The following is a 54,260-nucleotide window of genomic DNA, read 5'->3' on the forward strand; positions in this document are numbered from 1 at the left end:
CTGTAATATCATTTGACGCTTCACGAATATATTCAATCATGCGCTCATTTTCATTCATCTTCGGTAACGTTTGTTTAAAATGTGCAAGTTTTACAGTAGAACCGACATGAATTTCGCCTTTGTCTGGCGACAGTTCACCAGCAAGCATGTTGAGTAAAGTTGACTTTCCAACGCCATTGGCACCAATTATCCCGATTCGATCGCCCTGTTGCAGTAAAAACGTAAAATGCTCTACTATTTTTTGCGAACCGAAAGCCTTTGATATATTTTCAGCCTCTAATACTTTTCGTCCAAGTCGCGTTGTTGCTAAACCCAGTTCAAGAGAAACATCATCTGACTTGCGCTCTAAGTTATCTTCTAGCTGTTCGAAGCGCTGAATACGTGCCTTTTGCTTTGTTGAGCGTGCCTTCGCACCACGGCGAATCCATTTTAACTCTGAACGATAACGATTGCGATCTTTTTGGGCTGATGCAGCAGCCATTTCCTCGCGAATTGCACGAGCCTCTAAAAAGTCGCCATAATTCCCTGTATGTCGATATAGCGTTTGGTCTGCTATTTCATAAATATGCGTTGACAATTCATCTAAGAAATAACGATCATGGGTAATGAAAATAACAGCTCCCTTTAAGCGTAACACCATTTCCTGTAGCCATTCTGTTGACTGAACATCTAAATGGTTGGTCGGCTCATCTAATAAATAAAGGTCTGCTGGTTCAATTAATACTTTCGCTAAAGCGACACGTTTTTGTTGGCCACCAGAAAGGGTTAACACTTCCTTATCGAACATTTCAATGCCTAGCTTTGTCAGCGCAGTTTTAGCAAGTGCATTGACGTCCCAAGCTTGCTCCTCGTCCATGCGCTGCTGTAAGCTAAACAATGTTTTTTGTAAGCTTTCTGAGGTTGGATTTAACGCGAGCGCTGCAACAATTTCTTCATATTGACGGTTAAGTTGTAAAACGGGAGAATCACCGGCAAACACTGCCTGTAGTACCGTTTCGCCACTATTAAATGTAGGTTCTTGCGGTAAATAAGCAACACGATATTTATTTGGGCGATCAATCTCTATTGCATCCGCTTCGATTTGACCGGCTAAAATTGATAGCAATGTTGATTTCCCTGTTCCGTTTATGCCAATTAGACCCGCACGTTCCCCTTCGTATATTGTAAATTCAATATTTTGAAAGAGCGTTTTATCGCCCACTGTCTTCGTTAAATTTTGTACGATTAAATGACTCATTATGCTTTTCCATCTCTTTCATTTTGTAATTGCTCTAAAAAGCATACCATAAATTGATGGCGTTCATTAGCCATTTGCTTGCCTTTATCAGTCGTCATTAAATCTTTTAATAATAATAGCTTTTCGTAAAAATGGGTAACGGACGACGTATTTTTACTACGATAATCTTCCTCAGACATTGTTGTTCTTGCTTCCTCTGTGTCATCATATAATTTCCGACCTTTGGCACCACCATAAGCAAATGTCCGCGCAATGCCAATCGCTCCAATTGCATCTAAACGATCAGCATCACGTACAATTTTCGCTTCAATAGAAGTTGCCTCTAACTCATTTCCTCCATTAAATGACACTTGTGCGATACAATCACGAATATGTTGTTTTTTAGCTTCACTTATTTTCAATTCATTAATCAACTGTTCTTCTTGCTCTTTACTATCTGTATACTTTTTATCACTTACATCGTGCAAAAGCACCGCCATTTTCACAACGTCTGCATCTGCTTTAGGCTCTGTATGTAAAATCGCTAACGCATTTTGATAAACGCGCTCAATATGTTGAAAGTCATGACTCGCATCAAATTGCTCATATATGCTACGTACCTTATTCTTTAACTCATTCATATTATTAATCAGTCCTTTCTCTTTGCCTATTATACTGTATTGCTATGGGAAGTTGGTAACGATGTCGCCTTTTATATAGGAAAAACAAATAAAAAACACATATCAATTGACTAATTATTCAGAATATTGTAGTATAAATATACAGAACAAACTTTATTGTTCTGTAAGCTCACAATTTGCGTAATGTACAAAAGCTATGTGTTTTTACAGTTTTAAATAACTTCAGCGGGTATACAATTAAATATTGTTTTACAAAGAAATGCGTATAGTGTAACCGATCATCTTCAATAAAAGTGAACACTTTCCCTAAAATTTCAAGTTTGTTAACCCGCATAGTGGAAGTACAATACAAAAATGTGAACAACGAGTTAGCTTTGTTTTCGCGTCCGCGAAGGCTTTGACCAAATGTAGCAAGGCTTTATGGATTTATCATTAAACGATGTTACCTTCTACAATGCTTTTACCGTATATGTTTGAACGTAACTTTTCCATTTAATGATTAATGTATAACCAACTATGCGATCATTTTGCGAAAAGCCGCTTCATTAGAGTCGCGTTAACAATATTCGATAATTCATTTAGACAATGAAAGTTCATTTAAGCCATAAGTAAGAAATACGTTATGAAGGAAGTAGGAAAGAAATTGATCGTATGTAATACCCTCCCGCTGAAGGAACAATAAAAGCTGCCCATCTCGATGAGATGTTGGCAGCTTTTATGAATTAGGTTGCTTTCTTGCTATTTTAGCATTTTTTCTTTTTACAAACCCTTACCAATAACCGTATCAATTTCCTGTAATAGCTTGGCATTTTTCATCGTTGAGCTTAAATTTAAATGGCTTTGATCAACTTGAATAACAGCTATATGCATGCCTTCTTTAATGCTAGCACTTGGAACAGGTACCATCCCTTCAATATCAAATGTCATTATTAAATCTGGAAATCTCGATTGAATGGTCCCTGCCTTTGATAATGTCATATATTCATTCCAGAATGTTAATTCAACATCCTCCACAGTTAAGCTACCGACATCAAAGCCATTCTCCTTTATCAAAGAAAAATCCTTTACTGCTCCAGATACGATATGCTCTCCATTTAACAGTTGAATAATATTATCTAATTTTTCATCCATTGTTCGCCCATTTAGGAAGCTATATCCGAGCTTAATAGCGGCAGATATTGCATTTGGTGCTCCATGTTCCTTCAAATAGCCTATTGTTACTGGATTACGTGTCACCGCTACCATTCCTCCAGCTAGAATAGAAGCATGACGAACTGTTTTTGCTGTGTTTTGTAAATTACCTTCAGCTAAGCCTTGAATAGCGTAATCATCTTTTCCACCTGCATAAAATTGAACAGATTGATAATCTTGTTGCTCATGTAGGTTTAAGGAACCCATTATGGCAGTCGGGTGAGCCCGTCCATTACAAGGGGCATCAACAACTGGTACGTTCAATAATACAGATTGTAACCAACCATTGATTGTCGTTATAGCACCATTTTCATTCGTAATAATTCCTTTTAATCGATGATCCATATACGCATTCATCTGTTGATAGCTCCAACATAGCTGTTCATTGGATACATATTGTTCTTCCGCTGAAGGTGCTCCAACCATCGCTACACAGGCTACTAAATCTTCATGGTTTAATGCCTTTAGATCGATAAGTTGAGGGTTTCCAGCAGCGAAAATTTCCTCCACTAACTTTAAGCCTTCCCCTAGGAGGCCGCCACCGCCGCCTCCTAGGATTGCCCCTCCATAAACAGCAGCTAAACCATCCTCATACGTTAACACCTTTACCATCTGCACTTACCCCCTTTCTATTTTCCTATTTTCAGAATGGAAGAAAAGAAACTATATAAAGCGTCTCCAGCAATAACACCTGCTGCAAAAACAGTCATTTCAGATTCTCTCTTACCTTTTGTCATATAAGTGAAAATAACACGAAGTAAAATACCTACTAACACTGCCCAACCAGCTATAGGATTGATTAGTAATAAACCAGTAGCAAACAGAATACCCATTTGTCTCTTTGAACCGCCAATTAGTTGAATCAATGCTCCAGGAATCGCCCAGATCAATAGCTGTTTTGCTACGTCACCAGTCACTCCTGATTGGATAGTGGCTGCGTATACATGGTTGACAGGTGCTACTAAACCCTGTTCAAAATACGATTGATAGGAAAGTAAAACTACAACAGCAGCTATTGAAAATGCTAGCATACCAGCAATCATTTGCTGTTTACGTCCTTCTTTTTCTAATACAGGATCACTGCCATTTCCACGTAAAATAAAACCTGTTTTCAAGTCATAACCCATATCTGCAAATGCTACCCCTGTTGCCGCACTAAAGCCAGCTAACAAAGCAAGAGCAGGTGCCGGGAAACCAATTAATATTCCGACAATTAGTGTGATAAACGCTACTGCAAATGCAGGGAACCAGCCTGCATGCATTGCAGCAATCCCAACGATAAGTTCGTGAACAAATGCTGCAATTGTTGCAAAAATGATAAAGCCAATGAGCATTCCAAAAGACATATGTGAAATCATACCACCTATTAAAGCAATTAATAATGCAATCGCTAAATAAGCAATAAAACCTACACCAAAACCTTGTCGAATTTCTTTTTGGTCTTTTGAATAGATTAATTCTTCTGACTTTTCAGTCGCTCTTTTACTTAGCAAATTAAAAGCAACCTGGAAAAGGGCTACAATGCCCGCTCCAATCATAACGCCATGTGGAATATAATATTCATTCAAATCGACATTAAATAATTGAACAGAATAAGCTCTCAGTAAAAGACCAATTCCAAACATAGTAAGCGCCCAAATATTTCCGATAAATGCTACCCCAAAAGCTGACATTGGAATTTTAAGAACGGACCCCACTATACCGATTAACACTCCGCCAATTAAAACCTTTGCATTTTTACCACCTTTATCACCAGCTTTAATAGCCTCTGCTGTTGCAATCCCTGGTGGCCAAGTACCTGTTGCTGGGAAAATCTTTGTATCAAAAAATTTATATAATAATAAAGCATCCACAAACATCGCTAATATAACACCAATAAACAATGGCAAAACTAAATTTTCATAACCTAAAACATATGGAATTCCAATTGGCAACATTAAACTACTCGCGGCACTAAAAGTAGCCGATGATATTGCAGTCTGTATAATATTTTGTCTATGCACGGATTTGAATGCAATTAGCTTTCCAATTGGAATTCTTCCTAAAATCATCGCAAATATCGCACCAATGATGGATGTATTAGCAGAAATTCCTAAAGTCGTAATTAGCTGTATTCCAATAATTGCACCTACAACAGATGTTAAGACAATCATTAGTAAAGTTACGGGCTCCAAAGCCCGCGGATGTAGTACTTTATTATTCATAGTGTCAGGTCCCCTATTGTTGTTATAGTTTAGATATGTGAGATTGAATTTGATGCGCAATTTTCACTAACTGTTCAAGCATGTATTTCTCCCTTTGATCGTCAATGTCATATACTAAGCCAGAAATCGTTAGAGATGCCATGATTTCTTTCTTATAATTGAATAATGGTACACTTATACCAAAAGCATGTTCATTGTACTCCCCGACAGTAACACACCACTTATTTTGTCGAATGGCTTGTAACTCCTCTTGTAAACTATCAAGTAGCTTTTTATGCTCCTCTTCAGACTGCTTTTCATGAAAATACGCTAACAATTCAAGCTGCCTTTCTTTGTCTAAATAGGCAAACATAACTTTACAGGAAGCACCAATATAAAGCGGTGTTTTTGTACCTAAGGACACCGCATATTTTATATTCTTACTACTTTCAGCAATTTTTGTTGTGACTCCATACTCATTATCCATATAAGTTAGAAAGACTGATTCATTGATTTCACTTGCAAGACTTTGCATCAATTCATAAATTGTAAAGTGAGGGTCATTTGTATGGGAGAGCATGTCATGAAATATAAACATTTTATAACCTAATTTATATTTTTTTGTAGCTTCATCCTGTAATAAATACCCTGCTTCAGTAAATGTATTGATTGTTCTTTGCACAACACTTGTATGCAATTTTGTCATGCGTGCAATTTCACGTACACCTAATGCGCTTTCTGTAGTTGCAAAGCATTCTAGTATATCCAATGAGTTTTTTAATGTCTTGACAGTCATTTATATATTTCTCCTTTTATGCGTTTTGGTAACCGTAATGTTTTTCAGCTACCTCTAAAGAAATATATCCATTTAATAGATCTTTTTCAATTGCTTTCGTACTTCTCTCTTGTGGATTGCCATAGCCTCCCCCAGTTGCTGTGACAAGTTCAATACGATCGCCTTTCTGTAATTCATAATTGGCGAGTACTCCTACTGGTCCCAGCTTTGTACCATCTTTTTTATGAATAATTAGATAGTTATGCGAGCCTTCCTCACCATCATTTAAGCCAAATGGTGCAAATTTATGTCTACCTAAGTTAACAGAAACCTTTTGGCTATCATGATTAACGGTATAAACTCGGCGTACACCTAAGCCACCTCTATATTGCCCTGCACCCGCACCATCGCAATTTAAGCTATATTCATCAATTTGAATACCGTATTTTGTCTCTGCAATTTCAACAGGAAGATTATACGTTTCTCCATCTCCCATACAATATTGCCCACTTTGTCCATCGTCATCATTTGACGCTCCCCAGCCACCTACTGAAGGCTCAACAATTAGGAATGATTCATTATTTTCAGGATTTTTGCCTGTTAAAATAAATGTACAAACAGACTGTAAATGCCCTGCTGATAATCTTTCAGGTAAATGAGGTGCAAGTGCCTTCCAAATTAAGTCTGCTGCCCCAATACGTGCCTCAAAGTTCATCGAAACAGGATGTGGACGCTTGGCTGATACAATTGAATTATCATCTGTAAGAATTGTTAAGCGTGTAAAGACACCTTCATTAATCACGTCAATATCTCCAAGTAATGCTAAGAACATGACACGAACACTAGCCATTAGGCCAAATTGTGAACAGTTTACTGGCACATCCACCGCAGGGTGTGAGCCTCTAAAGTCACAAATAAATTCTTCATCGCTAATCGTTACTTTCACTTTAATTGGATAAGGTCCACCTTTTAATGGATCGCCTTCAATAAAGTCTTCCGCATAAAATTCACCTTTTGGTAGATGTTGAAGCTCAAGCTCTACAATTTTTTCACCCTTGTCCAATAATTTTTGAATGGACAACTTCACCGATTCAGCACCAAATTTCCGACAAAGCTCTGAAATCCGTTTTTCACCTGTTTTCAAGGCTGCTACTTGTGCAAACATATCTCCAATAGATAGCTCTGGTAGACGAACATTTGTAGATATGATTTCATAAATGCCTTCGTTAAGCTCCCCCTTTTGATAAAGCTTTACACCTGGTAACTGAAGACCTTCCTGATAGATTTCATTCGAATTACTTGTAAATGAACCAGGGTCCATCCCACCTACTTCGGTCCAATGTGCTTTATTTGCAGAATAAGCAATAATTTCTCCATTGTAGAAAATTGGTAAAACTAATCCTACATCTGATAAATGCGAGCCTCCCCCAACATAAGGGTCATTTATTATGATGACATCACCTTCGTTTAATTTTCTCCCATTATCAAATTTTTCTATGACACGTTGAACCATTGGACTCAACATTCCAATAAAACTTGTCACACCATTACCTTGGCTAATTAAATTCCCTTTGGCATCAGTTAAACCGCAGGCATAATCTAAAACCTCATAGATAACGGGGCTCATAGATGAGCGTGCTAATGCAACAAACATCTCATCTCCAATGGCCAGCAAGGAATCTTGAATAATTTCTATAGCAAAAATATCTTTTTTCATGTGTTATTCCCCCTCCATCTCTACAATTAGATTGCCATATTTATCTATTTCAATAGATTGCTTGTCATTTATCACAACTGTAGATGTAGGACTTTCCACAATAGCAGGACCAGCAATAACATAGCCAGGTACTAACTTTTGTTGATCGTATACGTTAACCTCAACCCAGCCTGTTTCTTTGACGTATAACTTTCGTTTTGCTTTTATACATGTAGAAGCATCAATATGTGAGAAATCTAACTCCTTAAACTGGACCGCTTCATCTTTTCCATAAATCGTAAGATGTAAATTTACCAACTCTATTGAAGTCTCTGGTAAGTCAAAAGCGAACTCCTGTTTATGTTTGATATGGAAAGCTTCTGCTAATTGAGCTAGCTCTTTTTCATGAATCGAAATATTTGATGCATTTAATTTAACTGCATGTTCTTGACCTTTATAACGCAAATCATAATTAATCTCGAAATAATAATGTTCCTTCGATAAAGGTGCTTCCGCATAAGCATTTTCAATAGCCTCATCAATATTTTTTTGAATAGCTGTTAAATGATGATTATCAAAATTCATTAAGCTGGTTTGAATATAATCTTGTCGATATTCTGTCATCATCATCCCTAATGCTGAAAAGACCGATGAGCCATATGGAATAATAACTTTCTTCATGCCTAGTTCTTTAGCTAAATTAATCGCATGTAGTGGACCACCGCCACCAAAGGCAACCATTGTAAAATCCTCAGGGTCATAGCCTTTACGAATAGAAATGAGCTTTAGAGCATTTAGCATATTAGAATTGGCAATATCTAAAATTCCTTGTGCTGCTTCTTCTGCTGTCACATTAAACGGTTTCGCGATTGCTTCAGTAAGTGCTTCCTCCACTTTGTCAATAGACACTGGATTATCGAAGTTTTCTAATGATAATCTACCTAAATAGACATTTGCATCTGTAATTGTTGGCTGCGTATTTCCTAAGCCATAAGCAACAGGTCCTGGATTTGCCCCAGCAGAATCTGGACCAACTTTTAAGGAGCCGAATTGATCGACACGAGCGATGGAACCACCACCATTACCGATTTCAACAATATCTACAACAGGTGTTTTAATCGGATAGCCTGCAAATTTTTCATTTCTTTCAATATAGTAATCTGTTGTAACATTTACTTTTCCTTCAGTAATGAGTGAACATTTTGCTGTCGTTCCGCCAACATCAAATGCAATTATATTCGATTCATTTAAAAGCTCTCCTAGTTTTGCAGCACCAAACATACCCGCTACAGGTCCAGATTCAACTAGATTAATTGGCAATTCCATCGCTTTATCAAAGCTTGTCGTTCCTCCGTTTGATTGCATTATTTTCAAATGATCTGTTATACCAATCGAGCTTAATTTTTCTTTTAGGTTTTTTAAATAAGCATGTGCAATTGGTTTTACATATGAATTTAAAACAGTAGTATTTGTTCTTTCATATTCTCGGTATTCTTTAATCGTTTCGCTCGAAAGTGTGATGTACACCTCTGGCCAAAGCTTTTCAATTTCTTCTTTTAGCTGTAATTCATGAATTGGGTTTTTATAGCCATGGATTAATGAAATAGCAATAGCCTCCACACCTAATTCCTTGAATTTCCTAACAATTGCTCCAACTTCATCGGTATTAAGCGCTTTCATAATATTTCCTTTAAAATCGATGCGCTCATCAATTTCTTGTCGTAAGTAACGCTCTACAAACGGTTCTGGTTTTTTATATTTAAAATTATATAGGTCTGGACGATTACCACGAGCAATCTCTAATACATCACGGAAGCCTTTCGTTGTAATCAGCCCGACTACGCCCCCTTTTCTTTCCGTCAATGTATTAATAATGACCGTTGAACCGTGAATAAATGATTCAATCAATGAATCTTCTGTAACGTGTCGCCCTAATACATTTAAAATACCGTCCTCAAAATGACCTGGAGTCGTATGTCCTTTGTCAAAATGAAGATTTCCCATCTCATCTGTGTAAACTAGGTCAGTAAATGTACCGCCGATATCTGTTGCAATTTTCAAGTCTTCATCCCTCCATGTTCCTATAATCGGAACAGTGTTCCGATTAACAATTAAGTAAATTATATTTAAAAGAAAAAGAAAATTCAATGTATTTTATAAATAAAAATTCATTTGACAATTAAATTTATAGTAAAAACCCACTTGTTCTTACCATTTTTAGGTTTCTACTTATAAAAACAACCAAATATTACATTTCATAAATTCACTTTTATTAGTTATAAAAACAAAAAAACCCTGGGTATACACCAGAGCCTTAAACTACATAATTATAAAAATACATATCCTAAACAGAGAACATAGAAGAAGTACGGCGATAGATAATTCATAAACGATATCTACCTTATCTTTTTTTAAAATATAAAAGCTGCCCTTTCTGACTAAAAAGGAGCAGCCTTTAATATTGTATATTATTTAGAATAAACCTACCGCATGTCCTTCACTATCAACATCCATACGTAAGGCAGCTGGCTGTTTTGGTAAACCAGGCATTGTCATAATATCACCTGTTAGACAAACTAAGAAGCCTGCACCAAGCTTTGGAATGACTTCACGAATCGTTACTGTGAATCCTTCTGGACGACCAAGTAACGTTGGTTGATCAGATAACGAATATTGCGTTTTTGCCATACAAATCGGCAGAACGTCCCAGCCGAATTTTTCGATTTGCACGATTTGCTTTTTCGCTTGGTCTGTAAATTGGACATCTTTCCCTCCATAGACCTTTTGTACAATTGTACGAACTTTTTCTTCAATCGATTCTGCTACATCGTATAAAGGAGAGAAATTATTTTCTTCTTCAAGGACCGAGAGTACTTGCTCTGCTAAGACTAAACCGCCTTTGCCGCCCTCTTCCCAGACATTTGTACGGGCAATGCGAACATCATTTTCTTGACACCAGTTTAGCACTGCTTCAAGTTCCGCTTCTGTGTCCGTAATAAAACGGTTTAATGCGATAATTGGTTCAACACCGAATGTACGAATCGTTTCCACGTGTTTTGCTAAGTTTTCAATGCCTTGTAACAACGCAGGCACGTTTTCTCCAACAAGTGCTGTTTTTGCTACACCGCCATGCATTTTCAATGCACGAATTGTTGCCACAATCACTACGGCACTTGGTTTAAAGCCAGCTTTACGCGCTTTAATGTTCATGAACTTTTCAGCACCTAAATCTGAACCGAAGCCCGCCTCAGTTACAACGATATCCGCTAGCTTACGTGCTGTTTGTGTTGCCATAATCGAGTTACAGCCGTGTGCAATATTTGCAAATGGACCGCCATGAATAATAGCAGGTGTCCCTTCCAATGTTTGCACTAAGTTTGGTTTGAAGGCATCTTTTAGTAGTAAAGTTAGTGCGCCTTCTACTTGTAAATCACGCACAAATACCGGCTCACGATTATACGTATAACCGATGACGATGCTTGCTAAGCGCTCACGTAAATCGTCTATGCTTGTTGCTAAACAAAATACGGCCATTATTTCAGAGGCTACTGTTATATCAAAGCCGTCCTCACGTGGCATACCTTGTACAGGACCACCAAGACCGATAACCACTTTTCTTAGAGCACGGTCATTTAAGTCCATTACTCGTTTCCAAATGATACGGCGAGGATCAATGTTTAATGCATTACCTTGGTGGATATGATTATCTATAAAGGCTGATAACGCATTGTTGGCTGTTGTGATGGCATGCAAGTCGCCAGTGAAATGCAAGTTTATATCTTCCATTGGTACAACTTGAGCATATCCTCCACCTGTCGCGCCTCCTTTTACACCCATTACCGGGCCAAGGGAAGGCTCACGCAATGCGACAACTACATTTTTCTTTAGTTGATGAAGTGCATCTGCCAACCCAACCGTTACTGTTGATTTTCCTTCACCAGCTGGAGTTGGACTTATCGCTGTCACTAACACGACCTTCGCATCATCGCCCTGTGCTGTAATTTTTATAGGATCTATTTTTGCCTTGTAGCGGCCATATTGTTCTAGTGCATCTTCTGGAATACCTGCCGCTTTTGCTATATCTATAATAGGCTTCATAACCGCTTGACTAGCGATTTCTAGATCTGATAAAGGATGATTTCTCGTTGTCATTTGGCACCCTACTTTCTATATTATTTAACTCCATTATAGACTTTATTGAGAAAGAAAACACAGTTAGTTACGCAATATTTCGACAATCAATTGACAACTGTAATCAATTCATGTATGTTCTAAGAGAAAATGCAATTTTTTCATTTTTTATCAATTATGCCACATGTTAATTGATAGTATTTTACATTCGAGCGCATTGGAGGCGAATGCTTATGCAACAAGGAATCGTAAAGTGGTTCAATAACGAAAAAGGTTATGGCTTTATTGAATGTGATGATGGAGAAGATGTATTTGTACATTTTACGGGCATACAAGAGGAAGGCTTCCGTACACTTGAAGAAGGACAGAAGGTTTCATTTGATGTAGTGGAAGGCAATCGTGGTCCTCAAGCGTCAAATGTTGTGAAATTATAAGCGACAAGGAGCTGTTCATTTGATGAACAGCTCCTTCTTTGTTTTTTTGTAACTATGGGTTAAGCCAATAAAATGCTCCTGGAGAAATTAAAGTTTCCTTCGTCCGATCTGTATCTCTCAACGTAACACCGAACGGCCCTTCACATTTTCGACCAAGCATCATTTTTGTTGCGGCAGCTTCTTCGTAAAAATCTAAACGAATATTAGGCAAATATAATGAAACAAATTCCGAGTGAACTTCAGGCTCTGATAATTGTAATACTTCTTGCCATATCTTTGCCGTTGCCCTCGCATCTTGGACATAAAACTGTACTGACTCCATCGAAATATTTTGTGTTGTTTTTAGTGCGCCACTTGCCTCTAATTGTGCGTAACGCTCCTCATCCCCATCAGCCCATTCTATAAAAAATGGAAAATCGATTACTTGCTCTTGTTTCCCGAAATGTAACAGTTTCCATTCAACAACTGATCCATCTGGTCGTGTTCGACTACAAGCATCTGGTCCATAAACTTCTAAGCCAAGCGCACGTAAACGCTGTGCCTCTTCTTCTATTTTTGTAGTGCGTAAAGCAATTCTAGAAAAACCATAGCGCTCATTGTCCTGTTTAAAAGTATAATGTAAGGAATACGGTAATTTCGCCGCTTCCTCAAATAGCGCATAATCATAAACCGCTATTTGTTCAATATAGCTTAACCCAAAATAGCTTAATGTGTTATACGTTCCCCACATTGTGTGCTGACCACCATTTACCGTATGGATATGACGTTTATTTAAAAAGACTTTCATATTTTCCGGTGATTGAACTTGATGAACGATATGATCAAAATACAAAGTCATTCTTCTTCCCCCTTTTTGTCCTTTCATTATATACTTTACCTGTTAGTTTTCTAGGTTTAAATCAAAATTAGGAATATTCAAATAATTAAAGATGTTTAATTGGATATTTGGAAGAGTAGAGATTAATCACAACTATAGATCGTTATGTATATTGTCATAAACTATTTGATTCACGATCACTTTTTAAATTATTAAAAATGCTTAGCATGAATGTTAAACCTGCAACTATTTCAATGAAATAGGAACTTATGACTTTACTAAACCATACACCGCCTATAGGTAAAGCTAATGGCAAAATTGTAGCGATTGGCAGAAATATTGAAATGAGAAAACACGGAGTGAACACGCAAATAAGTAAAGGCAAATTTATATTAATGGTCCATTTTTTTATAAAAAGAAGTGATAAATAGACACCCCACATAAAGAGAGTAATAAAATTAGTCCAAAAAACAGGAGCTATACTAAATGTTGAATCTGACATAACTTTAATTTCATTTTTAATCTCATAACTGATAATTGTTAATAAAAATAAACCTATAACCCAAAATAATTTCCATAAATAAGGTGACCATTTTTTCATAAAAACCTCCTCCTTAGCCTCTTAGAAGTTTAATTTATTATTATTAATACGTCCCAAAATTCAAATAGTTCCAAAATAGTCCATATATTATAATTATCTGCTTTTTAAAATGAACATCATCACATTTCGAATTGCTAATTTTTATCCTTTTGACTTTAGTAAGTCTTTTACACTACGAACAATTTACGTCCTCGCCTCTTTACCCCCTCCTCGTTTCCTTAGGGGCAGCACGTAACTACAGAAAAGTTTCATACATAGGAAAAAGGGTAATTTATTAATAAATGAATTAAACAAAATCAGCTAGAGTTTATAAGGAGCGATTTCTGTAGTCAATTTTCTGACTTTTAGATGCTCCTTTTCATAGTCAAAAATATTGATATAACAGACATGCTTCATTTTGTTTTTTGTTATTGTGCCTTTTTTGGACAAACCAATTTTTTTAAGAAGAGCTAGCGGTCAGAAAGGATAAGAAAATGAAAAAATTTTTGTATGTAGGCCTAATCATCCTTAATTTTTGCCTATTTACCATGATGAAGGAAGTAGAGGCAAAGGAAAATCACGAAATGGATCGAAAGGTCATCCTTATCTCGTTTGACGGAATGAAAAATGACTATACTAAAAAATATGTGCAAGAGAATAAACTACCTCATATCAAGCAGCTGCTAGAAAATGGCGTAACTGCGGAAAAGCCTATTACGATTACCCCTTCTCTTACTGCGCCTTCACATGCAGCAATTGCAACAGGGGCTACACCGAAACAAACCGGCATCGTAAGTAATCATTTTCATGAACCAAACACAGCTTTAGATAATGAAGAAAGCGGTTTTCAGGCAGAAATCGAAGTACCTCCTTTATGGGTAGAAGCTCGAAAACAAGGGAAAACAACGGCCACCATCGCTTTTCCTGGTGCTAATCCCAAAGTGGATAAACAAGGCGATTATTCAATATATTTTGGAGAAACTTGGTCTCCAAGTAAGTTGGAATCGTTAACCTTTAAGAAAACTACTGAATGGGTTCAATCTCCTAAAAGCTTCAGTCCTTTAAAGGAAGCGAAATTCTCCATTAAAATGAAAAATGAAAAAGATCGTCTCCTCCACATTTTGGCGATTGACTCAACGGATGATCAAACTGAAAACTATGACACGTTTATATTATCTGAAGATAAAAAAGTAGATTCTGAGGACGATATTGTAAAAGGAAACATATGGGAGTCACTTCCAATCCAAATAAAAGATCATCAATCTGCGGGTTTTTGGTTCAAAATGAGAGTAGAAAACGAAGATCTTAGCAGTCCTGTAAAGTTATACCGTACAGCTGTAACTTCTAGTCGAATTAGTGGTCCTAAAGGATTTGCCGAAGATATTGAGAAGGAATTTGGATTTTATCCAGCACAAGATGATGATAGTGCCCTTGAGAAAGGATGGATTACGAGAAAGGAATATGAAGAGATTAGTAAACGACATATCATGTGGGTCACAAAAGTTTCGCTTTATGTAAAACAGCAATATAATCCTGATTTGCTCATGTTTTATACACCGCATATTGATCATGAACAACATAAGTATTTATTAATAGACCCTCGTCAGCCAGACTATTCAGATGAAAAGTCAAAAAAATATATGAGCTATATCGAGTGGTCGTATCAATTAGCCGACGAAGTAGTTGGTGAAACATTAAATTCCCTAAAAGACAATGATTATTTATTTGTCGTCTCAGATCATGGAATGGAACCTGCCCATTCTACTCTTTCGCCTAACAAAGTACTGCAAGATGCAGGGTTATTAGCGGTCGATCCACAAGATAAAAATAAAATTAATTATGCACAATCAAAAGCATACGCCATTCCAAGTGGATCAGCAGCAAATGTATACATTAACCTGCAAAACCGTGAAAAAGGCGGAATTGTTCCTCAAGAAGAATATAATCATGTCCGTGACCAAATCATCCAAGCTTTTAAAGAGGTCGAAGTCACATATAACAAAGGAGCAATGATTCGATATGAAATGAAAAAAATGAAGTCTGCCATACAAACGGACAATTATTCGTTCGCTACTGTTCAACAGCATGTCAAAAATATTTGGAGCCATCTGTTAGAACCAAGAGTCCATCCTTATGAAAGTGTATTGAAAAATGAAAATATAACGCTTTTGGAGCATCAAAATGCAGGCGATGTCGTATTAATTGGTGCACCTGGTTATGTTATTGGTAGCGACATTGAAGAAAATATAACGCCTCCGATTGAATTAGGGACACATGGAGGAGATGCAAACAGAAGCATGCTTAGACCTATTTTTATCGCAACTGGAGCAGAATTTTCAAAAGGGAAAGAAATTAAAACCACATCAAATTTAGATATAGCACCGACGATTTACGATTTACTAGGGTTAGAAATACCTTCATTTGTAGAAGGTGAAATCATTGAAGATATATATAGATAATAAAATGAAGGAACTCGGGGAGTGAATCATACAATACGTTTAATTTCCGCTACGTGCGGACGCTTTCCGCGAGCACAACGTAAGCCGCAACCCTCACTAATGTGCGGTTTATTGCGGCTTACATATCGTGCTTTCCCACCACATAGACAAGTTATTCTTGCTAAAATAGCATCATGTCCTTAATTTGTAAGTAATGTTCCTGCATAAATTGCGTTCGTTCTTACGCCTGGTTTAATTTCTCCATTAATAGAGTAAATATTTTTATCCATTAACACTAAGCCCTCTCCACAAGGTGCATCAAATGGAACTTTTCCTACAGAGCGCCAAGTATCCTTTTGCGCATTATAGATTAGTACATCTTTATTCCAATTAAACTCATAAGGATCAGCAGTAAAGTATTTTGTTCTAAATGCCAATAATTCTTCATCTTTTAATGATCCTAAATTTTTAACAGCATTATCATATACTGCTTTATTAAAGCCGCCGATCACCAACATTTCATTTTTATTTAATTTGACCGAATTTGCGCCAAGTAAAGAAATTTCTTTCCCATTTACTTTTACAGAAGAAACTTTTGACCATTGGTTTTTCTCGATATTGTATTTGTAGCCATCTGTATAAGCAATCGATCCTCCACCACTAAATACATAGAGATTTCCATCTAATATTTGAGCTACGCTTTGATTTCTAACACTTTCTCCTGGTATTGAAGCTAGCTCTCTAGTTTTGGATGTTTTTAGATCGTACTCGTATAACTTATTGCTTTCTTTTGCATTTTGCTTACCTAGCCCAATATACAATTTCCCATCTTTCTCAGCAGCTATTCCATCACTAATAGTAAATGGAAGATCTCCTACTTTTTCTACTTTCAATTTTTTATTTTTATCAATCGTTAGTAAAGTAATATCGTCTGCATATTCTTTGTCAGGACTGCCACCAATATAATAGATTCCTTTTTCTGTCGTTACGGAAGATCCATAGCCAATTTCATGGTTAAGATTCGTATGTTCCACCAATGTTAATTGATCTTTCTCTTTTTTATAAACATATATATCTGAGTAATGTTGCTTTGCGCCTCCATTTAGTACTGTATCATAAGGGAAATTCGCGCCGCCTCCTACAATTAAATAATCTTTATATGAGCCAGATAACACGCCAGCTGTCCCAATATTCTTTTCAAATCCTTTTTGTGCCTCAAGTTCTCCTGCATGTTCCCATGTTATTCTTTCCACTGAATCTCCGCCTTTAGAAGCTTCTACTTTACTTCCAATACCTACGCCCAAAACCAACATTGATGTCATAGCTGCTACCAAAAATTTTTTCATAATTTCTCCTCCTCCTAATATGGAAATTACATCAAATTTCTTTTTATAGATAATGACAAAATATCTCCAATCACCTCCTTTGGGGATTGCATTTATTTCTAGATCACCTTATTGAAATTCTTAATATTCCGAATATTTAATTGTTAAAAAAATCTTTACTTTGTTTTTTAAAGGAAAACTAAAAGAGAAATGAGGTAGAATTGACAACCTTAGTGGTATATAGTCTGCGCTGGAAGTCGCAAAAGCAAGTTTATCAATAATTCGTTTAAGAACGCGCCAATTTTCAAAACTATTAAATGACTAGTTTCAAGAAAGTTTTCGCGTTCTTTGTTAATCGTTCCCTTTGTCTCCCCTATATATAGTTTGCTAGGGTATATTAACAAAGAGATTTACAATACAATTATTTATCTCTAGCTTTTAAAGCTCATAGCTAAAAACGATTAGAAGATAAATAATGCTAGTCCTCCATCAGGCTTTCTTTTTGATAGGATAAAATCCCTCTGCAAAATGTCATCTGCACATCATAAACATTGTTTAACACAACTAAATCTGCATCCATGCCAGCTTTAATAATTCCTTTTCGATCACTTATATTTAACTGTTTTGCAGGATTCGTTGATGTCATTTTAATAACATCCTCGAGCGTACAGTCACCACAATATTTCAGCATATTTTTTAGCGCATCACTTAGTTTTAAAACACTGCCTGCTAATGTGCCATTCTCTAATACAGCCATTCCATCTTTCACAATGACCTTTTGACCGCCTAAATCGTAGTTGCCATTTTTTAAGCATTTTGCCCGTATGGAATCTGTAATTAAAATTAGTTTTTCGCTTTTTTTGTTTTGATAAGCTAACTGAATCATTGCTGGACATACATGAATGCCATCAACAATTAACTCTGCATATAATTCTTCAAGAAGCAAAGCAGCGCCCACAACACCAGGCTCTCGATGATGCAATCCTTTCATCTGATTAAACAAATGAGTAACTTGCGTAGCGCCAGCCCCTATTGCCTTTTTTACATCTGCAAATGTCGCATCTGAATGACCAATTGAAATGACAATTTCATTTTCTTTAAGATAGCGAATGAATTCCAATCCGCCCTTTTGCTCAGGAGCCAACGTAACCAGTTTAATTGTTCCTTCAGCAAGTTCTTGCCACTTTTCAAAAAGTGGGATTTCCGGCTGGATGATAAAATCAACTGGTTGTGCTCCTGCCATGCTAGGATTAACAAAGGGCCCTTCAAGATGAACGCCAAGCACCTCAGACTGTCCTGGTTTTTGATAACTTTTTATAAAGCTCGCTGCATTTTTCAATGCTTTTGAAATATTCTCATCAGATTGGGTCATAGTAGTTGCTAGAAAGCTTGTAGTACCTTCCTGTGGTAATGCTCGGACAATTGTTTCAAAAGATGCGATTTCTGCATCCATTACATCAGCCCCAGACGTCCCGTGCGTGTGAATATCAATCATGCCAGGTATTACTGATTGTCCTTGTAAGTCGATAACATAGAATTGATCATCTGCTTTATAGTTGGTCATCCAGCCTGTTTCTTGAATTTTTATTCCATCAATTTTAATAAATCCATCGGAAATAATCTGATTTTCTGCATAAATTTTTGCATTGATTAAAACAATTGATTGATCCATTCTATCTTACCTCTCAATTCATTTAGCTTAGCCATTCCACATATTACGAGCTTTCAGCAACCTCAAGTTTCCCTCTAAAACATCTTTTCAATAACTGCTTGAGCAGTTAGTTCTTTGTTATGAACAGATTCTTTGTTCGTTTTTTTGAAGTATTCAAGATAAAGTAAATCTAAAAGATAAAGCTGTGATATTTTTGCAGATAAACTGCCCCCTTGAAGTGGGCCTTCATTTGCACCACAAAGCAGTGTAATATCTGCGAAACTTGTCAAAGGAGATTTTGCAAATCTCGTTATCGAAATAATTTTTGCGCCTCTTTCTTTTGCTACTTTTGCTACTTCAATCGTATCTTTCGTTGAACCTGAATAGGATATTAGAACAGCTACATCTTGCTCAGTCATTAAAGCAGCAGACATAATTTGAAGATGAGAATCCACTGAGCACTCAGTTTTATTGGTAATTCTCATAAATTTATTTTTTGCTTCCATTGCTGTCATTAAGGAAGAACCTACGCCGAAAAAGTGTATTCTTTGAGCATTTATCATGCACTCGACAGCATGCGCAATATCGCTTTCCGATAGTAGATTATAGGTTTCAGTCAACGCATGGACATTGGACGATAAAACCTTTGACGATAATTCTGCAATCGTATCCTGCATCGTAATCGCACTGGAAAGTTGCGGGGTTTCATTATCTAGCGTAATGCTATGTGCAAGCATAATTTTAAACTCTTGATACCCTTTAAGATCCATCGTTTTACAGAATCGAAACACGCTTGACTCGCCTACGTTACATTCGTCAGCTAAATCAGTAATTGACATGTAAATGACATCTTTTATATTTTCGAGAATATAATCTGCTACCTTTTTTTCCGTGTTAGTAAATGAGTTGTATCTCGAATGAATAAGTGAAAATATATCTTGATTTCCCATAATAGTACTCCTTCTATTAATCGCCTCTTAAATGAAGTGATACTGCGCCAAGAATGCCAGCTTTATTTCCAAGTGAGGCTTTCATGATTTTTACATCCGAGAAACTCTCCATCGTTAACAATTTAACTTTATCCGCTATATTGTTGACGAGATTTTCTTGCTCCATTACACCACCACCTATAATAATCGCTTGTGGATTAAAAATGTGAATGAAGGAAGCTAACCCAAATGCTACTTCTAAAATCCAATCCTGAAGAACTTTTTCTAAACTTTTATCTCCTTGAAGCATTCTTTCGAAAATGACTCTACCATTTATAAAGTCAGCGTTTACTTCCTGTGCTCTTTTTATTAAAGAGGTTGTAGATGCATACGATTCATAGCATCCATTCTTACCACAGTTACAATTTTCACCGAATGGATGGGTAATAACATGCCCAAATTCTGCTGCCAATCCATTATGACCTTTATATATTTTAGAGTCTATTATTATGGCACCCCCAATACCCGTACCATATGTTATACAAAGAAAATCTTTATAGTTCTTTGCAGCACCAAAATACTTTTCTCCTAATGCAGCTGCGTTGACATCATTTTCAACTTTAACAGGAACTTTAAATTGTTTTTCAAGGATAGCCTTTAGTTGAGTACCAGTATAATTTGGAATATTATCATTAGCATAAATTATAGATCCATCTGTACTATTTACCTGTCCTGCTGTGCTAATACCTATTGCATGAAAGCCCTGATACTCATTTATTATCTTAATTAGTTTTTCAACTAAATACTTTCCACCTTTTTTACTTTCTGTATCATATTCTTTAAATACTTCTATTTGCCCATTTTCATCAGACATGCCAACTTTTATCGATGTACCGCCAATATCAGCTGCTAATATCTTCACTTCAATCATCCCTTTAGCCTGACTATCTAATTTACTTTATACTGATTGAATCGCACTAACAAATCTTTTAGTAATTTCCATCGGTCTTGTAATAGCAGTACCAACAACTGCTGTATGAACGCCAAGATCAAAAACGCGCTTTAGTTCGTCGGGAGTCCAAATGCCGCCTTCAGCAATGACAGGAATAGGGAAACTTTGGATTAGTCTTTTAATCAACTCTAAATCGGGTAATTTTTTATCATTTGTATATTCTGTATAACCGCTCAATGTTGTACCTAAGCAATCAAACCCTAATTCATACGCCTCTTTAGCCTCTTCATAAGTAGAGCAATCCGCCATAAAAATCTGATCTTTATACTTCTGTCTAATTTCAGGGAATATTTCACTTATTGTAGTGCCGTCAGGTCTAAGTCTTTTTGTGGCATCAAGAGCGATAATATCTACCCCCTCCTTGTAAAGCAATTCGACCTCTTTAGCAGTCGGTGTAATACACACATCCGATTCGTCAGATGACTTTTTAATAATGCCAATAATGGGTAGGTCAACCATACTCTTTATTTCTCTAATATCTTCAATACTATTTGCTCTAATTCCCTTAGCCCCTCCAAGCATCGCTGCATAAGCCATTTTCCCCATAATAAAAGAGCTGTGTAGAGGTTCTTCTGGAAGTGCCTGACATGAAACAATCAGTTGTCTTTTAATATTTTCAAAAACTTTCTGTTTTTTATTCATTTGCATACATCTCCATGGATAATCATATTACTTATCTGCCCCAATCGTAATTCCTTTTGTAAAATACTTCTGGAAGAAAATAAATATTAGTAGCATAGGAATTGCTGCTACAGTAGCACCCGCCATCTTATAAGCAAAGTTTGGATTTAAGTCTTGCATTAAGGTTGCAATACCTACCATTAGTGTTTTTGAGTTAACATCTTGGCCTACAACGAGTTGCCATAAGTAATCATTCCAAACCTGAACAAAATTAAGAATAAATAACGCACCAATACCCGGTTTAACTAGTGGCAGCATGATTTTATAAAATATACGAAATTCGCTGGCACCATCGATTTTTGCGGCTTCTCTTAAAGAATCAGGAATTGTATCAAAAAATCCTTTTAGTAAAAAAACGCCAAATGCTGTTGCTACATTAGGCCAAATCATACCACTTAACGTATTTACCATATTTAAGTCTTGAATAATTCTAAACAGTGGAACAATCATAACTTCTTTTGGAATCATTAAACTTGAAATAAAAATAATGAAAATAACATTTTTCCCTTTAAATTTCAGCTGTGAAAATGCATAAGCTGCAAGGGAACTAACAACAATTAATGCAAATGTAGACATCAGCGCTACAAATAAACTATTATACGTCCACGTTAGAGCAGGCTGATTATTAAACACATCCACATAGTTACTAAAGTTTAAGCTTTTAGGAAACCAATCTGGTGGCATCTTCACAACATCAGCACTGTTCTTTAAAGAACTCGTCACAAGCCAATATAATGGGAAAAGACTTAAAACAGCGAAAAATATAACAATGCAGTTTGTTATAATTTCTATTTTTTCTCTTTTCCTCTTGTTCTTATTTCTTAACATACTCATTCACCTCTAATCCTTCTTAAACATAGCTCTTAGCTGTGGAGTAGATAACACTAATGTAATGAGGAACATAATTACACCTACTGCAGAAGCAATACCAAGCTGATTATACTTAAATGCATTATTATATAAGTAATACATAAGTGTCGTAGAGGCGTTGTTTGGACCCCCACCTGTTAATAGCTGTATTACGACAAATATTTTGAGTACAGCAATAATGTTCATAATAATAATGTAAATCGTTGTTGGTTTTACCATTGGGATAATAATCTTAAATATTATTTTCATTCGGCTTGCACCATCGACTTCTGCTGCTTCAAAAAGTTCCTTTTGCACTCCAATCATTGAAGCAATATAAAGAATGATTGCCTGCCCTACATTTGTCGCAAAGGTTACGAAAATAATTACAGGCAGTACCCAATGTGTATCCCCTAAAAAATTGACTGAGGTTTCCATTTTTCTCGCTAAAAATGGTATAAGTCCATTTGCTGGATTTAGCAAAAAACTCCAAATCATACTCATAACAACCATCGAAACCATGACCGGAATATAATATGCTCCTTGTATGAAGGACACATATTTTGCATTTTTATCAAAAACAGTAGAGGCAACAAACAGAGCGAAAATTACTGTTAATGCCACAATGAAAACAACAAAAATAATGGTGTTGATTGTAGATTGCACGAAAACAGGATCACTAAATAATTTTCGATAGTTTTCAAACCCAACAAATATTTCATTCTGATAGTTAATCTTAAATAAACTTAAACGAATCCCTTCAATGATAGGGTAAACTAAAAATACTAAAAAAAGTAATATTTGAGGTCCAATAAACAAGTATCCTGTCATATTTTCTTTAAAAGATTTTTTATTGATTTTCATCGGTATCATTTACCTTTCTACAATTTAAGCCCCAAAATAAAGGGGCTTAAATTGTTGTAAAGTTATATACGCGGAGAGCTATTTATTATAAATTACAGAGTCTACTTTCGATTCCTCTATAACTTTATTACCATTCGTTTGGTAATTTTTCACAGCCTCATCTGCCGTTTTACCACCAGTATATAAAGCTTGTAATTCTGGATATAAAACTTGTCTTAATTGGCTGTATCCAGGTACATTTCCAGTGAAATTAAACATGTACGGATCATTAGCAGAATACGCCTCAAAGTAAGGTTTTTCTGATTTAAACTCATCAGCAACAGTTGTTCTAACTGGTACGCCATTTTTAGATGCCTTCACAAGTTCAGGATCTGTAGAAATAAATTTCACGAAATCCTTACTAATTTTAATTCTTGTTTCGTCTTTTGTATCAAAAACGGCTGCACCTGTTACATAAGTAAATGTTAATGGGTCCCCGCTCTCAGAAGGAATATTAGCCAGTCTTATATCAAACTTAGGCGCTTTTCCACTTTCCATATCAGCCATTGCATTATTGAATAAAATTGCGTTTGTAAAACTAATTGCAAGCTGTTGATTTTGGAACATCGCGTTCACATCGTTTGAAGAAACGGATTCTGCACCTGGGTTTGTTAAGCCCTCATCATAAATTTTCTTTAACCAATTTGCAGCTTTCACACCACTTGCGTCATCAATGATTAAATTTCCATTGTTATCAAAGAACTTATTGCCAAACATTCTTAAATAAGCAAGATTCCAAGTATCACCTTGATTATTTAGCGCGTATAATCCCATTGGATACGCATTTGAATATTTATCTTTCGGTAAATCTGTTTTTAACTTGTTTAGAATTTTTTCATAGTCAGCTAGAGTCCAAGTTTTGATTTCATGCTCTCCACCAATATACTCATCTAGTCCAGCAGCTTTAAACATATCTGCGTTGTAAGTTAAAGTACCTGGGTTATGTGAGAATGGGAAGAAGTACACATCATCACCAAATGTCACGCTATCCCAATAACCTTGTGCAATATCTTTTTTCGATTCATCATCAACGATATCATTTAACGGTACTAAAGCACCTCTATGAGCATAGTCGCCCATTGCAAACACACTTTCAAAAAATACATCTGGAGGTGTTCCACCATTAAGACTTACGTTTAATAGCTCATCACGTTGATCACCTGCAATAACTTCTACATTAACCTTTACTTTGTGGTCCTTATACTCAGCAGCAAATCGCTCCCCTGCATGTTTGAAAAAGCTATCATAATCTGCTCCATCTTCAGAAGAATCCAAAACACCTTTCCACTGTGGAGTTAACCAAACTTTTAGTTCTACCTCATCAGAAGAACTAGATTTAGAACTATCTGTAGAATTACTTGTACAACCTGCTAGCACTGAGAGTACAAACAAAATTGCTATTGCGGTTGTTAGATAACGCCTTTTAAACATAAACTACTCCCCCTTAATAATTTAATTTACAAATTAAAATTACCTTTATGAAAGACAAGCCTTATAATAGGCTTGTGTCCTCCCTCCTAATGTGCAACAATACCCGCATTCCTTTGAGAATTTCAAAACTTCGAATCTCTTATTAGCTCTCTTTGTACTTTAATATTGTTTGATCGATTAACGCCTTAATGCCTGCTACTTTATTTAAATCCTCACCAGATACTGGCTCTAATGGTCCTCTGACACTGCCAATTGTAACCCCATTTAATTTTAAAACTTCTTTAATCGTCGAATACATGGAACCATTTAATGAACATAAAGCAACGATAATATCATTAATATCATGCTGAATTTTTCTCGCATTTGCGAAATCCCCATTTGATACAAATTCCTCTGCCTTGATAAAAAGTTCTGGCATCGCGCCATATGTTCCACCAATCCCACTATCTGCACCAATTACTCTGCCTGAAACATATTGTTCATCAGGTCCATTAAATACAATAAAATCTTCACCTGCAGTAGACTTAAATCTTTCAATATCCATAACTGGCATCGAAGAATTTTTTACGCCTATCACTTTCTTATTTTCTAATAATTTCTTAAATAGATTAATTGAAAGATCAAACCCTGTTGTTTGCGGGATATTGTAAATAATAAATGGCATATTCGTTGCATCCATAATTTCAGTCCAGTATTTATAAACTGAACTTTCAGAAAACTTAAAGTAAATAGGTGGAATAGCAGAGACAGCATCATAGCCTAACTCCTCAGCATATTTTGCTAAAATCACACTATCCCTTGTCGATGGTGCCCCAACATGAGCGATTAACGTGAGCTTCCCTTTTACATGTTCTGCCACATATTTTAGTGTTGCTTTTCTTTCTTCAAGGTTGTGATAAATACATTCCCCTGAACTTCCACCAACATAAAGCCCTTTAACGCCTTTGTTGAATAAATAGTCGCAAAGTTCTTTTGTGCGGTTCTCAGATATTTCCCCTTGATCATCATAACAAGCATAAAAAGCAGGAATGATACCTTTATATTTTTCTAAATTCAACTTTGAACACCACCTAATTAATTTTAATAAAACCTTATGTGACATAACATCACGAAAAAATTACTGTACTTCGTAAGCAATGCATGACCTTAATCTAAACCACCAACTGTTAACGCTTACAATTAATATTATAACAATTCAAAATAAAATGTAAATAATTTTCTTTATTTTTTTATTTTTTGGAGAAAAATTTCACCTTTTGTATGCATAAAAAAAGAATTACCTTATAATTGCTACTTTAAATAACATAATACAGCTGTTATGTAGCGCTTCTCATCAAGACAATTAAATAATGATTGGCGATATTATTTTACAGTAAGGCTGAAAATTGTTTACAATCAGTCTAAAAAGGAGAAACAAATGCTTGAAAAACTAGAAAATCTTTTTCAAACAGCTTTTACGACTACATATAATGCGCAAGATAATAATCGATATTGGTTCCAAACAGAAGATGGCAGGAAATTTGGGATTAGCAAAACAGCCCTTTCCAATTCAGAACACAATCTATTAAAAACTTTATTCCTTCCCGTTGAGCATCTTACTATCGAACAAAATAATTCGAATATTCAGCAGAAGTGGTATGATTTTTTATTTAATGATGCAAAAGAGGTACCGTTTTTACAAGATGTAAAAACATTACGCTTTTTTTATTTCTATCTGAAACAACCAATTGATGATTTTAACAACTTTAAAGAAGCGATTACTGGTGGATTTCAGCAACCAATCATTTTAATGATCAATGACACACAAGGTATGATAATAGATGAAAAGCCACAAGTAGTTTTCGATCAAGAGTCGTTTAATCAGCTAAGTGATACATTCACTAGTGATTTTTTTGTTGAAATTTATAGTTATATCGGTCAACTACATCAAGCAAATTATTTATTGAAAGAAAAATTTGACCATGAATTCAAATGCTTTAACACAATTCATCGTTATGCAAATCGTGAAAAGACCATTACATTTTACGAAGCTTTACCATTATTGATGATTCATTCACCATCGTTTGTAAAAAAAGATATACTGTCCGATCTTTTTGTAGAAAGTATTGAAGGGCAAGAAATGCTTCATACTATTCAAGTTTTTTTGCAATGTAATTTAAATGCTTCTTTAACTGCAAAAAAGCTCTATATCCATCGCAATAGCCTGCAATATCGATTGGACAAATTTATTGAAAACACTGGTATAGATATTCGGTCCTTTGCAAACGCTACTTTTGTTTCTCTTGCAATGATACTGTTGAAATCAGAAAATTATCAATAGTTGTACAATGTGCCCAAACATGTTTTGTGTAATGTATACGTATACATTTTACATATTTTTCTCTTATACTCTAAAAAAACACTTACATAAGGGAGATGGCGAAATTGGCTGAATTAAAATTACAACATATTTTTAAGATCTATGACAAAAATGTCACAGCAGTAAAGGATTTCAATCTTGATATTGAAGATAAGGAATTTATTGTTTTCGTAGGTCCTTCAGGTTGTGGTAAATCTACTACATTACGTATGGTTGCCGGTCTAGAGGAAATCTCACAAGGAGATTTAATCATTGATGGAAAGCGAATGAATGATGTGGCGCCTAAAGATCGCGATATCGCCATGGTATTCCAAAACTATGCCTTATACCCACATATGAGCGTATTTGAAAATATGGCATTTGGCTTAAAGCTGCGCAAATTACCGAAAGATGAAATTAATCGCCGCGTGAACGAGGCAGCGCGTATCTTAGGGCTGGAAGAATACTTAAATCGTAAACCGAAAGCACTTTCAGGTGGTCAACGTCAACGTGTCGCTTTAGGACGTGCCATCGTGCGTGATGCAAAAGTCTTTTTAATGGATGAGCCTTTATCAAACTTGGATGCGAAACTTCGCGTACAAATGCGAGCTGAAATTACAAAGCTTCATCAACGTTTACAAACGACAACAATATACGTTACACATGACCAAACAGAAGCCATGACAATGGCTACTCGCCTCGTTGTTATGAAAGATGGCATTATTCAACAAGTAGGTGCACCAAAAGAAGTGTATGAGCAACCGAATAATGTATTTGTCGGCGGCTTTATCGGCTCCCCTGCTATGAACTTCTTTACGGGTACACTTACAGATGGCAAATTCCACATTAGGAATACGTCCATTACTGTGCCACAAGAAAGAATGAAAGACTTACTTGCGCAAGGCTATAACAATAAAGAAGTTATTATGGGTATTCGTCCTGAAGATTTCCACGATGAACAAGCATTTATCGAATCAACTCCAGGTTCAAGAGTCGATGTAACAATTGAAGTAGCTGAATTAATGGGCGCAGAGATTATGCTCTATTCACAAATCGAAGGTCATCAATTTATTGCACGTGTAGATTCCAATGCCACTGCTAAACCAGGCCAAGTATTGCCACTGGCATTGGATATGAATAAAGTACACTTCTTCGATAAAGAAACTGAAGATCGTATTATTCCAGGTAATAGTGGACAAAACAAAGGCAACGAAGGCACTGAAAAGCCTGTTGTTGTTGGCTAAGATGGTAGCGAAGTTGGTGACTCCTGTTCATAACAGCACACAATGAAAGGCGGAGGCACTCTGCACAATAGCGAGGGTTATGGCTTACTGTGCTGAGCGGAAAACACCGCCGCAGCGGACATCAACGGTATAGAAAAAGTGTTAGATTGATTCAATCAATCTAACACTTTTTGATTAGTTGCACTCAATATAAATTGATTCATATCCGGGTTTTTAATTTTTGAATTTTTTCAATTTCGTAGCTATATTTAGTCAAATCAAGTTCTTTTACAAGAACAGTAAAAAAGACTTCAGCACGATTTAAAAAGATACCTAATAGCATTTTTTGTTCAAATTCTAACACATGATCGTCGTTATCAAATAAAAATTGTACTTTTTTATTTTTTAATTGCTTTAATTGTATTTTAACTGGTTGATCAGGAAAATAACTTTTCCCAATGCCGTCCTCTAAGTAATCTTCAATCACATTGACAATATATCCCCATAGCTCAGGGAGATAGTCCCAATATCGAACACCTAAAATTTCTTTATTATAGCATTTAATCGATAACCCACCATCAAGTCTAAGAAGACCGTCTTCTTCTATATATTTATTTTGAGTGTTATTGATAAAAGAAACAAATTCATCCCAATTATCGTTTATGCTTATCGTATATTTATCAGGATTGTTGACTGCATCTTCCAAATCGTCGATAATTCTTTTTACAACAAATTCATTAATTGTTACTACTTCCATCATATATTCACCTCACATTAGTTTTTTGGATATAGTTGTCTAATATGCCCATCTTTAATCCCTAGTACGTGAGTATTGGTATACCATTTATTTCATAATGGTCCTGATGGAATACATTTAACAACCTTCAACCGATTAACACTAACTACCTCCTAGGCATAAGTAATTTGAAAATACTTAACTCATTCAATAGGCAAAGTATCAATAAATCAAGCTATTTTTATTAAAGTAAAAATAGTTCCGTTATGCAGAATATTAACGATAAAAATTTTTGCTTAGATTTTACCATACATTTTTTTCTCTATCAATTTTAAATAAATTTTAACGTTAAAGTCATTCCCCTCTTAAAAACTAGATATTTTAACTAAATAATCTATCCCTTTAATATCTCCATCCGGCTCTATAACTGCTACTGACACTAATGACTAAAGATACAATATAAAGTAGAAGTCTGGATATCCAGGTAATAATCAGCTTTAAAAAGCATAAAAAAAATCCTTTCAATTGATGATTTTTTTAAAATAATCGTTATTAATCAGCTTTACAGTTGCTGGATTATTTTGTAGGCTATCCATAATAGCACCAGAAAAAATGCTACAAGAACAAACAACCCGTATTCTCCATAAAATAATAAGAGGTGATTGTATGACGGACAAAGTAACTGCTTTTAAACAGGCTTTAGGTAATTATCCAACAGGTGTCACAGTTGTCACAGCTTACAATGATGTGAATGAACCGATTGGCTTAACGGTCAATTCCTTTGCATCTGTTTCCATAGATCCGCTCCTTATCCTATGGTCATTGGACAAAAAATCGCAGCTGCATCCACTTTTTAGTAATACGGACAAATTTGCGGTAAATATTTTAGCGAACGATCAAACACAATTATGTACGGTATTTTCAAGCAAAATCCCTGACCGATTTGCGCAAGTAAAATGGTCTAATTCTTTACATGGTTTGCCAATATTACATGATACTTTAGCTACGCTGCAATGCGAAACATATAAAAAAATCGATGCAGGAGACCATACGATTTTCATTGGTCATATTTTAGAAATTGATAATGCGCAGAAGGAGCCATTGCTTTATCATCGTAGGCATATTGGTCAAATCCCAACGAGTTTTTACGAATAATAAAAAAGTAGGTATTTCAAATTTTATTTTGAGATGCCTACTTTTTTTGTTTGTACGTTAATAATATTTTGCATTACGAACAATCTGCACATGCGTACAATATTGGAACATGAATCAAGTGCATGAATGTTGCACATTAACTCAGGACACTATGTGGCGACAATAAGCTTAAAATTTGGTCCCGAGTTAATTTCTATGCTTCTTTTAAAGCTTTACTTTTTTTGAGGAAATCTTTGTTTTTCCAGTCGATTAATTTGGACAATAACTCCATCTTGAATTGTAATTTGCACTTCACCAAATTCTAAATTTTGAATAGCCTTCGCAATAACTTCTAATTTCTTATCATCAATCTTAGACAGTTGAGACATACGATACACCCCTTCTTTTTTCATACTTTTGTGTATAAAAGAGATCCACGCATCAAGACGATTTGATGCCTCCCCTTATCTCTCAGATAACTTTGCTGGAGTTGGCACCGATTAACTCAGTTGCCGAGACTTCATTATGCCTCATTCCTCCAGACCTCTCGCGATAAGAGTTTACGTTTCTTGGAAATAATTCTATAATTCAGAAAACCTATTGTCAATATAAATATTATAAAACCTAGTCGAATACTATGCAATAGAGAGAAAAGGTACATTTTTATTGCTCTAAATTTTCTTAAATTCCAATCTTAAGATCTTGAAAGCATTAGTATGAATGTTCAAAACATAAAAAAGCTGTGCAGAATTATATATTCTACACAGCTGCTCTTTATTCGTTTTGTAAGTATTCCATTAACACTTTTGCCGTTTCTTGTTTACCAATGACTTTGATAGGTTGTCCTTGTGCAGGTACAATCCAATGTGGCTCTTGTCCGCCATATAAAGATTGTGAACTATTGGCAACCATCAACTGTGCATTGGCTGTTTCCATACGAAGACGTGCACGGGACAGTAAAAACTCCTCATCGTCCGTTGCCTCTAGCTTAAATCCTACTAAAGTGACATTTGGCTGCCAACCCTTTATTTGCCCTAACACTTTTGGTGCTTTTTTAAAGTGAATAACAGGGGGCTCGTCAGACGGCATCTTCCCTGCACCTTCCATTAAATTCCCCGATTGATCGTATACTTTATCAATGACCCAATCAGAGCCTGCAGCTGCCATAATAACGATGTCTACTTGTTCATTTTGTACAGCATGACGAACCTTGTCACTTAAATCTTCAATACCTTCAAAGCGTACTGTACGCATTTTATCTTGATTAATCGGTAATTGTGCAAAATAGCCATGCATATAGATGACGTCTGCACCTTCGGCAAGAGCTGCTTCAGCCAAATAACAGCCCATTGACCCCTTCGATAAATTCGTATGCCCTCGCACACGATCCCATTTTTCAAGTGTTCCCCCACTTGTAATGAGTACGGTTTTTCCTTGTAATGTCCCCACTCACACTCACCTTTTCTTTTCAAACTATCATTTTTGAAAAATAACAAATTAATAAGCAATCTACATGTTCTATTTTAACGTAAAAAGCTTAAATAACCTATTTCTTATTTTGTTCTTTTAGCCACACACTTAAAATTTCCGCAAACTTTTTCGTTACCGGTGAGGCTTGATGTTTCATGGCTAGCCCTATCGTACGATAACCACCTTGCTTTAGTGGGATAGCCCTTAATGAGGACGGTAATCGGTTAATCACTAATCGAGGTAAAATAGTAATGCCTAAATGGTGTGAAATCATCGAAATAATCCCAACCTCCTCCGATAGCTCAAATCGAATATTCGGTTTAACATGGTACTGCTCTAAAATTACTTTTACATCATTAGTTCCTCGATACGATGTCATTATAAAAGGCATGTCTTCTAGTTCAGTAATATCAATTTCTGAACGATTATAGAGAGAGCTTTGATCAGACACTATACATAAAAGGGGGTCTTGGACCAATTCGATAAATTGAAATTGCTCCGATTTTTGACCATTAAGAAAACCAGCATCAACTTCACCACTTTGTAGCCACTGTTCAATTTCATAATAGTCCCCTTCACGTAACTCTACTTGTATACCTGGAAACTGATTGTCCATAATACGGATAATTTCTGGCATCCAGTTGGAAGAAATACTAGAAATAACACCTATTCGCAATTTCCCTCTAGTTACACCAAGAATATGGGCCGCTTCTTGTTGTAATAATTCGTCCGCATCAAGAACATTTCGCATAGCCCGAAGCATTGTTTGTCCCTCGCTCGTTAATGTCACACCTGTTCGACTTCGATGAATAAGGGCAAATCCACATTCTTTCTCTAAGCTGGAAACAGCATGACTAACTGCCGATTGGGTTAATCCAAGAGCGTCAGCCGCTTTCGTAAAGCTTGAAACTTCTGCAACTTTATTTAAAATCTCATATTTGACTAAACTCATTCACATTCCCTCATATATACATGAATTTTTTTAATACTAATCATTATAAACATTCGTTTTACTAATCACAATACAAGATATATAGTAAATTTTAGTATGAAACTGTTTTAGTACACAGAGATAGAAGGTGCATAATGAGTAATCAAGGGAAAGCAAATTTATTAATGGTCATAGTTACAATGTTTTGGGGATTGTCTTATACGTTTATGGTAATGGGACTTGAAACATTAGCTGTATTTAATGTGGTAGCGTTACGCTGTATCATCGCATTTTTGGCAGCAGGCATTATTTTTTATAAACGTATGATAAAGGTCAATTTCAAAACATTGAAATACGCAGCTATTCAAGGTTTTCTGTTATTCATTGTCTTTGCACTTAGCTTATTTGGATTAGAGACAACTTCTGTTTCAAATGCAGGATTTATTTTAAGCCTTACAGTAGTCTTAGTGCCCATTTTCAGTAGCTTTATCGAGAAAAAGTTGCCATCAAAAGCAGTAAGTTTTGCAATTATTTGCACGATGATTGGTATTACAGTATTAACTATTCAACAATCTTTTACATTTCAAATGGGCGATATATTAGTTGCAATCGCGGCATTATGTTATTCGATTTATTTACTGTTAAACGGTCATTTTACACGTAGCGTAGAATCGATTTCTTATGGTATTTACCAGCTCGGTTTTGCTGGAATTTATGCGCTTGTTTTAACACTACTTTTTGAAGCACCAACACTTCCGAATTCAACTACTTCATGGATTGCGATTTTAGGGCTTGGTATTATCTGTAGTGCATTTTGCTTCGTTGGCCAAACTGTTGCACAACAGTACACTTCTGCTACACATACAGGACTAATTTTCTCATTAGAACCTATTTTCGCAGCGATGTTTGCGATGATGTTCATCGGCGAAGGACTAACGGTAAAATTACTTATCGGTGGAAGCTTTATTTTAATTGGTAATCTTGTCGCTCAATTAGAGCAACTTCATGTTCTTCGATTTATGCGAAAACATGAACAAGAAAAAGTGATGCATTAATTATACGAAGACCCTGAAATGTAATTTCTCAGGGTCTTTTTTATTTAACGCTTCAACGGACACTGTAATAAAAAAACAGCAAAAAGTGAAATGGAGTGCATACCATTTCACTTTTCACTTGTTTGCAAGCTAGTTAAATCCTTTATAAATATCTTCTCATTTGTTCAGCTTCATTCATTTGCTCTTCAGCTTTTAGTCGCTCTTCGCGTTGTGCTGGTGTCTCATCAACGATAGATTGAGGTGGCGTTACATGTGTATCGAATGGGTCAAGTTGAGCGCGTTTTGAATCTGCAATCAGTGTAGATGTTGAAGGATTTACATTATCATGCTCCGCATATAATACGATGGCTCCTTCTTCAACAAGCTGAGCGTAATAAGCTGTTTGCCCCTCTGTCAGATCAAATCGTTTTAAACCTTCCGTAACAGCTGTTTCACCTGTAAACCATGATTTAATTTGGTCAAACCAGTTACCTGCCTCATGTGTTTTCACATCAACATTTGATTTTACATCATCAATTTCGTGTGCTTCTCTAGAAATAATATGAATTTCATCTGTGTTATAACCTTCCATGCGCATACATTTTAAAATATGAAACATCTCTTCTCTCGTATGTGCAACTTCAATTTTTGGGTTTTGTTCATTCATCATGTTCAATTCCTCCTAATTTTGTAAGGCTTACTATGTATGTACCCTGCTCCTTTCACAAAAAACCCTTTTTATGCATCCTTTATATAACTGTAATATTTGTCATATCATATTGTTTTCTGTTGCGTTTTTGTCTTATTTTATTAATCGGTATAAAAAAGCACTTGGAGCGATTAACTTTACTCCAAGTGCCAATATTCATTATGCATATTTTTTATCAAGAAAGGCTTTCAACATCCAAGTATGTTTTTCAAGGGATAAATACATACCATTTAATAAATCTTCAGTACGGTCATCCCCTTCCTCTGCTGCTAGCTGCATAGCATGATGAATAGCTTGCATTTGTTTTTCAAAGTCTGAAACAATCGTTGCTACCATTTCATCAGCAGTTTCTTTACCTGTCGCTTCTTCAACATGTGATAGCTCGAGATATTCTTTTAACGTAGCAATCGGCTCTCCACCTTTTGACAGTATACGCTCTGCCGTATCATCAAAGTTTATTGTAATTTCATTATATAATTCTTCAAATTTTGCATGGAGTGTAAAAAAGGCATTACCGGTTACATACCAATGATAGTTATGTAGTTTCGTATACAGTACTGACCAAGTTGCTACTAGTTTATTCAATTCCTTGTTTAAATCTTGTGGCATCATTACCCCTCCAAATTATAGTATTTTTAGGTTTTTAGTATGCAACAACTTAATAAAACCTGTCAAGTTTGGACAGATTAAATAGAATAAAAAATAAAAAAATTTTCTAGTTAAACTCCTAATACTCAATACACTATTAGTTTGGTGAATTTAATAAACAGAACGCCAAATAGTATTATTTTAAAATAGCGTCCTATTTTAGTGATGAAGAATTTGAAATGATTGGACATAATTTAAAATTGGTTTATTATAAATGGAGTGATTCGGAAGCAACTTTTATCGATTAACTTTCTGAAAATGATTTAGTTTAGTTTTAATATTCAATAAATAAAAGATATTTTTAAACTAGTAAACCACCTATCAATTTTATTTGATCGGTGGCTACTGTTTTTAAGTTATCGAATTGACAAATCACTCAATATCAAATTTGTATAACTGCTTACTATATGGAATATGTTTAATAAACTTGCCTAATTCAATATTAAAATAGCTTTCAATATCTTCTTTAAGTTTTTTCTCTAAAACTAAAAATTCATTAACAATATAATCTAAGTCAAAAACATTATAAACATTAGATTTTGCCCAAATGGATTTTAACCTAGCTTTATTAGAAAAAGGTATCAAAGAAATAATCGCTCCATCTTTATAATCATCATACTCTACTGAATAATAATGGAAATCCAACCTTTCAATTTCTTTGATACGTTCTTTCCACACATACAGAGACTTATAAAATTCTAAAAAAGCTAGTTCTTCTTCAAAATATAACGCTTCATTAATTTTAATTTTAAAGATAGCCTCTACTCCCAAGATTAACGAAACATTTCTCTTATCTTTATTAGAAATGGCATCTGATTCACTTAAAAATTCATATTCAAATTTTATTTTACTGGAAATGCCGTCCATATATTACCATCATATCCTATCACTATTCTTATTTTTGTTTCACCTTTTGTACCTATTTTTTTATTAAGATTTACGTCAAACTTAAATGATAATTTATCATTATAATTTATTTCAAAATCTGAAACCGAGGCTTTCTGTAATGCTTCTTTTATCCAACCTTTGGCAGTTGTCTGACTGTTAGTATTAAATTTTGCCCAATTGCTAGTACTACTACTCAAATGTTTATTTTTAACAATGAAATTGGGCAATTTTTTTATTGCATTACTTAGAGCATATTTTCCAAAAGCACTTATAAGTGCTTTTTCTCCATACTTTTTAATGGCCCATCTTGCACCTTGTTGAATAACAATAGCTAAAACTAGAATTGCTGATGCATTTGCATCAATTGTATTCATTAAGAATACCTCTTCAGTATCTTTATCTACAAGAAGTGCTTTGAAATTTTCTCCTTCGATTTCCACAAAGATTAAATCATACTCTCTGTCTTTTCCATTTTCTTTTAAATTAACAAACATCTCACCAGAATCAATGTTTATATGCATATATGAATAAAAATCAAAATATTCTGAAATCAAATGCGAACTTATTCCAATTTCATTCATTGAAAACTAGTCTACATCCAAATCAATTTTTCTCGCATTTGCTTCAATAGAATCATCACTAAAATTGCTCGCAAGACCCATCGCTGAATATGTTATATTAAATACTAAAGCTACAACTAATAATTGGATTAAACATTTTTTCATTTCCTTTCCTCCAAAATATTTTTATTAAGCGTCAATAGCCCTTTTCCATATCCTTTGTCATTTCCTACATTCACAATATAATTGCCTATAACATCTAATAAATCTTTTTTCTCTTCAATATTTTCTTGTTTTAATATCGAAGCAATTATTCCAGTTGCATAGGCAGTCGCAAAAGAAGTTCCTGAAAACAACTCATAATCCCCATCTTTATTTGTTGATAAAATATCAACACCAGGAGCTGAATAATCCACTTTATCAATAGCAGAATATGAATCAATCTTTAAGTTTTCATCTAATGATGCTATAGAAAGTACCACATCATATTTAGCCGGATAGTCAACTGAAATCCCCATAGTATTCCCTGCTGCAGCAATAATTATAATCCCACTTTTTATAGCCTCTTCAATAGCAATTTTTAAATCTTTACGATCATTGATAAAGCCAAAACTGATATTAATTATATCAACTTCATTTTTAATACTCCAATTAATCCCTTCTATCACTGTGTCTAATTTAGCTTCTCCGTTTTCATTAATTACTTTAACATCATAAATTATAGGATTAGCTAAAATCCCCTTTACTTTCCCTCCTTTAGCTGCAATAATTCCAGCTATAGCTGTACCATGTCCATAATCATCATGAACTTTTTCTTTCTTTTTAGAAATCGCATTATATTCTATAAAATCTACATCTTGTAAATCAGAATGCTCTTTATTTATGCCACTATCTAAAATAGCTATTTTTACTGGTATATCATATTCATTTTTATCAAAACCAACAATTTTTTCTGACCAGCTTAAATCAGAACTATTATTATCCAATTTGGCAAATAAAAAAATACAAAATAAAATAGGTAAAGAACCTAAAAAAACAAATTTTATTCTTTTAGATTTGAAAACATTCACCTCTTTCTACACATGAACTCTGCAAAAAAATATAATCAAAAAACACCAATAGTCTTTATGAATTTCTTAAAAGAACCTTCTATTTTCAAACTAGGAAATATTTTAACCGCATTATAATTATTTCACCTTTAAAAGTCATTACATTTTTAAGAATTATTTTTATTTTTATAAAATATGAGCTACATCTAAACTTTGAGAGATAATTTTTAAACAATAATCCTCTGGAAAATAAAAATACTCAAAACGCTAGAATACTAGCGTTTTGAGCTTTAAATGATGAAAGTTTTATTGGCATTAACCTTAATCATAAATTTCCCACTGTGTCTACTCATCATCTAATATATTTTCCTTAGACCTTTTCATGGCAGCCTTCATTTGATTTTCACTACTTATTAATTGAAAGCTTACTTGCTTCATTAATCGCAAAATCCGTTTATGATTAAATTGTTTATTAAATTTCTGGTTTAGATGCTGCTGCATTTTGCGATAGCCATAATTTGCTTGTCCCTTTTCATGTAGCTCACTTATTTCTTTTAAAATCTTATCATTTTCCTGCTGTCTGGTCGTTGGTGTACGCTGTGTCCATTTATAGTAAGCAGAGCGTGCAATCCCTGCGAATTCACATAGTAGAGAGATCGACAAGTTGTCGTTGTGATGCAATGCTTGAACGGCCATATATTTATTAATTACATTACTTTCCTCCCCTCGAGCTCCTCTAGCTTTTTTAACAATGCATTTTCTGTACGTAGTCGCTCATTTTCATGTTCAAGTTGTTTAATTTCTACCTTGAATTTCTCTTCTGTTGTTCGCTCATGTTCTTCTTTATTTCGCCCACGTTTATCTTTCAGCGATTGTTCGTCACCCGCCTCATATTTTTTTACCCACTGGTAAACTTGTTGGTACGATACTTGATACGTATTTGCTGTTAGTTGATAATTGTTGTCGTTCTTTAAACAAAATAAAACAATTTGAATTCATTCATCTAAGGTCGTTTTTCTTCCCTTTGGCATAAGTGCTTTCCTTCCAGTTTATCCGTCATTTTTTCTATTATCATTGTTAATGGAATGAACGAGAACAACATATTCATTAATGCTTAAAATATAAAAAATACCCCCTTCATCACTTTGAAGGGGGTATTTTCACTCTGTTTTGTCTTTATTCAAATGTTCCATTTCTTCCATGCTTTCTTCAGCCTTTAAGCGATTTTCCCGCTGCTGAGGTGTCTCGACGTTATCTATCGTATCAATAAATGGTTCGGGTGCTGTCATTCGAGGCTCAAGAGGATCATGACGATATGGGTTTCCCTCTTGGTCGACCGCTATTTCTAACGGACCGTCCGTATCTGCCTTCTCAGCAAATATAACAATGGAGCCATGTTCAACAAGCTGTGCATAATAGGCTGTTTGCCCATCAGTTAAATGAAAACGCTTGATGCCTTCCTTTATCGCCGATTCACCTGTAAACCATGATTTAAATTGATCTACCCAATTACCTGCCTCATGTGTTTTCACATCGGTTTCCCATTTAATGTCTTCAAATGGAGTAGAGTCTTTGGCAATAATATGAATATCATTTGTTTGATAGCCTTGACTATGCATATTTGTTAATATTGCTAGCATTTCCTCTTTCGAGTGTGCCACTTCAATATGTGGATTTTGTTCAATCATGCTGTTTATGTCCTCCTAATTTTTATGGCCCACTCAAGACACGTTCGTATCAGAGGAATTGCCTTTACCTATTTCTTTTTAGTCGCTTAGTGTACTCGTTTCATGACTACTCGTTAAGATATGCCTTTAACATCCAAGCATGTTTCTCAAGTGACTGATACATCGCATTTAGTAAGTCTTCTGTACGATCGTCTCCCTCTTCAGCCGCCAACTCCATTGCGGAATTTAAAGCCTTCATGAGCGTTTGGAAATCTGAAATCGTTGTTGCGACCATCTCTTCTGTCGTTTCTTTACCAGTTGCTTCTTCGATATAAGAAAGCTCAAGATGTTCTTTTAAAGTGGCAACTGGTTTTCCTTCTTTTGAAAGAATACGCTCTGCAATTTCATCTAAATTTAATGTTGTTTCATTATATAACTCTTCAAATTTTGCATGGAGTGTGAAAAAGGAACTGCCCGTTACATACCAATGGTAGTTATGCAATTTTGTATACAGTACAGACCATGTTGCTACTAGCTTGTTCAATTGTTTGTTTAAATTTTGTGTCATAATATCTCCTCCAATAATTCATATACTAGCCTTTAGTATGCGTTATATTGTGTATTGGCTATACCTCATATTTTCCCTACTGACACATTTTCAAACATCTAATTGCATAGTTAACAATTATTATTTATAGTGGAAGTCTTCTTTGAACGTTTCAATCGCAAAAAAGCGCTATTAATATTGCAAACTTCTACCTATAATTATTTCACTTTTCGAAATAGTTTCGTTATAATGGTATCACTTACGTTAAAAGGGGTGTTCTTACATGGAAGTATTACCATTACGAAAAGATGTTGCAGTTGAGGAAACTTGGAATTTACTAGATTTACTTGAAAATGATGCTGATTTTGAACCTGCTTTAGCTCAGTTTGTTAAGGAGGCAGTAAAATTCGAAAGCACATACAAAGGTACAATTACTGATGCTCAAAAAGTAATTGATGTACTTACAGCTTATGAAGCATTACAAGTAGGCATTGTCCCAATCGGAACGTATGCAAGCTTAAATATCCAGGCTGATCGTACGGACGAAGTTGCACAAATGCGCGCAGCAAAATTTGGTACCGCAGTTGGTAAAATTAGCAGTTCCATCGCATTTGTACACAGTGAATTGCTTGCGTTGGATAAAGCCATTTTAGAGGAAGCTGCAGCATCAAGTCCGCTTTATAAGCGCTATATTACAGAGCTATTAAAGCAAAAGCCTCATCAATTACATCCAGAAGTAGAAAAAACGCTCGCTGCGTTAAGCTCTACGTTTGAAGCGCCATATGAAATCTATAACACGACAAAGCTCGTAGATATGCATTTTGGCGAGTTTGAGGCAAATGGTAAGAAGCATCCGCTAAGCTACGTATTATTCGAAAATGATTGGGAGCTTGAAACTGATACAACTATTCGCCATGCAGCTTTTAATGCATTTTCTAACAAACTTCGTGAGTATCAGCATACAACGGCAAAAGTGTATAACACACATATTCAGCAAGAGAAAACAATCGCTGATTTACGGGGCTTCGACTCTGTTATTGACTATTTATTGTTTGACCAAGATGTAGATCGTTCACTTTATAATCGTCAAATTGACCTTATTACGAAAGAGCTTGCCCCACATATGCGTCGTTATGCAAAACTTGTGCAAAAAGCGCATGGATTAGAAGAAATGACGTTTGCTGATTTAAAAATAGCACTTGATCCTAGCTATGATCCAAAGTTAACAATGGCAGAAGCAAAAGATTATGTTGAAAAATCATTGGCTGTTATGGGTAAAGATTATGAGCAAATGATTGAAAGAGCGTTCAACGAGCGCTGGATTGATTACGCACCAAATAAGGGTAAATCTACTGGTGCATTTTGTTCAAGTCCGTACGGCAGTCATCCATACATTTTAATGTCATGGAATGAACGCATGAATGAAGTATTTACGCTTATCCATGAGCTGGGTCACGCAGGCCATTTTGTTAATGCACATGGACATCAATCTTATTTAAATAGTCGCCCATCTCTATACTTTATTGAGGCTCCGTCTACAATGAATGAGATGCTTCTAGCAAACTATTTACTGACACATAATGACGATAAACGTTTCAAACGTTGGGTCATTTCAAACATCGTATCGAAAACGTATTATCATAACTTTGTTACACATTTATTAGAAGCAGCATATCAGCGTAAAGTATATGAATTAGTGGACGCAGGTGAATCTGTTAATGCAACTGTATTAAACCAATTAAAACGTACGGTTTTAGAAGAATTCTGGGGAGATACTGTTAATATTGCAGAAGGTGCAGAGCTTACTTGGATGCGTCAACCTCATTACTATATGGGCTTATACCCGTACACATATAGTGCTGGCTTAACAATCTCTACACAAGTATCGCAACGTATTTTAAAAGAAGGTAGTACTGCAGTAGACGAATGGCTAACTGTCCTTCAAGCGGGTGGCACAAAATCACCTGTAGAGCTTGCCCAAATGGCAGGCGTTGATGTGACGACAGATCAACCGCTTCGTGAGACGATTGCTTACATTGGTCATTTAATCGATGAACTAGAAAGCCTAACAGAAGAGATTGAAGCTTAATAGAAGCTATTCTTTTTCTTAACTTTTTAACGTTACCATCTACGCACTCTTCTAGGGCGTAGATGGTTTTCATTTTTTTAGTTCTAAGCGAGAAAACATATACATATACTAGAATCAGGGCTCGCCCCATTAACTTTTTTGATATTTCGAAATAGATAATCATTTTTCTTCGTACAAAAGTACCGTTATTATTAAGAGTACGCAATTTATTTAGCAAAAATCGACTAACAATTTTCAAAGGAAGTGTTTCTAATTATGGTAAAACGTAATGATCCATGCCCATGCGGTAGCGGCAAAAAATACAAAAAATGTTGTGAAGGTAAACAGCAAGTTACAGTAGAAGCTGTAGCAATCGAAGAACTAGAGCGTGTACTACAAACATTTTATCTAGAATATCCAGAACGCAAAGATGTTCGTGCATATATCGAGCATGTTGGCACATGGCAGCCAAAATTAGAGAGCGTGCTTCAACGTGAGCTTATTGAAGCGATTGCTTTAGACGATTTCTTCTTCCATCAAGAGCCATCTATTTGGAAAGGTTACTTAAAGAAAACGAAGAAAAAAACGGTTAGACCTTCTACTTTAAAAGTGCTAGAAGGCTGGTCACAACCAACATTATTCATCGGTACAGTGACTGTTGTAGAAGAAAAATATTTCAAAGCTAGTCATGTCCTATCTAATGAAGATATTTATATTCGTCGCGAAAATGATAAGCCAATTCCTGAGGGAATGCATGTCTTTGCGTTCATCTTACCAGATGGCACGAAGCAAGAAGCGCATTATTTAGCGGTGTCTACTCTTATATTCTTCCCACAAGACCATGAAAAGGTATTTGTGAAGTTAAAAGAAAACTTCGAGGCTTCTAACAAAAAAGCTCAGTCATTCTTAAAAGAAGATCATCTTTCATTCTGGGAGCTACTTGTGTCTAATGGCTACAAGGGTGAAGAATTTACAAGCTTCGAAAACGGTGTTATTGCGCAAGTGAAGGAATTCCTTGAGCAAAATGAGCGTGAAACAGCACCAATGCTAGAATTATTAGAGGATTACTTAATCGAAGGACAACCATCTGCACGTAAAGAAGCAGCAATCGCAGCGGGTGCCATTCGCTACGGTCAAGAAAAAGAACTGTTTGAATCGCTATCTTTAACAGTTAAAGAAATTGCAGCGACTTTCGATATTTCGCCTTCCTCTTTAACAAAATACTATCAAGATTTAAGTCAATACGCTTCAACTAAATAAAAAAAGAAAAAGTGTTAGATTGATTGCAGTCAATCTAACACTTTTTGCTATGGCGGTATTTTCACAGGTTTAGTGACGATTCCTTAGATTTTCGTGGCGATTCGCTGGCTTTTAATGGCGATTCTCACGAGTTTACTGGCGATTCACGTACTTTTATCGGCGATTTCTCTTTGTTTACTGGCGATTCACGTGCTTCTATCGGCGATTTCTTTATGTTTACCAGCGATTTACACTAAAAATAGAAAAAAGCTACGTTTGTAATCTGCATCGCAGAACACAAGGTAGCTTTTTCTATGGTAACCAACCAATTTTATTATTTCCGATCATATAGTTATTTATGCAAGCAAGAAAGGAAATATGATTAATTACGTGCATAAATATTTCTTTTTAAGTATTTTTGTGAGAGATTCCACATCTCTGGCTCTTATTTGCTATAAACTTTCATTAGCTCTTCACCAAGAAATTGTAGACGCTCCCCTACTGTACATTCCTCAATACAAAAACGATGGGCTTCTGGTTTCCCACGTTCTTTGCGTAGTTGCTTAATGACTAAGCAATCAGCACAGTACATATCATGTAGTTCATCAATATCTTTCATAACCGTCACTTTTTCCATTAAGAACCTTCGCCCCTTTCACGTCCAAATTTCATGTCTTTCTATTATGAAGTGAACGTTGTGTTCAAGCAACTATTTTGTTCATCCTTATTTAGTAAAAAATGTTTGATTTAAATTGAAGGTTGTCAAACAACACCATTGCTGTACAATAAAATTGAAGTCTAATCGCAAAGTAGGGATTTTCATGTTAGAGGTCTATATAGATGCTGCAAGTGCAGGTAATCCTGGTCCTAGCGGCATTGGGATTTTTATTAAAGGAGAAGGCCATCACGTACAAGTTAGTGAGTATATCGGTCATACAAATAATCATATTGCCGAATTCACCGCATTAGTGCGCGGTCTAGAGGAAGCACAAAAGCTTGGTACGAGCATTGTCTCCGTTCGCTCCGATTCAAAGGTTGTCGTTGCGTCTATAGAAAAAGAATATGTTAAAAATGAAGAATTTAAACCCTATCTTGAGCAAGCATTAAAACTTGCAAGCAACTTTGATTTATTCTTCATCAAATGGATCCCAGATGGGCAAAATAAAGCAGCAGACGCATTAGCGCGTAAAGCAATTCAAAAAGAAAAAAATTAAAACAATAAGTGGGGACTGCTCGAGCAATCCCCTGTTAGCTCTTTCATTCATGAATGAACTCATTGTATGTTTCTAAAAGCCCGCGATAAGAACTTTTAAATCTACTGATTTATAAATTATTTAATTAAACGAATAAATCGCTTTTTCCCAATTTGTAATACTTCGCCATTTATTAATACACGATTTAAATCATCAGTATTAATTTTTTCTTTATTGATTTGAACACCGTTTTGTTTAATTAAGCGCATAAATTCACTTTTACTTTTTACAAATTCTCTATCTATGAGTTGAGGAATGATATCTACAATTGTTTCTGCATCAATCTCTATTAATAATTCTGGGATATTTTCTGGAATATCCTTGTTGGTAAAGGCTGTTGTGAAGTACTCAAGTGCTTGTTTTGTCTCTTCTTTGCCCCAGTATAATGTCGTAATAATATTTGCGAGCTGTAGTTTAATATCACGTGGGTTTAAGCCATTTGCTAAATCACTCTTTACTTGTTCGACAACGTCTAGATGCTCATCCGTGGCTAATTCATAGTATTTCACGATTAAATCATCTTGCACTTCCATCACTTTTTTAAACATGACTTTAGCCGACTCATCAATACCGATATAATTGCCTAAGCTTTTACTCATTTTTTCGACTCCATCTAGTCCTTCAAGTAACGGCATAAAAAGCGCGACTTGTTTTTCTTGTCCGAAATGCTTTTGTAAAGTACGGCCCATTAAAATATTGAAGGTTTGGTCAGTTCCGCCAAGCTCGATATCCGCATTTAGATGAACCGAGTCATATGCCTGCATGAGCGGATAGAAAAATTCATGGATGCCAATCGGTGTGTGATTGTTGTAGCGTTTTTGGAAATCGTCACGCTCTAAAATACGGGCAACGGATGTCGTTGCTGCTAATTTAATGACCTCTTCAAATGTCATTTTAGACAGCCATTCACTATTAAATTTAACAATCGTTTTTTCTGCATCTAAAATCTTGAAAATTTGATCACAGTACGTTTGTGCATTCAATCGTACTTGCTCATCGCTCAACGCTTTCCGTCCTTTCGCTTTCCCTGTTGGGTCTCCGATTCGACCTGTGAAATCACCAATTAAAATAATAATTTGGTGACCAAGATTTTGTAATTGCTTCATTTTACGCAGGACAACCGCATGTCCTAAATGAATATCAGGTGCTGATGGATCTAATCCGAGCTTAATGTTCAGTGGCTTCTGTTGATTAAATGATTTTTCAAGCTTCGCTAAAAGCTCATCTTTATTTACAACCTCATGTACACCTTTTAAAATAATTTTTAGCTGTTCTTCTGGTTTTTGAAACATTTTAACATCTCCTTGTAATATTATTGCTAATATTGAAAGTTCTATAAGAATAGGCAAAATAAAAACGCCCTTTCCCAATCGGAAAAGGACGTTGAACACGTGTTACCACCTTTAAAATGTAAACAACTCGCATTGCTTACCTCAATAAGTACAAACTCACTATACTTTAGCACATGATTACGGATGCTAAACCGTTGTAGCCTACTCAGACAATGCTTTTCGGTACACAGCTCCAAGATGTATTCACAATCGTCCAACATGTACCTCTCAGCAACCGGTACCTTTCTGTATGTCTACGTGATTGTTACTAGTTCTTATCATAGCCTTTATTCTTATACTCCGAAATGTGCGACACAAATCTTAGTTATGCAGATATTAATTGTCATTATACTCAATTAATTTAATTTGTCAATATGACTATTTTATAAAATTATTAAGCTCATCATTAATTTTTCATAACATTCATGTACTTGTTTTGAGAAAAAACTTTGGGCATGTGTATTAAGTTAAGTAGGAAATTTCTATAAAATGTTATGTGCCAAGTAATTCATCATACGTTTCTAATAGCCCACAATAAGAACTCTCTTCGGAAAACTGAAGTTTTTCATTTTTACAAAACTCCACAAATTTATAAAATTCTTTCTTCACTTCATTTTTGAATATTTCTATAGGTACGAGAAAGCTCTGTGAACAATCCAATTGAATTTCATAAAACTGACCATTTTCTTGAATTACCGTATCATTATAAGAAGCATTATCTAGAAAAACAATTCCATGACTTCTTCCATCATAGTGACTATTAAAAATATAAATTAAATCACTCCACGTTTCTAATAAACTTTCCGTTATTTGCTCTTCTCCAAAAATCACCACATCATTATAAATCAAACTCACAAAGCCACTTAAGTAATCGCCCTCGTTTTCTTCTAAAATCTTCTGTGCCTTTTCTACCGCTAAAGGATTGGTAATGGGGAAACTTTCTATTTTATAAACAGGAGCATTTATTTCTTCTTCCCCTATAAATGTTTCGATTTTTAGTTTATTCATAAGACACCTCACACTTATGAGTAATCCCCAAAAACAAAGTTGTGGGGACTGCTCGCTAAAAACAAGCGGTCTCCCTAATAAATTTTAGATTTTAGCCGTCAAGTTTTGATCTTATTCATTTTGTATTAATTCATCATACGTTTCTAGAAGGCCCAGATAAGAACTTTCTTCGGAAAACTGTAGTTTTTTATTCTTGCAAAACTCCACAAATTCAAAAAACTCCTTCTTCAGTTCATTCAGGAATTCCTCTTTTGGCAAGAGGAACTCCTGAGAAGAATCAAGTTGAATTCGATAATACCGTCCCGTACTTTCAATTACAGTATCAAAATATTTACCATTATCTAAAAAAACTATTCGATGACCGCTTCCATCATATCTACTTTTTAAAACATAACTTAAAGTACTCCAAGTATCTAATAAGCATTCAGTTAATTGCTCTTCACAAAAAATAATCTCATCATTAAAAATCAAGGAAACAAATCCACTTAAATAATCGCCCTCGTTCTCTTCTAAAATTTTCTGTGCCTTTTCTACCTCTAATGGATTGGTAATAGGAATAGCTTTAGTTATTACTTCTGGAAAATTGCTATAATATTGTCGACCAATAAATGTTTCAATCTTAAGATTTTTCATATGACACCTCACATTTATAGTATTCTAAGAAAAATACAATGTAGGACTGCTTGATAAATTCAAGCAGTCTCCTGTCTATATTTTGCCATCTAAGTTTTTTCCTTTTCATTTTGAATTAATTCTTCGTATGTTTCTAAAAGTCCACGATAAGAACTCTCCTCAGAAAACTGTAATTTCTCATTTTTACAGAATTCCACAAATTTGAAAAATTCCTTTTTCACTTCATTTTTGAAAAGTTCGATAGGAACTAGAAAGCGTTGGTGACAATCTAGTTGTATTTCATAAGATTGATCAACTTCTTGAATTGTAGTATAGTAATAGGGATAATTATCCAAAAAATTTATCTCCTCTTTGCTCCCATCATATCTACTTTCTAAAATATTACTTAAACTACTCCATGTATCTAATAAACTTTCCGTTATTTGTTCTTCTCCAAAAATCACCACATTATTATAAATCAAGCTTACAAAGCCACATAAGTAATCACCTTCGTTTTCTTCTAATATCTTTTGTGCCATTTCCACTGCTAATGGATTGGTAATAGGAAAACTTTCGATTTTATAAACTTGGGCATTTATATCTTCTCTCCCTATAAATGTTGCGATCTTAAGGTTATTCATGGAAAGCACCATACTTTCTTTGAAAATGAGTCTCATGTTAAATCCCTTAAATTTTGGGAACTGCTTTGAGATAAGCAGTCCCTTTTCCACTAATTTCATTTACCTTTATCATAAAGTAATTCGTTATATGTTTTTAAATGACTTTTATATAAACTTTCCTCCGAGAATATAAAGTTGCCATTTTTACAAAAGTCCATAAATGCAATAAAACCTTTTTTTACCCCATTTTTAAATGGCTCTATAGGCAATCGGAAGCTATGGGAACTATCAAGGTGAATTTGATAATGTTGATCAATTATTTCAATTTCAGCATCATAAGTTGCATTGTCCAAAAAGATGATATTATGAATACTACCATCATATCTGTGGTCCAAAATATAAACTAAATCACTCCAAGTATCCAATAAATTTTCCGTTAATTGATCTTCTCCAAAAATAACTACATCATTATATATTAAGCTTACAAACCCACATAAGTAATTCCCTTCATTTTCTTCCAAAATCCTTTGAGCCTTTTCAAAAGCTAAAGGATTCGTAATAGAAACTGCCTCAGTTATTACTTCTGGAAAAGAGCTATAATATTGTCGACCAATAAATGTTTCAATCTTAAGATTGTTCATACGACACCTCACATTTATGGTATTCTAAGAAAAATACAATGTGGGACTGCTTGATAAAATCAGCAGTTTCCTATCTATATTTTGCCATCTAGGTTTTTTCTTCTTCATTTTGAATTAATTCTTCATACGTTTCTAAAATTCCCCGATATAAACTTTCTTCCGCAAACTGTAGTTTTTCATTTTTACAAAACTCCGCAAATTTTAGAAATCCTTTCTTCACTTCATTTCGAAATGGTTCTATAGGGACGAGAAAACACTGGTGATTTAGTTTAATTTCATAAAACTGGTCAATTTCTTTAACTAATGCATTTCCTCTATAATTATCTAAAAAAGTAATATCACTACTTCTTCCGTCATATCTGTAATCTAAAATATAGTTTAAATCACACCACGTATCTAATAAATCCTCCGTTAATTGCACTTCTCCAAAAATAACCACATTATTATAAATTAAGCTAACAAAGCCACATAAGTAATCGCCCTCGTTTTCTTCTAAAATCTTCTGGGCCTTTTCCACAGCTAATGGATTGGTAATAGAAAAACTTTCGATTTTATATTCGGGAGCAGTTAAATCTTCTTCGCCTATAAATGTTTCGATCTTTAGTTTATTCATACGACACCTCACACTTATGAGTAATCCCCAAAAACAAAGTTGTGGGAACTGCTCGCTAAAAACAAGCAGTCACCCTAATAAATTTTAGATTTTAGCCGTCAAGTTTTGATCTTATTCATTTTGTATTAATTCATCATACGTTTCTAGAAGGCCCAGATAAGAACTTTCTTCGGAAAACTGTAGTTTTTTATTCTTGCAAAACTCCACAAATTTAAAAAATTCTTTCTTCACTTCATTTTTGAAAAGCTCAATAGGCACTAGAAAGCGCTGGGTATTATCCAAACGAATTTCATAATACTGGTCAATTACTTGGATTGCAGTATCAAGGTACTGACAATTATCTAGAAAATCAATCCCATGAATACTTCCATCGTAGTGATTATTAAAAATATAAATTAAATCACTCCACGTTTCTAATAAACTTTCCGTTAATTGCTCTTCGCCAAAAATAATCACATCATTATAAATCAAGCTGACAAAGCCACATAAGTAATCACCTTCGTTTTCTTCTAATATCTTCTGTGCCTTTTCAACTGCTAATGGATTGGAAATAGGAATAGCTTCAGTTACTACTTCTGGAAAATTGCTATAATATCTTCTTCCTATAAATGTATTAATTTCTATATTGTTCATATAAACCATCCGCCTATTTTTTATTTTCCTACTGGAAAAGCTGAATTTACATGTCCATGCCTATTTAGCTTCACTTTATATTCAATTCCATTTACTTCGGCTCGCACCTCTATCCCTTCCATTTTATTTAGCTGTCTAGATATAGCAACTTTATTCTTATTTATTACTGTTGTGACAATATTTTTAATATCATTAACCGATAAATCTGGATCAAAAAACGATTTCCCTTCATTTCCAGTCCAATAATTTGGATGATGATTTTCTAAAATATGTCGCATTTTAGCTTTTGTAAAATATACCTTTTTACCACCACCTACATCCAACGTGATATCTGTAAAGTTGGCTACAGCTTTTTTCGCTGCATCTTTTGACTTGCTATAAAATGTGCGTTTTCCAATTTTCAGGACTTGTTTAAACCCGAATTTTTGTACTGTATATCTAATGACCGCGCCACCAATTATGTATACAAGTGGAGGTATTACGTATGGCTGTAACCTTACAGGATTGTTTTCATAGGTTTCATGCGTTTCTAAATCCGTAAATATCGTACTGTAATGGCCATCTTCCAGTTGTTGCATCGTCACACGATAATAGTTTTGCTCTACAGTGCCGTTTTCTTCGATAACACTATCGATGAATATTTCTTCGCTTTCACTATTAAACTTGATGTCTAAATCTGCATTCAAAGCCTCGGACGTAAAAGTTGTTTGGACAAGTAATTCGTTATCGTATATTTCAATATTCCGAATATTTATCGTACTATCGTCTGAATAAACAAGATTTTTATTTAATTCATCGTATAGTTCTTGTTGGTATTCTTTTGGATTAACGTCATGTAAATTATCTATAGAAACCATCACAATAGGCTCATCAGACACTACATCATAATCCTGTGCAGCAATTAAATTGGGCCCAATATTTGCAAATAGCAAGAGGGCAATAATTATAGATATGAAGTGTTTCTTCCATTTCATCTTTTCATTTCCGCTTTATTATTGTACCTTTGCCATGTTGATAGTTAATGGATTTATAAAAGAGTAACTTTCAATTGTATAATCTAGAAAAGCATTGTTATTCTTCTTCCCCTATAAATGTTTCGATTTTTAGTTTATTCATACGACACTTCACATTTATGGTATTCCAAGAAAAATATAATGTGGGGACTGCTTGAATTTATGAAGCAGTCTCCTGTTATAATTTTGCCGTCTAAATTTTTCTATCTTCAAGTTGAAGTAATTCATCATATGTCTCTAAAAGTCCACGATAAGAACTCTCCTCAGAAAACTGAAGATTTTTACAAAACTCCATGAATGCGAAAAATTCTCTCTTCACTTCATTTCGAAATGGCTCGATAGGCACGAAAAAGCGCTGGTTTCGATCAAGTTGAATTTCATAAAATTGATCAATTTCTTGAATTGTAGTATAGTAATAGGGATAATTATCCAAAAAATTTATCTCCTCTTTGCTCCCATCATATCTACTTTCTAAAATATTACTTAAACTACTCCATGTATCTAATAAACTTTCCGTTATTTGCTCTTCTCCAAAAATCACCACATTATTATAAATCAAGCTTAAAAAGCCACATAAGTAATCACCTTCGTTTTCTTCTAATATCTTCTGTGCCATTTCCACTGCTAATGGATTGGTAATAGGAAAACTTTCGATTTTATAAATAGGAACATTTATATCTTCTCTCCCAATAAATGTTGCGATCTTTAAAGTATCCATACTAAACACCATACTTTCTATTTATTTTCCGACAGGGTATGCAGAACTGACGTGTCCATACTTATTAATTACAATTTTATATTCAATTCCATTCACTTTAGCAAACACATTTATATCTTTTCCATCAATTAATCTTCTAGATATAGCAAATTTATTCTTATCTATTACTGTTGTAACAATATTTTTAATATCATTAACCGATAAATCTGGATCAAAAAACGATTTCCCTTCATTTCCAGTCCAATAATTTGGATGATGATTTTCTAGAATATGTCTCATTTTAGCCTTAGTAAAATAAACCTTTTTACCACCACCTACATCCAACGTGATATCTGTAAAGTTGGCTACAGCTTTTTTCGCTGCATCTTTTGACTTGCTGTAAAATGTACGTTTGCCAATTTTCAGGACTTGTTTAAACCCGAATTTTTGTACTGTATATCTAACGACCGCACCACCAATTATGTATACTAATGGTGGTATTACGTATGGCTGTAACCTTACAGGATTAGTTTCATACGTTTCATACGTTTCTAAATCCGTAAAGATTGTACTGTAATGGCCATCTTCTAGTTGTTGCATCGTCACACGATAATGGTTTTGCTCTACAGTGCCGTTTTCTTCGATAACACTATCGATGAATATTTCTTCGCTTTCACTATTAAACTTGATGTCTAAATCTGCATTCAAAGCCTCGGACGTAAAAGTTGTTTGGACAAGTAATTCGTTATCGTATATTTCAATATTCCGAATATTTATCGTACTATCGTCTGAATAAACAAGATTTTTATTTAATTCATCGTATAGTTCTTGTTGGTATTCTTCTGGATTAACGTCATGTATATCATCTATAGAAATCATCACAATAGGCTCATCAGACACTACATCATAATCCTGTGCAGCAATCAAATTGGGCCCAATATTTGCAAATAGCAAGAGGGCAATAATAATAGATATGAAGTGTTTTTTCCATTTCATCGTTTCATTTCTCCTTTATTATTGTATAAATATTGTACCTTTGCCATATTCAGCTTCATTCCAAAAATCTTTTGTCACAGTATATTGTTGTATAAATGAGTTAAAATCTTTTGTCTCAACTTCTTTATATGTCTCTTTCAATTGAATGAATAGATGTGTTGCATAAGCAGCTGCAAAAGAGGTTCCTGTAAAGACAGATGCTTGACCATGATGATTAATACTTTGTACATCTTCCCCCTTAAAAACATAATCAATTTTTCCAATAGCCGAAAAAGAGGATCGTTTATTTTTTTCATTCATTGAACCGATGGACAGTACACCATCCAATTTTGCTGGGTAGTCGGTTGCTAAGCCATATGTATTGCCAGCGGCGGCGACAATAGTAATCCCTTGCTCTTTTGCTTTTTCAATAATAGATTCAAGTTCAGCATTTGGCGTTTGAAAGCCAAAACTAATATTCATAAAATCTACCTTTTTATCTATACACCAGTTAATAGCTTCTATTAAATCCTCAATTGAACCATTGCCATTTTCATCTAACAATTTAATATCATATATTTTTAAATTTCTACCAATTGGCGCATCACCTTCCCCTATAATAATTCCCGCGACTGGCGTACCATGATTAAAATCATCAACAATCTTTTCCCCAGGATGAATTAGATTGACTTCTTCAAATGCAACGCCTTGAAAGAAATCCAACTCTTTATTAATACCACTATCCAGTACAGCTACTTTTATATATTGGTTATCACTTTTAATTACCAATTGTCCGAAGGCAACATTACAAAAGAAGAAAATAATCAGTGACAAAAAGACTCCCAATTTTTTATTGATAGCGTGCACCTCCTTGCTATGTAGTTGTTAAAATTAATTCCAACATGGATGGGCTCTCTTATTGTAAAGAGAGTTATTCTGTAGGTTGTTTCGAAGTTAAGGGATGGTCATGTTGGAAAATTAATATAGATTTATGTATATAAATCCTTTTAGTTCTCTACAAGACAATTAAAGTTTTTCAAGAGAAGATTTTTTTAAGATTATTCTAAATTCTCACTATAAAAAGTGTCAATAAATTTTATGTAGATTTTCTTGCAAATTTTACGTAATGGCGATTGCTATTAGTTTAGTGGCGTTTCCTAAGGTTTTCGTGGCGTTACCTTTAATTTTATTGGCGATTTTAAAAGGGTCATCCTAGCGTTAATGTGTACCCGCGGAAATCAACGCCAGTATTGATATCTATAAAAAAAGACATCGTGAAGTAACTCGATGTCTTCTATTTTTGATGCTTTTGAAGCTTAACGTTATCAGAGTTGATTGGAGCGAAAGGTGGCGACTCCTGCGGGAACGCACAAAACGTAAGACGCAACAATCCGCGCGTAGCGGGGGTGCGGCTTACGGTGTGCCTGCGGAAAGCGTCCACCTGTAGCAGAAATCAACGGCAGTATTTATTTCTATAAAAGACATCGTGAAGTAACTCGATGCCTTCTATTTTTGTATTCTTATGAAGCTTAACGTTTATCAGAGTTGATTGGAGCGAAGGGTGGCGACTCCTGCGGGAACGCACAAAACGTAAGACGCAACGATCCGCGCGTAGCGAGGGTTGTGGCTTACGGTGTGCCCGCGGAAAGCGTCCACCTGTAGCGGAAATCAACGCCAGTATTTATTTCTATAAAAAAGACATCGTGAAGTAACTCGATGCCTTCTATTTTTGTATTCTTT

At 35.0% G+C, this 54,260-nt stretch carries 54 protein-coding genes, 1 riboswitch and 1 other annotated feature (1 of these 56 running past the window's edge); of the genes, 9 read left to right on the forward strand and 45 right to left on the reverse strand.

Going from position 1 to position 54,260, the window contains the following annotated elements:
• From ACIP9G_RS07045 to ACIP9G_RS07080, 8 genes are all read right to left on the reverse strand, one after another.
• Nucleotides 1-1,237, reverse strand: the 5' portion of a protein-coding gene (locus tag ACIP9G_RS07045) for an ABC-F family ATP-binding cassette domain-containing protein (RefSeq protein WP_401018509.1). Its footprint begins 650 nt before the window's first position; only the first 1,237 of its 1,887 coding nucleotides appear in the window; the start codon lies at nucleotides 1,235-1,237; the stop codon falls past the left edge of the window.
• Nucleotides 1,237-1,857 carry an HD domain-containing protein gene (locus tag ACIP9G_RS07050; RefSeq protein ID WP_401018511.1) on the reverse strand — a complete coding sequence of 207 codons (621 nt, stop codon included), beginning with the start codon at nucleotides 1,855-1,857 and terminating at the stop codon, nucleotides 1,237-1,239. Before ACIP9G_RS07050 ends, ACIP9G_RS07045 begins: the two co-directional genes overlap by 1 nt.
• A gap of 759 nt (nucleotides 1,858-2,616) precedes the next feature.
• Nucleotides 2,617-3,660 (reverse strand): S-methyl thiohydantoin desulfurase domain-containing protein, encoded by a 1,044-nt coding sequence (locus ACIP9G_RS07055; protein WP_401018513.1) that lies wholly within the window; start codon nucleotides 3,658-3,660, stop codon nucleotides 2,617-2,619.
• Nucleotides 3,661-3,677: 17 nt separating this feature from the next.
• A complete protein-coding gene (locus ACIP9G_RS07060; RefSeq protein WP_401018514.1) occupies nucleotides 3,678-5,252 on the reverse strand; it encodes an OPT/YSL family transporter in 1,575 nt (524 codons plus the stop codon).
• 22 nt (nucleotides 5,253-5,274) lie between these two features.
• A complete protein-coding gene (locus tag ACIP9G_RS07065) occupies nucleotides 5,275-6,027 on the reverse strand; it encodes an IclR family transcriptional regulator (protein ID WP_401018516.1) in 753 nt (250 codons plus the stop codon).
• 16 nt (nucleotides 6,028-6,043) lie between these two features.
• Nucleotides 6,044-7,723 (reverse strand): hydantoinase B/oxoprolinase family protein, encoded by a 1,680-nt coding sequence (locus ACIP9G_RS07070; protein WP_401018518.1) that lies wholly within the window; start codon nucleotides 7,721-7,723, stop codon nucleotides 6,044-6,046.
• Between the two features lie 3 nt (nucleotides 7,724-7,726).
• Nucleotides 7,727-9,763, reverse strand: coding sequence for a hydantoinase/oxoprolinase family protein (locus ACIP9G_RS07075; RefSeq protein ID WP_401018519.1), 2,037 nt, complete (start codon nucleotides 9,761-9,763; stop codon nucleotides 7,727-7,729).
• Between the two features lie 411 nt (nucleotides 9,764-10,174).
• A complete protein-coding gene (locus ACIP9G_RS07080; RefSeq protein WP_401018520.1) occupies nucleotides 10,175-11,854 on the reverse strand; it encodes a formate--tetrahydrofolate ligase in 1,680 nt (559 codons plus the stop codon).
• Between the two features lie 212 nt (nucleotides 11,855-12,066).
• Here ACIP9G_RS07080 and ACIP9G_RS07085 point away from each other — a divergent pair, with 212 nt between their 5' ends.
• A complete protein-coding gene (locus ACIP9G_RS07085) occupies nucleotides 12,067-12,267 on the forward strand; it encodes a cold-shock protein (RefSeq protein ID WP_004269397.1) in 201 nt (66 codons plus the stop codon).
• 52 nt (nucleotides 12,268-12,319) lie between these two features.
• Here the strand turns inward: ACIP9G_RS07085 and ACIP9G_RS07090 are convergent, their stop codons facing one another.
• Complete coding sequence (locus ACIP9G_RS07090) at nucleotides 12,320-13,105, reverse strand: VOC family protein (RefSeq protein ID WP_401018522.1); 786 nt, start codon at nucleotides 13,103-13,105, stop codon at nucleotides 12,320-12,322.
• 154 nt (nucleotides 13,106-13,259) lie between these two features.
• The gene (locus ACIP9G_RS07095; RefSeq protein WP_340824891.1) at nucleotides 13,260-13,685 is read right to left on the reverse strand and encodes a hypothetical protein; all 426 of its coding nucleotides are present in this window, start codon (nucleotides 13,683-13,685) and stop codon (nucleotides 13,260-13,262) included.
• A gap of 473 nt (nucleotides 13,686-14,158) precedes the next feature.
• Here ACIP9G_RS07095 and ACIP9G_RS07100 point away from each other — a divergent pair, with 473 nt between their 5' ends.
• The gene (locus tag ACIP9G_RS07100) at nucleotides 14,159-16,123 is read left to right on the forward strand and encodes an alkaline phosphatase family protein (RefSeq protein ID WP_401018524.1); all 1,965 of its coding nucleotides are present in this window, start codon (nucleotides 14,159-14,161) and stop codon (nucleotides 16,121-16,123) included.
• A gap of 179 nt (nucleotides 16,124-16,302) precedes the next feature.
• Here the strand turns inward: ACIP9G_RS07100 and ACIP9G_RS07105 are convergent, their stop codons facing one another.
• The 9 genes from ACIP9G_RS07105 to ACIP9G_RS07145 all read right to left on the reverse strand — a co-directional run bounded on the left by ACIP9G_RS07105 (nucleotide 16,303) and on the right by ACIP9G_RS07145 (nucleotide 25,940).
• Complete coding sequence (locus ACIP9G_RS07105; RefSeq protein ID WP_401018526.1) at nucleotides 16,303-17,448, reverse strand: cyclically-permuted mutarotase family protein; 1,146 nt, start codon at nucleotides 17,446-17,448, stop codon at nucleotides 16,303-16,305.
• A 457-nt stretch (nucleotides 17,449-17,905) separates the two neighbouring features.
• Nucleotides 17,906-19,099, reverse strand: a complete 1,194-nt coding sequence (gene nagA, locus ACIP9G_RS07110; RefSeq protein WP_401018527.1) for an N-acetylglucosamine-6-phosphate deacetylase — start codon at nucleotides 19,097-19,099, stop codon at nucleotides 17,906-17,908.
• 74 nt (nucleotides 19,100-19,173) lie between these two features.
• Nucleotides 19,174-20,028, reverse strand: coding sequence for a MurR/RpiR family transcriptional regulator (locus ACIP9G_RS07115; protein WP_340824897.1), 855 nt, complete (start codon nucleotides 20,026-20,028; stop codon nucleotides 19,174-19,176).
• Between the two features lie 16 nt (nucleotides 20,029-20,044).
• The gene (locus ACIP9G_RS07120) at nucleotides 20,045-20,938 is read right to left on the reverse strand and encodes an ROK family protein (protein WP_340824899.1); all 894 of its coding nucleotides are present in this window, start codon (nucleotides 20,936-20,938) and stop codon (nucleotides 20,045-20,047) included.
• 27 nt (nucleotides 20,939-20,965) lie between these two features.
• On the reverse strand, nucleotides 20,966-21,661 hold the full coding sequence (locus tag ACIP9G_RS07125) for an N-acetylmannosamine-6-phosphate 2-epimerase (RefSeq protein WP_340824900.1): 696 nt from the start codon (nucleotides 21,659-21,661) through the stop codon (nucleotides 20,966-20,968).
• A gap of 27 nt (nucleotides 21,662-21,688) precedes the next feature.
• Nucleotides 21,689-22,528, reverse strand: a complete 840-nt coding sequence (locus tag ACIP9G_RS07130) for a carbohydrate ABC transporter permease (protein ID WP_340824901.1) — start codon at nucleotides 22,526-22,528, stop codon at nucleotides 21,689-21,691.
• 12 nt (nucleotides 22,529-22,540) lie between these two features.
• Nucleotides 22,541-23,413 (reverse strand): carbohydrate ABC transporter permease, encoded by an 873-nt coding sequence (locus ACIP9G_RS07135; RefSeq protein WP_340824902.1) that lies wholly within the window; start codon nucleotides 23,411-23,413, stop codon nucleotides 22,541-22,543.
• 78 nt (nucleotides 23,414-23,491) lie between these two features.
• Nucleotides 23,492-24,883 (reverse strand): ABC transporter substrate-binding protein, encoded by a 1,392-nt coding sequence (locus ACIP9G_RS07140; RefSeq protein ID WP_340824904.1) that lies wholly within the window; start codon nucleotides 24,881-24,883, stop codon nucleotides 23,492-23,494.
• 142 nt (nucleotides 24,884-25,025) lie between these two features.
• A complete protein-coding gene (locus ACIP9G_RS07145) occupies nucleotides 25,026-25,940 on the reverse strand; it encodes a dihydrodipicolinate synthase family protein (RefSeq protein WP_340824905.1) in 915 nt (304 codons plus the stop codon).
• A gap of 360 nt (nucleotides 25,941-26,300) precedes the next feature.
• Between ACIP9G_RS07145 and ACIP9G_RS07150 the strand changes: the two genes are divergently transcribed.
• Nucleotides 26,301-27,203, forward strand: a complete 903-nt coding sequence (locus tag ACIP9G_RS07150) for a PucR family transcriptional regulator (protein WP_401018529.1) — start codon at nucleotides 26,301-26,303, stop codon at nucleotides 27,201-27,203.
• A 104-nt stretch (nucleotides 27,204-27,307) separates the two neighbouring features.
• Nucleotides 27,308-28,465 carry an ABC transporter ATP-binding protein gene (locus tag ACIP9G_RS07155; protein ID WP_401018531.1) on the forward strand — a complete coding sequence of 386 codons (1,158 nt, stop codon included), beginning with the start codon at nucleotides 27,308-27,310 and terminating at the stop codon, nucleotides 28,463-28,465.
• 199 nt (nucleotides 28,466-28,664) lie between these two features.
• Here the strand turns inward: ACIP9G_RS07155 and ACIP9G_RS07160 are convergent, their stop codons facing one another.
• Nucleotides 28,665-29,204, reverse strand: a complete 540-nt coding sequence (locus tag ACIP9G_RS07160; protein ID WP_401018532.1) for a hypothetical protein — start codon at nucleotides 29,202-29,204, stop codon at nucleotides 28,665-28,667.
• A gap of 642 nt (nucleotides 29,205-29,846) precedes the next feature.
• Between ACIP9G_RS07160 and ACIP9G_RS07165 the strand changes: the two genes are divergently transcribed.
• On the forward strand, nucleotides 29,847-30,335 hold the full coding sequence (locus tag ACIP9G_RS07165; RefSeq protein WP_401018534.1) for a flavin reductase family protein: 489 nt from the start codon (nucleotides 29,847-29,849) through the stop codon (nucleotides 30,333-30,335).
• A 212-nt stretch (nucleotides 30,336-30,547) separates the two neighbouring features.
• On the opposite strand, the gene ACIP9G_RS07170 is transcribed toward ACIP9G_RS07165, so the two are convergent.
• The 3 genes from ACIP9G_RS07170 to ACIP9G_RS07180 form a co-directional block, all read right to left on the reverse strand.
• Complete coding sequence (locus tag ACIP9G_RS07170) at nucleotides 30,548-30,703, reverse strand: YezD family protein (protein WP_080653350.1); 156 nt, start codon at nucleotides 30,701-30,703, stop codon at nucleotides 30,548-30,550.
• A gap of 72 nt (nucleotides 30,704-30,775) precedes the next feature.
• A riboswitch (SAM riboswitch) is annotated at nucleotides 30,776-30,873 on the reverse strand.
• A 215-nt stretch (nucleotides 30,874-31,088) separates the two neighbouring features.
• Nucleotides 31,089-31,763, reverse strand: a complete 675-nt coding sequence (locus ACIP9G_RS07175; protein ID WP_401018536.1) for a phosphopantothenoylcysteine decarboxylase domain-containing protein — start codon at nucleotides 31,761-31,763, stop codon at nucleotides 31,089-31,091.
• 97 nt (nucleotides 31,764-31,860) lie between these two features.
• Entirely contained in the window at nucleotides 31,861-32,736 is an 876-nt protein-coding gene (locus ACIP9G_RS07180; protein WP_340824911.1) for a LysR family transcriptional regulator, read from the reverse strand.
• 134 nt (nucleotides 32,737-32,870) lie between these two features.
• Between ACIP9G_RS07180 and ACIP9G_RS07185 the strand changes: the two genes are divergently transcribed.
• Nucleotides 32,871-33,770: a DMT family transporter gene (locus ACIP9G_RS07185; protein WP_401018538.1), complete on the forward strand. Its 900-nt coding sequence runs from the start codon at nucleotides 32,871-32,873 to the stop codon at nucleotides 33,768-33,770.
• Nucleotides 33,771-33,912: 142 nt separating this feature from the next.
• On the opposite strand, the gene ACIP9G_RS07190 is transcribed toward ACIP9G_RS07185, so the two are convergent.
• From ACIP9G_RS07190 to ACIP9G_RS07235, 10 genes are all read right to left on the reverse strand, one after another.
• Nucleotides 33,913-34,419: a general stress protein gene (locus ACIP9G_RS07190; RefSeq protein ID WP_340824913.1), complete on the reverse strand. Its 507-nt coding sequence runs from the start codon at nucleotides 34,417-34,419 to the stop codon at nucleotides 33,913-33,915.
• Between the two features lie 198 nt (nucleotides 34,420-34,617).
• Nucleotides 34,618-35,067, reverse strand: a complete 450-nt coding sequence (locus ACIP9G_RS07195; protein WP_340824915.1) for a Dps family protein — start codon at nucleotides 35,065-35,067, stop codon at nucleotides 34,618-34,620.
• 411 nt (nucleotides 35,068-35,478) lie between these two features.
• The gene (locus ACIP9G_RS07200; protein WP_172771045.1) at nucleotides 35,479-35,973 is read right to left on the reverse strand and encodes a DUF7878 domain-containing protein; all 495 of its coding nucleotides are present in this window, start codon (nucleotides 35,971-35,973) and stop codon (nucleotides 35,479-35,481) included.
• On the reverse strand, nucleotides 35,949-36,575 hold the full coding sequence (locus tag ACIP9G_RS07205) for an SAR2788 family putative toxin (protein WP_401018540.1): 627 nt from the start codon (nucleotides 36,573-36,575) through the stop codon (nucleotides 35,949-35,951). Before ACIP9G_RS07205 ends, ACIP9G_RS07200 begins: the two co-directional genes overlap by 25 nt.
• 6 nt (nucleotides 36,576-36,581) lie before the next feature.
• Complete coding sequence (locus ACIP9G_RS07210; RefSeq protein ID WP_401018541.1) at nucleotides 36,582-36,719, reverse strand: hypothetical protein; 138 nt, start codon at nucleotides 36,717-36,719, stop codon at nucleotides 36,582-36,584.
• Nucleotides 36,716-37,624, reverse strand: coding sequence for a S8 family serine peptidase (locus ACIP9G_RS07215; protein ID WP_401018543.1), 909 nt, complete (start codon nucleotides 37,622-37,624; stop codon nucleotides 36,716-36,718). Before ACIP9G_RS07215 ends, ACIP9G_RS07210 begins: the two co-directional genes overlap by 4 nt.
• A 324-nt stretch (nucleotides 37,625-37,948) precedes the next feature.
• Nucleotides 37,949-38,299: an IS3 family transposase gene (locus ACIP9G_RS07220; protein ID WP_401018545.1), complete on the reverse strand. Its 351-nt coding sequence runs from the start codon at nucleotides 38,297-38,299 to the stop codon at nucleotides 37,949-37,951.
• A gap of 11 nt (nucleotides 38,300-38,310) precedes the next feature.
• A complete protein-coding gene (locus ACIP9G_RS07225) occupies nucleotides 38,311-38,598 on the reverse strand; it encodes a helix-turn-helix domain-containing protein (protein ID WP_401019077.1) in 288 nt (95 codons plus the stop codon).
• 165 nt (nucleotides 38,599-38,763) lie between these two features.
• Nucleotides 38,764-39,291, reverse strand: coding sequence for a general stress protein (locus ACIP9G_RS07230; RefSeq protein ID WP_401018547.1), 528 nt, complete (start codon nucleotides 39,289-39,291; stop codon nucleotides 38,764-38,766).
• Nucleotides 39,292-39,397: 106 nt separating this feature from the next.
• Nucleotides 39,398-39,838: a Dps family protein gene (locus ACIP9G_RS07235; protein ID WP_340824923.1), complete on the reverse strand. Its 441-nt coding sequence runs from the start codon at nucleotides 39,836-39,838 to the stop codon at nucleotides 39,398-39,400.
• Nucleotides 39,839-40,100: 262 nt separating this feature from the next.
• Here ACIP9G_RS07235 and pepF point away from each other — a divergent pair, with 262 nt between their 5' ends.
• Both pepF and ACIP9G_RS07245 read left to right on the forward strand, forming a co-directional pair.
• Entirely contained in the window at nucleotides 40,101-41,906 is a 1,806-nt protein-coding gene (gene pepF / locus ACIP9G_RS07240) for an oligoendopeptidase F (RefSeq protein WP_401018549.1), read from the forward strand.
• 255 nt (nucleotides 41,907-42,161) lie between these two features.
• Nucleotides 42,162-43,145: an SEC-C domain-containing protein gene (locus tag ACIP9G_RS07245; protein WP_340824926.1), complete on the forward strand. Its 984-nt coding sequence runs from the start codon at nucleotides 42,162-42,164 to the stop codon at nucleotides 43,143-43,145.
• A gap of 424 nt (nucleotides 43,146-43,569) precedes the next feature.
• On the opposite strand, the gene ACIP9G_RS07250 is transcribed toward ACIP9G_RS07245, so the two are convergent.
• The gene (locus ACIP9G_RS07250) at nucleotides 43,570-43,761 is read right to left on the reverse strand and encodes a zinc-finger domain-containing protein (RefSeq protein ID WP_340824928.1); all 192 of its coding nucleotides are present in this window, start codon (nucleotides 43,759-43,761) and stop codon (nucleotides 43,570-43,572) included.
• A 184-nt stretch (nucleotides 43,762-43,945) separates the two neighbouring features.
• Here ACIP9G_RS07250 and ACIP9G_RS07255 point away from each other — a divergent pair, with 184 nt between their 5' ends.
• Entirely contained in the window at nucleotides 43,946-44,338 is a 393-nt protein-coding gene (locus ACIP9G_RS07255; RefSeq protein ID WP_401018550.1) for a ribonuclease HI family protein, read from the forward strand.
• A 116-nt stretch (nucleotides 44,339-44,454) separates the two neighbouring features.
• Here the strand turns inward: ACIP9G_RS07255 and tyrS are convergent, their stop codons facing one another.
• From tyrS to ACIP9G_RS07310, 11 genes are all read right to left on the reverse strand, one after another.
• Nucleotides 44,455-45,669 carry a tyrosine--tRNA ligase gene (tyrS, locus tag ACIP9G_RS07260; RefSeq protein ID WP_401018551.1) on the reverse strand — a complete coding sequence of 405 codons (1,215 nt, stop codon included), beginning with the start codon at nucleotides 45,667-45,669 and terminating at the stop codon, nucleotides 44,455-44,457.
• An 81-nt stretch (nucleotides 45,670-45,750) separates the two neighbouring features.
• Nucleotides 45,751-45,999 (reverse strand) — a binding site (T-box leader).
• A gap of 201 nt (nucleotides 46,000-46,200) precedes the next feature.
• Complete coding sequence (locus ACIP9G_RS07265) at nucleotides 46,201-46,716, reverse strand: hypothetical protein (protein WP_401018552.1); 516 nt, start codon at nucleotides 46,714-46,716, stop codon at nucleotides 46,201-46,203.
• Between the two features lie 111 nt (nucleotides 46,717-46,827).
• Nucleotides 46,828-47,349 carry a hypothetical protein gene (locus tag ACIP9G_RS07270; RefSeq protein WP_401018553.1) on the reverse strand — a complete coding sequence of 174 codons (522 nt, stop codon included), beginning with the start codon at nucleotides 47,347-47,349 and terminating at the stop codon, nucleotides 46,828-46,830.
• A gap of 89 nt (nucleotides 47,350-47,438) precedes the next feature.
• Nucleotides 47,439-48,068 carry a hypothetical protein gene (locus ACIP9G_RS07275; protein ID WP_401018554.1) on the reverse strand — a complete coding sequence of 210 codons (630 nt, stop codon included), beginning with the start codon at nucleotides 48,066-48,068 and terminating at the stop codon, nucleotides 47,439-47,441.
• Nucleotides 48,065-48,589: a hypothetical protein gene (locus ACIP9G_RS07280; RefSeq protein ID WP_401018555.1), complete on the reverse strand. Its 525-nt coding sequence runs from the start codon at nucleotides 48,587-48,589 to the stop codon at nucleotides 48,065-48,067. Before ACIP9G_RS07280 ends, ACIP9G_RS07275 begins: the two co-directional genes overlap by 4 nt.
• Before the next feature lie 88 nt (nucleotides 48,590-48,677).
• Nucleotides 48,678-49,202: a hypothetical protein gene (locus ACIP9G_RS07285; protein ID WP_401018556.1), complete on the reverse strand. Its 525-nt coding sequence runs from the start codon at nucleotides 49,200-49,202 to the stop codon at nucleotides 48,678-48,680.
• 111 nt (nucleotides 49,203-49,313) lie between these two features.
• Nucleotides 49,314-49,835 carry a hypothetical protein gene (locus tag ACIP9G_RS07290; RefSeq protein ID WP_401018557.1) on the reverse strand — a complete coding sequence of 174 codons (522 nt, stop codon included), beginning with the start codon at nucleotides 49,833-49,835 and terminating at the stop codon, nucleotides 49,314-49,316.
• 20 nt (nucleotides 49,836-49,855) lie between these two features.
• Nucleotides 49,856-50,809: an SAR2788 family putative toxin gene (locus tag ACIP9G_RS07295; protein WP_401018559.1), complete on the reverse strand. Its 954-nt coding sequence runs from the start codon at nucleotides 50,807-50,809 to the stop codon at nucleotides 49,856-49,858.
• A 232-nt stretch (nucleotides 50,810-51,041) separates the two neighbouring features.
• The gene (locus tag ACIP9G_RS07300) at nucleotides 51,042-51,566 is read right to left on the reverse strand and encodes a hypothetical protein (protein ID WP_401018560.1); all 525 of its coding nucleotides are present in this window, start codon (nucleotides 51,564-51,566) and stop codon (nucleotides 51,042-51,044) included.
• 21 nt (nucleotides 51,567-51,587) lie between these two features.
• Nucleotides 51,588-52,541: an SAR2788 family putative toxin gene (locus ACIP9G_RS07305; protein ID WP_401018561.1), complete on the reverse strand. Its 954-nt coding sequence runs from the start codon at nucleotides 52,539-52,541 to the stop codon at nucleotides 51,588-51,590.
• A gap of 18 nt (nucleotides 52,542-52,559) precedes the next feature.
• Nucleotides 52,560-53,354 carry a S8 family peptidase gene (locus tag ACIP9G_RS07310; RefSeq protein WP_401018563.1) on the reverse strand — a complete coding sequence of 265 codons (795 nt, stop codon included), beginning with the start codon at nucleotides 53,352-53,354 and terminating at the stop codon, nucleotides 52,560-52,562.
• Nucleotides 53,355-54,260: the final 906 nt, after the last annotated feature.

Origin of the sequence: Lysinibacillus sp. NPDC093197 (assembly GCF_044754025.1) — a bacterium.
GTDB lineage: Bacteria > Bacillota > Bacilli > Bacillales_A > Planococcaceae > Lysinibacillus.

Bases quoted from the DNA above. Each gene is read 5' to 3' on its own strand.
- ACIP9G_RS07050 (WP_401018511.1), bottom strand. From the start codon at position 1,857: ATGAATGAGTTAAAGAATAAGGTACGTAGCATATATGAGCAATTTGAT.
- ACIP9G_RS07055 (WP_401018513.1), bottom strand. From the start codon at position 3,660: ATGGTAAAGGTGTTAACGTATGAGGATGGTTTAGCTGCTGTTTATGGA.
- ACIP9G_RS07060 (WP_401018514.1), bottom strand. From the start codon at position 5,252: ATGAATAATAAAGTACTACATCCGCGGGCTTTGGAGCCCGTAACTTTA.
- ACIP9G_RS07065 (WP_401018516.1), bottom strand. From the start codon at position 6,027: ATGACTGTCAAGACATTAAAAAACTCATTGGATATACTAGAATGCTTT.
- ACIP9G_RS07070 (WP_401018518.1), bottom strand. From the start codon at position 7,723: ATGAAAAAAGATATTTTTGCTATAGAAATTATTCAAGATTCCTTGCTG.
- ACIP9G_RS07080 (WP_401018520.1), bottom strand. From the start codon at position 11,854: ATGACAACGAGAAATCATCCTTTATCAGATCTAGAAATCGCTAGTCAA.
- ACIP9G_RS07085 (WP_004269397.1), top strand. From the start codon at position 12,067: ATGCAACAAGGAATCGTAAAGTGGTTCAATAACGAAAAAGGTTATGGC.
- ACIP9G_RS07090 (WP_401018522.1), bottom strand. From the start codon at position 13,105: ATGACTTTGTATTTTGATCATATCGTTCATCAAGTTCAATCACCGGAA.
- ACIP9G_RS07095 (WP_340824891.1), bottom strand. From the start codon at position 13,685: ATGAAAAAATGGTCACCTTATTTATGGAAATTATTTTGGGTTATAGGT.
- ACIP9G_RS07100 (WP_401018524.1), top strand. From the start codon at position 14,159: ATGAAAAAATTTTTGTATGTAGGCCTAATCATCCTTAATTTTTGCCTA.
- ACIP9G_RS07105 (WP_401018526.1), bottom strand. From the start codon at position 17,448: ATGAAAAAATTTTTGGTAGCAGCTATGACATCAATGTTGGTTTTGGGC.
- nagA (WP_401018527.1), bottom strand. From the start codon at position 19,099: ATGGATCAATCAATTGTTTTAATCAATGCAAAAATTTATGCAGAAAAT.
- ACIP9G_RS07115 (WP_340824897.1), bottom strand. From the start codon at position 20,028: ATGGGAAATCAAGATATATTTTCACTTATTCATTCGAGATACAACTCA.
- ACIP9G_RS07120 (WP_340824899.1), bottom strand. From the start codon at position 20,938: ATGATTGAAGTGAAGATATTAGCAGCTGATATTGGCGGTACATCGATA.
- ACIP9G_RS07125 (WP_340824900.1), bottom strand. From the start codon at position 21,661: ATGAATAAAAAACAGAAAGTTTTTGAAAATATTAAAAGACAACTGATT.
- ACIP9G_RS07130 (WP_340824901.1), bottom strand. From the start codon at position 22,528: ATGTTAAGAAATAAGAACAAGAGGAAAAGAGAAAAAATAGAAATTATA.
- ACIP9G_RS07135 (WP_340824902.1), bottom strand. From the start codon at position 23,413: ATGAAAATCAATAAAAAATCTTTTAAAGAAAATATGACAGGATACTTG.
- ACIP9G_RS07140 (WP_340824904.1), bottom strand. From the start codon at position 24,883: ATGTTTAAAAGGCGTTATCTAACAACCGCAATAGCAATTTTGTTTGTA.
- ACIP9G_RS07150 (WP_401018529.1), top strand. From the start codon at position 26,301: ATGCTTGAAAAACTAGAAAATCTTTTTCAAACAGCTTTTACGACTACA.
- ACIP9G_RS07160 (WP_401018532.1), bottom strand. From the start codon at position 29,204: ATGATGGAAGTAGTAACAATTAATGAATTTGTTGTAAAAAGAATTATC.
- ACIP9G_RS07165 (WP_401018534.1), top strand. From the start codon at position 29,847: ATGACGGACAAAGTAACTGCTTTTAAACAGGCTTTAGGTAATTATCCA.
- ACIP9G_RS07170 (WP_080653350.1), bottom strand. From the start codon at position 30,703: ATGTCTCAACTGTCTAAGATTGATGATAAGAAATTAGAAGTTATTGCG.
- ACIP9G_RS07180 (WP_340824911.1), bottom strand. From the start codon at position 32,736: ATGAGTTTAGTCAAATATGAGATTTTAAATAAAGTTGCAGAAGTTTCA.
- ACIP9G_RS07185 (WP_401018538.1), top strand. From the start codon at position 32,871: ATGAGTAATCAAGGGAAAGCAAATTTATTAATGGTCATAGTTACAATG.
- ACIP9G_RS07190 (WP_340824913.1), bottom strand. From the start codon at position 34,419: ATGATGAATGAACAAAACCCAAAAATTGAAGTTGCACATACGAGAGAA.
- ACIP9G_RS07195 (WP_340824915.1), bottom strand. From the start codon at position 35,067: ATGCCACAAGATTTAAACAAGGAATTGAATAAACTAGTAGCAACTTGG.
- ACIP9G_RS07200 (WP_172771045.1), bottom strand. From the start codon at position 35,973: ATGGACGGCATTTCCAGTAAAATAAAATTTGAATATGAATTTTTAAGT.
- ACIP9G_RS07205 (WP_401018540.1), bottom strand. From the start codon at position 36,575: ATGAATGAAATTGGAATAAGTTCGCATTTGATTTCAGAATATTTTGAT.
- ACIP9G_RS07210 (WP_401018541.1), bottom strand. From the start codon at position 36,719: ATGAAAAAATGTTTAATCCAATTATTAGTTGTAGCTTTAGTATTTAAT.
- ACIP9G_RS07220 (WP_401018545.1), bottom strand. From the start codon at position 38,299: ATGGCCGTTCAAGCATTGCATCACAACGACAACTTGTCGATCTCTCTA.
- ACIP9G_RS07230 (WP_401018547.1), bottom strand. From the start codon at position 39,291: ATGATTGAACAAAATCCACATATTGAAGTGGCACACTCGAAAGAGGAA.
- ACIP9G_RS07235 (WP_340824923.1), bottom strand. From the start codon at position 39,838: ATGACACAAAATTTAAACAAACAATTGAACAAGCTAGTAGCAACATGG.
- pepF (WP_401018549.1), top strand. From the start codon at position 40,101: ATGGAAGTATTACCATTACGAAAAGATGTTGCAGTTGAGGAAACTTGG.
- ACIP9G_RS07245 (WP_340824926.1), top strand. From the start codon at position 42,162: ATGGTAAAACGTAATGATCCATGCCCATGCGGTAGCGGCAAAAAATAC.
- ACIP9G_RS07250 (WP_340824928.1), bottom strand. From the start codon at position 43,761: ATGGAAAAAGTGACGGTTATGAAAGATATTGATGAACTACATGATATG.
- ACIP9G_RS07255 (WP_401018550.1), top strand. From the start codon at position 43,946: ATGTTAGAGGTCTATATAGATGCTGCAAGTGCAGGTAATCCTGGTCCT.
- tyrS (WP_401018551.1), bottom strand. From the start codon at position 45,669: ATGTTTCAAAAACCAGAAGAACAGCTAAAAATTATTTTAAAAGGTGTA.
- ACIP9G_RS07265 (WP_401018552.1), bottom strand. From the start codon at position 46,716: ATGAATAAACTAAAAATCGAAACATTTATAGGGGAAGAAGAAATAAAT.
- ACIP9G_RS07270 (WP_401018553.1), bottom strand. From the start codon at position 47,349: ATGAAAAATCTTAAGATTGAAACATTTATTGGTCGACAATATTATAGC.
- ACIP9G_RS07275 (WP_401018554.1), bottom strand. From the start codon at position 48,068: ATGAAATTAGTGGAAAAGGGACTGCTTATCTCAAAGCAGTTCCCAAAA.
- ACIP9G_RS07280 (WP_401018555.1), bottom strand. From the start codon at position 48,589: ATGAACAATCTTAAGATTGAAACATTTATTGGTCGACAATATTATAGC.
- ACIP9G_RS07285 (WP_401018556.1), bottom strand. From the start codon at position 49,202: ATGAATAAACTAAAGATCGAAACATTTATAGGCGAAGAAGATTTAACT.
- ACIP9G_RS07290 (WP_401018557.1), bottom strand. From the start codon at position 49,835: ATGAACAATATAGAAATTAATACATTTATAGGAAGAAGATATTATAGC.
- ACIP9G_RS07295 (WP_401018559.1), bottom strand. From the start codon at position 50,809: ATGAAATGGAAGAAACACTTCATATCTATAATTATTGCCCTCTTGCTA.
- ACIP9G_RS07300 (WP_401018560.1), bottom strand. From the start codon at position 51,566: ATGGATACTTTAAAGATCGCAACATTTATTGGGAGAGAAGATATAAAT.
- ACIP9G_RS07305 (WP_401018561.1), bottom strand. From the start codon at position 52,541: ATGAAATGGAAAAAACACTTCATATCTATTATTATTGCCCTCTTGCTA.